Raw genomic sequence first — 54205 nt, 5'->3', positions numbered from 1 at the left:
GATGACTACATGAATGCAGAGCAACATGCTTTCTTCACTGAGCTGTTGCAGAACATGAAAGTCGAAACCCACGAGCGCATTGAGCAAAATCGTATCGCCATCGAAAGCCTGGACACTCCGGCTGACCCGGCGGACGCGGCTTCGGTTGAAGAAGAGCGCACTTGGCTGGTCAACGCGATCGATCGCGACCAGCGCATGCTGCCGCAACTGGAACAAGCCCTTGAGCGCATCAAGGACGACAGCTTTGGCTGGTGCGACGACAGCGGCGAGGCCATCGGCCTGAAGCGCCTGCTGATCAGCCCGACCACCAAGTACTGCATCGAAGCTCAAGAGCGTCACGAGCAGATCGACAAGCACCAGCGTCAGGCCTGATTCTGTGGGGTGACCCTGTCAACAGGGGCGCCTCGAAAAGATCGCAGCCTTCGGCAGCCCCTATACGGGGGTTGCTGAAGGCTGCGATCTTTGTTTTTGCTCGTCTGCATTTTACCCGAGCGGTTCCATTGACCTGCCACAGACCCCACGACTAACGGACCATGGATAATGGCGTTGTAGTGGCGTTTAATGCAGTCACAACAATGAGAACAAACATGGGGTGATCAAGATGACGAGAGACGGATCTCTGGTTGCGGCGCTGCCTGCACCAGTGCTTTTGCCGAAAAACCGCTGGATCGCGCCGACCCTGCAAAGTATCGCCCTGATGCTGTTGCTGATCGGCATGGCCATGGCCGAGTGGTCGCTGTACATCGCCATGCCGCTGGCGATATTGATTGTCTGGCTGCCGCGCCTGCGTTCGCGCAGCGCTCCTGCTGCTGTCCCGGTCGATAGTGTGAGCGCATTGTCCGCACTGACCCGGGATCTTTCCTATACCACCAGTCACAACGCACTCTCCGCGGCCGGCGTAGCGTTCTCGGTAAAAGCGCTCGCGAGCAAAGTAGAATCGCAACTCGATGCGGCGGCGCAGATCGTCAGCAACGCTGAGGTGATGATCGCCACTGAACAAGCCACTTCCCAGCTTAGCCGCGAGGCGCTAGACGCGGCCAGCGAAGCGCATCACAGCAGCGCGGCGGGACGTAGCGAACTGCTCGACTCGATTGCGCGCATGCAGCAGCTCAGTCAGCGCGCCAATGGCAGTCGCGAGTTGATCGAAGCCTTGAGTGTGCGCAGTGACGACATTCAGCGCGTGACCCTGGTTATTCAGTCGATTGCCAGTCAGACCAATTTGCTGGCCTTGAACGCTGCGATTGAAGCAGCCCGGGCCGGTGAGCATGGTCGCGGTTTCGCTGTGGTCGCCGATGAGGTGCGCGGATTGGCAGCGCGTACGGCGGCGGCAACGGGCGAGGTCGGTGAAATGGTTGCTGACATCCAGCTGCGTACCGCGCAGGTGGTGGCGCAGATCCGCGAGTTGTCGAGCGATTTGCGGACTGGCGTCGAACAGGTCGAGCACACCGGGCAGCATCTGGAGAACATTGCGCGACTCGCGGCGGGAGTGGAAAACCAAGTCAGTGAAATCGCCCGTGGTGCGCAAACCAATCGAGAGCAGCTCGACGCGTTGTTCAGTGCTATTGAGCAAATGCGTAGCGATCTGGCGATCAGCGATCAGCAGACCCGTCGTCTCGCCGACGCAGCGGTGCAGATGGAAGGGCAGGCGGAAACTATCAGCGAGCGCCTGGCCGAAGTGGGTCTGGATGACTACCACCAGCGTATTTATGATCTGGCGCGCGAAGGTGCGAGTCAGATCGCGGAGCGCTTCGAGGCGGACGTCGAGCAGGGGCGGATCAGCCTGGATGACCTGTTCGATCGCAGCTACCAACCGATACCGGGCACCGAACCCACCAAATTTCAGACCCGGTTTGACCGATACACCGATCAGGTCTTGTCGGCGATTCAAGAACCTCTATTGGCGCGCCATGAGGGGTTAGTGTTTGCGATTGCCTGCACGCAACAGGGTTATGTACCGACGCATAATCAGGCATTCAGCCAGCCGTTGACCGGTGATGTGCAGGTCGACACGGTAAATAATCGCACCAAACGCAAATTCGCTGACCGCACCGGTATCCGCTGCGGCAGCCATCAGCAACCGGTGCTGTTGCAGACCTACACGCGCGATACGGGTGAGCTGATGCATGATTTATCGGTGCCGATCATGATCAACGGGCGACACTGGGGCGGGTTGCGTCTGGGCTATAAACCTGAGAATCCGCGCTGAGATTATTACCGTTGACGCAATGAATCTGTGCACGGCAGTTGCTGTTTCCTCTCGAAGGAAAGCATTAACCTGACGACTTAGTTAGGTAGCTAATTATTTCGGAGGGCACATGCAGTGCAGGGTAGACGTGGCAGTGATGATCGGCAGCGGCGTTCCGGCGGGATTACGCGCGATGGGGCGCAGTGTGTGCTGGGTGGTTTTGCTCAACGGGGAGCGACGCGGCACAGCCTTTGCCAGTCGCGATGAAGCGGAGGAGTGCAAGGCTGCCTGGCTCGAACAACTGAACATCGAGCCCGGTGACAGCCTGCACTGAACGCCCTTACTTGCCGCGATGCAAACGTACGTTCAGCTCATCGACAATCGGCGCTTCTTCACCGTCAGCACGCAGCCACTCTTTAAGTAACTCCGCCTGCTGGGGCGACCAGAAATCGGCATCGATCAGTTTGGTCTCAGAGTCCAGCGGATGGGTTTCGACAAAGTCATTGATCGACGCTTCATCGGACGGCAGGCCCAACTGGTCGAAAAGGGTGGTCAGGTTAAGCTCGGTTGGCAGTTCCATCATCTACTCCTGGGTCGGTGCCGGTGCGGCTTGTTCGTTCACTCCCCTTATCAGAGGCAGGCGCTGGCGTGGAGTTCGATTTTTGATTCAAGCGATCGAGCGAGAGCGCACGCTTCATTGTGATTGCCGCGGAAACCTCTGACACGCCCCGTGGATATCTCCTTGATGTGAAAGAAGGCAATGCCCGCTGGCACTACCTGAAAGTGCGGGATCTGATGATTGTTAGAAGATGTCGGAAGATTGCTAACGCTGGCAACCTGCACCGTCGCAGGTGTGCTGATGTGTGCCTCGGCCGACGTGGCGAAATGAGTCAAATTGCACATATGAAGTCCTTTTCATCAGTCGGCCGGGATTTAACGGCCGTTGCGGGTAGTCGTAATGAGCATCGCTATTCTAGAATCGCCAGTACCTGCTGACGACCGGGCTTATCTAAAGCAATTTTTCGCCAGCGATATGTCGGAAAAGTGCTTTTTTTCGTGAGAAATTTCCCTAAAGTTCGTAGTTAGATTTTCTCTAGTCGCACCTGAGGCTTTTTCCTTCAAGGTTTGGTGATTTCAGAGCGGGTTTCATTAATGACAATCCAGTAGTCTACGAACCTCGCGATTCAAGAGCGCTTCGCTCGCTTCGGGTTTTTGAGTGTTTTGCAGTTTTCATCGGCCTGGCCGTTTCTTTGCCGTGGGCGTTTTGCGCTGCGCGGTTTTCAAATGTGGGGATGTTTCTTTGGCAGTCAGTAACCTCGATATGCATGCTTTGTTCGTGCTGGGTGATTTGCGTGCAAAGCTGGTCAAGCAATTCCAATCACGTTTTGTTTACATCACCGAGCAAAACGCCGAAGGCATTTACATTGCCGAAATCGATACCGAAAGTGCGCTGGTAGTCGATGACAAACCTGGACTCAAACTCAAGGTTGGCGACCACTTCATTGCATCGGTTCTGCCCAGCCGTGAAGGCGGCAAGATGGACATCCGTTTTCGCGATATCAAGCTGGCGGTCTACGGCTTGGGCGACTACGCCTTCGTCAGTACGGCCGACGGTCACGCGATCCTGTTCAAGGAAGGTCATAGCGTCGTCACTGTATTTGCCGCTCATGAGCAGTTGCAGGAAGGCCTGACCAAAACTTTGAAAGCCGTTACCGCGAAAGCCGCGAAATGGCGCAAGGGTGAATTGGTGACCTTCAAGGCCAGCGAGTGAATCGCGCAGATTTCCATGCGCAAAACCTCGATAGCGCACGCGAAGAAGCGCAGCGATTGTTCGCCAGAAAGCACGAACTGCAAGGTGCCTGGCTGAGTTGGGTAGCGTCGCAGATCTACGCATTGCAACCGGCGACTTACGCCAGCATGGTCAGACGTGAGCTGCAAAGCCTGCAGGAAAAGTCTGAATCGTTACCTCGTGCGCAGCAGACCCCGGAAAAAGCAGGAACCTCGGCTAAAGTCAGTTGACTGAGTTATTCAGAGGCTTGCGCTCCCGTCAGGCCAGACTTGCCATAGCTGTGAACAGCACGAGGTGCAATGCATGAACGGATTTCGACGGTTACTGGCCGCCAGCGTGGCCACCTTTGGTTTGCTGACGTCAGCGCAATCGCTGCAGGCGGCACAGGCGCCGATCCACTTTGCCGACCTTAACTGGGAAAGCGGCAGCCTGATCACCGAGGTGCTGCGGGTGATCGTCGAGAAAGGCTATGGCCTGCCGACCGACACGCTGCCGGGCACTACCATCACCCTGGAAACCGCACTGGCCAACAACGACATCCAGGTGATCGGCGAGGAGTGGGCCGGTCGCAGTCCGGTCTGGGTCAAGGCCGAGGCAGAAGGCAAGGTCGTTGGTCTTGGGGATACCGTCAAAGGCGCCACTGAAGGCTGGTGGGTGCCGGAATACGTGATCAAGGGCGACCCGGCCAAAGGTATCAAGCCGCTGGCGCCGGATCTGCGCAGTGTCACTGACCTGAAGAAATACAAGGACGTGTTCAAGGACCCGGAAAGCCCGGGCAAAGGGCGTTTCCTCAACAGCCCGATCGGCTGGACGTCGGAAGTGGTCAACAAGCAAAAGCTCACGGCGTATGGCTTGAAGGACGACTACACCAACTTCCGTAGCGGTTCGGGTGCCGCGCTGGATGCCGAAATCAGCTCTTCGATTCGTCGCGGTAAACCGGTGTTGTTCTATTACTGGTCGCCGACGCCACTGCTTGGCAAATTCAAACTGGTTCAGTTGGAGGAGCCGCCCTTCGATGCCGAGGCATGGAAGACGCTGACCGACGCCGATAATCCTGATCCGAAACCGACCCGCTCGCTGGCATCGAAGCTGTCGATCGGTGTGTCTACGCCGTTTCAAAAGCAGAACCCGCAAATTGCCGAGTTTTTCAGCAAGGTCGATTTTCCGATCGAGCCCCTGAACAAGGCACTGGCGGATATGAGTGACAAGCACACCGCGCCTCGTGAAGCGGCAGTAGCGTTCATGAAAGCGCATCCGGATGTCTGGCAGGCGTGGCTGCCCAAAGATGTGGCTGACAAAGTGACGGCTGATCTGAAATAGCGCGCTCAAGGCACCGTACCGCCGACCGGTCGTGCATGGGCAAAAAATCCGACTACGATGGTTTGTTCAAATCCCTTTGAAGGATTTCAACCATGACCTTTGTGTTGGCTCAATGGCTGGTGACGGTTTTCGCAGCAATCGGCCTGATGCACGTGTATTGGGCGTTGGGCGGGCAATGGGCGGCTGCGGTGGTGGTGCCGCAGGTGCCGGTGTCGGGCTTCGTCGCCACGGTCCGCCCGGCCTTCAACCCCTCAGGCTGGCTGACGCTGGCAGTGGCGGCTGCGCTGCTGGTGATTGCAGCGCTGGTTTGCATGCGGGTCGGTTGGGGCGTGCCGGCGGTGCAGCACAAGGCACTGCAATGGGTGATCAGCGCGATCGCGTTGCTGATGTTCGCCCGAGCAATCGGCGATTCGAATCTGGTCGGATTTTTCAAGGAAGTGAAGGATTCGCGATTCGCGCGGCTCGATACCTGGGTGTATTCGCCGTTGTGTGCGCTGCTGGGGGCGGGGTTGCTGGCGGTAGCTTGGGTTTGAGCTGATCCGGAATCTGCGACGACCCGACCGGCCTCTTCGCGAGCAGGCTCGCTCCCACAAGGGAGAGCGCATTCCTACTGTAGCGATGGCGCCATCACAGGCGCCACAAAATCATCAGTTACCACTTTCAGTCTGACGACTGCTCACCTCAGCCGGCACATCATCCCCAGCCATCCGCTTGCGGAACAGCGCCGCCCGCGCAAGCAACAGGGTCGTCACAGGGACCGTGATCGCCAACAGTACCGGAATCAGCCAGGCATGCACCACTGGCGCGGATTTCAGCGCTGAAAAGCAGATTATCGATGCCAGCGCCACGCACCAGGCACCGATTGTCGAGGCGAGGGCTGGTGGATGCATGCGCTGGAAGTAATCCTTCATGCGCAGCAATCCGGTTGCGCCCAGCAACGTGAAAATGCCACTGAGCACCAGCAGGACCGCCACCGGAATTTCGACCCATAAAGACAATTCGGCATTCATTCGATCACCTCGCCACGCAGCAGGAATTTCGCCAGCGCAAACGAGCCGACGAAACCGAACAGCGCGATCAGCAGCGCCGCTTCGAAGTAGGTATCACTGGCGTAACGAATACCCAGAGTCAGCATCATCAACATGGCGACGATGTACAGGTAATCCAGCGCGAGTACCCGATCCTGAGCAGAAGGGCCTTTGAACAGGCGCACCAGCGTCAGCGCCATTGCCATGCAGTACAGAAACAGCGTCAACAGAATTGCATTCGACAGCAATGGGCTCATTCGAAAATCTCCATCAACGGTCGCTCGTAAGTGCTTTTGAAGTGCTCGATGAACTGCGCTTCGTCATCCAGATCCCAGACATGCAGTAGCAGAACGCTGCGGTCCAGCGACAGCTCCGACCATACGGTGCCGGGTACTACGGTGCAGATCATCGCCAATGCCGCCAAGCCATGAGCATCGCGCAAATCGAGCGGCACCTTGATAAAGCATGAGTTGGGTGGACGACGCCCGGCGTTGAGTACGCCCCAGGCGACGATCAGGTTGGACATGATCACGTCACGGCCGACCAGGAGAAACAGGCGCAGGGCGGCCATCGGATTGCGAATGCGCGCACGTTTTGGCCGCAATTTGCGCATCATCAGCGGCGCGGCGAAACCCAGTGCGGCGCCGAGCAGCAGATTGCCCGGGCTGACCGACAGGTTCAGGGTCAGCCACAGAACCCACAGGGCCAGCGACAACCATGGAGCCGGAAACAGTCGGTTCATGGCTGCACCTCGAGCATGTCGGCTCTGGCCTGAGGGCTCGGCACCGCGCGAGTGCCAAGCACCGCCAGCACATATTGCTGCGGATTGTTCAGCGCATCGGCCGTGGCCTGGGTGTAGCGCAGCAGCGGTTCAGCCTTGAACGTCAAGACAATGCTCAGTCCCAGCAGGAGGAAAATCGGCGCGCACTCAAGCTTGCGCAGCAACGGCGAGGGGCGCTCTTCTGGCGTCCAGAAGCGCTGGATACCGAGGCGCGAGAAAGCCATGAGGGAGGCCAGACCGGTCAGGATCAACAGCGCCAGCAATCCCCATGTGCCGGGAGGCAGCGGCGCCGCAGTGCCAAGTCCCAACGGGTTGAGCAACGCGCCGATCAGGCTGAGCTTGCCGATGAACCCGGACAGCGGTGGCATGCCGATGATCAACAGCGCGCAGGCAATAAAGCTCAAACCGAGAAACGCCATGGTCCAGGGGATGACCTGGCCGACAACGGCTTTCTGTTCGTCGTCGAGGTTGATGCCCTTGGGTGGCTGCAGCGATTCCTGCGGACGCGGCAGCAGTTCGCTTTCGTCCTCCAGCGGGATTTCGTTGGCCGAGCGCGAGCGCTCGATCAGTTCGGCCAGCATGAACAATGCACTGAGCGCCAGGGTCGAGCTGACCAGATAGAACAGTGCAGCACCGATCAGGTTTGGCTGGGCGAAGCCGATCGCCGAGAGCAGGATGCCCGCCGATACCAGAATGCTCAGACTGGCCATGCGCTCCAGGCGTTGCGCGGCGAGAATCGCCAGCCCTGCGCAGGCCATGGTTGCCATGCCGCCGTAGATCAGCCAGTCGCCGCCGAAAAATGCCGAAGCTCCGGCTTGGCCGGAAAAGAGCAGGGTCCACAGGCGCAGCAAGGTGTAGACGCCGACCTTGGTCATGATCGCGAACATCGCTGCCACTGGCGCGCTGGCCGAGGAATAAGCCGGCACCAGCCAGAAGTTCAGCGGCCACATGCCAGCCTTGGCCAGAAACGCTACCGCAAGAATCCCCGCGCCAGCGTGCAGCAAGCCACGATCGGCTTCCGGCACCAGTGGAATCTTCATCGCCAGATCGGCCATGTTCAGCGTACCGGTTACCCCGTAGATCAACGCAGCGCCAATGAGAAACAACGACGAGGCCAGCAGGTTGATCGAGATGTAATGCAAGCCCGACGACACCCGCGCGCGGCCGGATCCATGCAGCAGGAGGCCGTATGAGGCGGCGAGCAACACTTCGAAGAACACGAACAGGTTGAACAGATCGGCGGTCAGGAAGGCGCCATACAGGCCCATCAGTTGAATCTGGAACAGTGCGTGGAAACTCGACCCGGCGCCGTCCCAGCGGGCCATGGCAAACAGCAAGGCGCTGACGCCAATGACGCCAGTCAGGACCAGCATCAGCGCCGACAGGCGATCGACTACCAGGACAATGCCAAACGGTGCCTGCCAGTTGCCCGGCAGATAAACGCCAATCGAGCCGGGCACGCCAGTGGTCTGGGTCCATTGCAGCAGCATCACCGAAATGAACAGGCCGAGCACGCTGGAGAACAGGTTGATCTTCGCCTTCAGCGGCCGGTGCTTCTCGCCCAGCATCAACATGATCGCGGCGGTCAGCAGCGGCAGCAGAATAGGTGCGGCGATCAGGTGAGTCATCGCCATCATTCTTTAGGCTCCCGGCCGTCGACGTGGTCGGTGCCGGTCAAGCCGCGGGAGGCGAGCAATACGACGAGAAACAGCGCGGTCATGGCGAAGCTGATGACGATTGCCGTCAGCACCAGCGCCTGAGGCAGCGGGTCGGTGTAGTGCAGCAGATCCTGGGTCACGCCGTCCTTGATCACCGGCTCCTTGCCGATGAACAGGCTGCCCATGCTGAAAATGAACAAATTGACCGCATAGGACAACAGGCACAGGCCCATGACCACCTGAAAGGTACGCGGGCGCAGGATCAGCCAGACCCCGGACGCGGCGAGAATGCCGATGGCGATTGCGATGACTTCTTCCATCAGACGGCTCCTTTGCTGGCGACGGATTTGGGCAGCGATGCAGTCTTGTGCCCACGGACCGATTGGTGGGCGAGGGCGGTGAGGATCAGCAGCGTCGACCCGACCACCACGGCGTACACGCCGATGTCGAAGAACAGCGCACTGGCGATATGGATATCACCGAGCAACGGCACGCTGATGTGCCAGGTATGGGTAGTAAGGAACGGGTAGCCGACCAGCATCGCACCGAGACCGGTGGCGGTCGCGAACAGCAGGCCGGTGCCCATCCAGCGCAGTGGCCGCAGGCTCATTTGCGCCTCGACCCACTGTGTACCGGCAACCATGTATTGCAGAATGAACGCGACCGACATCACCAGCCCGGCGACAAAACCGCCGCCCGGCTGATTGTGCCCGCGCATGAACAGGTAAAACGACACCACCAGCGCGACAGGCAGCAGCAGACGGACCAGCACCGCCGGCACCATCATGAAGCCGAGTGCCGTGTCGCTGGCCGAACGCGGGTTGACCAGATCGGTAACCACGTCCGGTGCCAGCAGGCGCTGCTGGGCCGGCAACTGCAGGCTTTCCTTGGGCGGGCGGAAGCGGCGTAGCAACGCGAACACGGTGAGGGCGACGGCGACCAGTACGGTGATTTCGCCAAGGGTGTCGAAGCCACGGAAATCCACTAGCATCACGTTGACCACGTTGCTGCCACCGCCCTCGGGCAGGGCGCGGCTGAGGTAGAACGACGAAATGTGGTTAGGCGTCTGCCGGGTGAGCATGGCGTAGGACAGCAGCGCCATACCCGCACCGACAGCGATAGACAGCAGCAAGTCGCGCAAACGACGAATACGCGCCTTGCGCAGGCTGCTCGGCAGCGGCGAGACTTCCTCGATGCGGCGCGGCAACCAGCGCAGGCCGAGCAGGATCAACACCGTGGTCACCACTTCTACCGCCAATTGCGTCAGTGCCAGATCCGGCGCGGAGAACCAGACGAAGGTCACGCAGGTCATCAGGCCACAGACGCTGACCATGGTCAGAGCAGCGAGACGGTGATATTTGGCCTGCCACGCGGCGCCGAGCGCACAGGCAATCGCCAGCAACCACAGGGTCACGAAGACAATCGAACCGGGGATTTTCGGGCGGTCACCCCAGGTCAGCGTGCTGTGCAGCATCGGGATCAGACCGGCGAGCACGGCGGCCGATACCATCAGGAACAGCTGCATCTGCAAACGCTTGGTACCCAGGCGCCGCTCGACGCGCCGGGCGATGCGCATCATCACGACCAGACTGCGCTCGAACAGCCGCTTGCCGTTGAAGCGGCCCACCAGCGGCGGGTACTTGAAGCGGCCGAGCTTGAACTGCTTGCGCAGTAGCAGATACAGGACGATGCCACCGGACATGGCGATCAGGCTCATGATCATCGGCGCGTTCAGACCGTGCCAGATAGCCAGGCTGTATTCCGGCAATTCGCCACCGACAACCGGTAGCGCCGCAGCGGCGAGCAATGGCCCGACGATCTGCGCCGGGAAAATCCCCACCAGAAGGCAGGTAAACACCAGTAACTCCACCGGAGCGCGCATCCAGCGTGGCGGCTCGTGCGGCGTGTGCGGCAGGTCAGTAGCGGTGGGGCCGAAGAACACGTCGACGGTGAAACGCAGGGAATAGGCGACGCTGAACATGCCGGCGATGGTCGCGACGATCGGCAGACTGGTTTCGACCCACGCGGTGGCGTTGATGAACACGGTTTCGGCGAAGAACATTTCTTTCGACAGGAAACCATTGAGCAGCGGCACGCCGGCCATCGAGGCACTGGCGACCATGGCCAGCGTCGCGGTGTAAGGAATCAGTTTGATCAGGCCGCTGAGCTTGCGAATGTCACGGGTGCCGCTTTCGTGGTCAATGATGCCGGCGGCCATGAACAGCGAGGCTTTGAATGTCGCGTGATTGAGGATGTGAAAAACCGCCGCCACCGCCGCCAGTGAACTGTTCAGGCCCAGGAGCAAAGTGATCAGGCCCAGATGGCTGATGGTTGAGTAGGCCAGCAAACCTTTGAGATCGTTCTGGAACATCGCGCAATACGCGCCGAGCAACAACGTACAGGCGCCGGCACCGCTGACGATGTAGAACCACTCCTCGCTGCCGGACAGCGATGGCCAAAGACGTGCAAGGAGAAAAACCCCGGCCTTGACCATGGTTGCCGAGTGCAGATATGCCGAGACTGGCGTCGGTGCCGCCATCGCGTGGGGCAGCCAGAAGTGAAACGGGAATTGCGCGCTTTTGCTCAGCGCGCCGATCAGGATGAGTGGCAGAAGAACAGGGTAGAGGGCATGTGCGCGAATCAGATCGCCGGCGGCCAGGACCTTGTCGAGGTCGTAGCTGCCGACGACATGGCCGAGAATCATGACCCCCGCCAGCAGACATAACCCGCCGGCACCGGTGACCATCAGCGCCATATAAGCACCGCGCCGCGCATCGGCGCGGTGATGCCAGTAGCCGATCAGCAGGAACGAGAAGAGGCTGGTCAGCTCCCAGAAAAACACGATCTGAATGAGATTGCCGGAGATCACCAGGCCAAGCATCGCGCCCATGAACGCCAGAAAAAACGCGAAGAAGCGCGGCACCGGATCGTCCGGCGACATGTAATAACGGGCATATAAAGAGACAAGTGTGCCGATGCCCAGCACCAGCATCGAGAACAGCCAGGCGAAGCCGTCCATGCGCAGAATGAAGTTCAGCCCGAGACTGGGCAACCACATGAATTCTTCGCGGATCACGCCACCGTGGGCGATTTGCGGGTACAGCATCGCGACCTGAACGGTGCCGATCAAAGCGACCAGGCCCGCCAGCAACGATTCGGCATTACGCGCATTGTGCGGCAGCACTGCTGCCAGACAGCTGCCAATGAATGGCAGAAGCAGTAGAACTATCAGGGACATAGGTTTCTAATCTGCGGAAGTTTGTGAAGCATCATACGTGCCAGCTCCCCGATCACCAAACCCGAGGATGTCTCAGAATCCTACAAAGTAGTCTGGGATTTTGTGTTTGGCGTTGTTTCCGCTAGGCCCGGCAGCCGCCGAATGCCATCCGTTAGGTGACCGTTTATCGGGAAGAGGCCTGGACCTGTAATTTCTGACAGTAGACGACCTTTTGCAGCCGCGCTCTACTTGATTTGCACCAAGGTGCATTGAACGGCCATCCGGACCGGCGTCGCCACACCAGTTACAAGGAGAGTTGAAAGATGCTTATTCAAACGGAAGGGAAACGTACACCAAAAAAAGACCAGTTGGAGCCGCCGCTCTTTTCTGAAGCAGTAGGGACTGTTATTTCCAGGGCAAAAATCAAGAATGGCGCTACGTTCGTGGTTCCCCCCATTCCTCAAGCAAGCGTCGGGGACACACTGGACATTTATTCCGATACGCGAACAATGCTCTGGTCGTCTCGTCTGAAACTCAGTGAGTTTCATCTGGGCAAGCCTTTGGAATTCAGAATACCGGCGTCTCACTTTGATGAGACCGATTGGGCAGATGCGTCATACGTGTTGACACAAGGAGACGCAGAGTTTGTCTCTGTAACTAGCCTGTATAAAGTGACTGATTGATTGATTGTGATGTGGTCAGGTCGGTACCTCACTGTAAATGGTGAGTGCGCCGGCCTGGCAGTTGGTACGGCGGCTGATCTTGTGCCGGGTGCGCACTTTCAGTCCCTGCTGACCTTGGCTTCCTGGCCCTGATCCGCATCGGCTGGCACAACTTTCCCCTTGGTCTTCAACTCACTGACAATCACCGCCGCAACAATCAACCCAGCCCCAACCAGTGCAACTGCCGGCAAGCGCTCCCCGGCAATCCGTCCGACGATTCCGGCCCATACCGGCTCACCGGCATAGATCAGCGTCGCCCGCGTCGGCGAAACGCTCTTCTGCGCCCAGTTCATCGCCACCTGAATCGCCGCACTTGCTGCGCCCAGTCCCAAAGCTGTCGCCATCAATAACCAGGAAAAATCCGGAATCACTTCACCGGTCGGGACCACCAGCAAGAACGACAACACTGCCGTCACCGCCAATTGCACCACTGTCACCCGCCGCACATCCACCTGCCCGGCAAATGTGCTGATCAAAATGATCTCGGCCGCAATCGCAACGGCGCTGATCAACGTCGCAATTTCTCCGGGGCTGAAATTCATTGCCGCCCCCGAGGGACCCGACAACAGCATCAACCCGGTAAACGCCAGCATGATCCCGATGCTCGGCATCAACCCCGGACGCCGTCCCAGCGCCAGCCATTGCAGCAAAGGCACAAATGGCACGTACAGCGCGGTAATGAAAGCTGACTGACTGCTTGGAATACTTTGCAGCCCGACCGTCTGTAAACCGTAACCCAGCATGATCGCCACGCCGATGAATGATCCGGCCTTCACTTCGAACAGGGTCAACTCTCGCAGGTGGCGCCAAGAGAACATCGCAACAATCGCAGCCGCTGCGGCGAAGCGCAGCCCGACGAAAAACATAGGGCCGCTGACCGTCATGGCGTGTTGCACGAGCAGAAACGTGCCGCCCCAGATCATGGTGATCAGCACCAGCACGCACTCGGCTTTGCTGAAGCGGGAGAAGCGGATTCGGGAGGGGGAATTGTTCGGCGACATCATGTCCTTGCGCACTGTAAAAGAGAGGCCGCACAATGCCGCCAACGTTGCGCAGTATACTGCCCAGCACCACCGAGTGAGCAATATAGTGCACAAAGATTCAACTCAGCGAGCCTCCGTCCTGCAACACGTCAGCCAGAACGTCCGACGTCTGCGCCATGCTGCGCAAATGAGCCAGACTGCCCTGGCGGAAAAGTCCGGGGTCAGCCGGCGGATGCTGGTGGCGATCGAAGCCGGCGAGAAGAACGTCAGCCTGACTACGCTTGATCGCGTCGCCGAGGCCCTCGATGTCGCCTTCAGCGATCTGATTCAAGCCCACGATGCACGCGACCCGAGCCGGATTAACGAGGTTGCCTGGGCGGGCACCATTCCCGGCAGCAGAGCCGTGCTTCTCTCCAAAGCGTCCGCTACCCGTGCAGTCGAGCAATGGGAATGGTGCCTGCAACCGGGGGAGGTCTACCCGTCGCAACCGGACGCCGACGGCTGGAGCGAGCAGATTTACGTCTTTGAGGGTTGCCTGACGCTGATGCTCGGCGATCAGCCGCAGCACATCCATAAAGGAGAGTTTTTCATGTTCGCCAGCAATCAACCGCATTCCTACCGCAACGACGGCGATGTGCCTGCGCGGTTCGTGCGTAATGTGGTGATCTGAATGGAGCAGTCTGCGGACATCCTGATTATCGGCGGCGGCCTTAGCGGCGCGATGCTGGCGGTGCAATTGTTACGCCTGCCCGGGCAACGGAGGATTTTGATCATCGAGCCGCGTGCTGAACTGGGACGTGGTGAGGCTTACAGCGCCGTAGAGCTGGGCCATACGCTCAATGGCAACGCGGCACGAATGAGCGTCGACCCGGATAATCCTGACGATCTGACGCAGTGGTTGACCGCGCATATAGCTGCTGGCGGCTGGCAGGAGTCGGCTGAGCAGGCTGTGCCTGTCAGTGAGTTGTTCCCGCCTCGCGGTTTGTTCGGCGTCTATGTGCAACAGCGTCTCGCCGAAGCGAGGGCGTTGGGCGTGCTGCATGGCTCGACCGCTGACCATGTCTGTGCCGAGGTCGTCGACCTGCAAATCGATTCCGGTTCAGTGCAGCTCACCTTGAGTGATGGCCGGATATTGCGTGGATCCCAGGCGGTGCTCGCCACCGGCATGTTTCCCGCGGCCCGCACGCCGCAGACGCAATCCAGTGGCCTTAACGCCGCCGCGCTCGATCCCTGGGATGTGGCGGCCATGCGCGAACTCGACCCGCAGTCCACCGTGCTGATCATCGGGTCTGGGCTGACGATGGTCGATGCTGTGGTATCGCTGGAGCAGGCCGGCCATCGCGGGCCGATCGAGGTGTTTTCCCGGCACGGGCTGCTGCCGCATGTGCGCCGTCAGCCGCCGGCCTGGGTGGATTTTCTGGCAGCAGATCACAGCATTCGCACGCCACGCCAGTTATTGCGCGAACTGCGTCGGCACTGCCGCGACGCCATAGCTCAAGGGGTGGATTGGCAGGCGCCACTCGATACCGTTCGCGCGCATATCGCGCGGTTGTGGAGTCAGGCGACTGACGTGCAGCGTCGACAATTCGTACGGCATGTGCGGCCATGGTGGGAAAGTCATCACCATCGTTCGCCACCCCTGAGCGCCGAGTTGATCGAGCGGCTGCATAAGGAAGGGCGCTTGCGCATTCGGGCTGCTTCGTTCAAGGGGCTTGAGCCGGGCGCTGACGATGCCGTGGCCATACGCATCCGTCCTCGCGGCGAGACTGAAACTCGCATGGTGAGCGGTGCGGCGCTGATCAACTCCAGCGGTATCGAATATGACTGGCGGCGCGTCGCTCGGCCGTTGCCGCAGCAATTGCTGGCGCGGGGTTTTGTGCAACCGGGGCCTCTGGCGTTAGGCATCGCAGCAGTGGACGGTGCAGTGGTGGATGCCGAAGGGCGGGTGAGCACTCAGCTGTTTGCGATGGGCCCGCCGTTGCGTGGGATGTGGTGGGAGAGTACGGCAGTGACGGATGTGGCGTTGCAGGCCAAGGCATTGGCTGGGCGCTTGGTGAATAGCCTGAGAGATTGATGGGTTCTTCGGGCCTCTTCGCGAGCATGCTCGCTTCCACATAGGGGGAGTGAGGTTGTAAGTACAATTTGCGCCACACCATAAAAGCTGTGAGAGCGAGCTTGCTCGCGAAAGCGTCATCTGATTCAACGTCTCTGTTGAATGAAAAGACCGCTATTGCTGGCAAGTCAGCTCCCACACCGGGTTTGTGTGACGGCTTGAGATTATGCGACGACCTGGTAGCACGGCACATATGCCGCGCCACCCGGCAATTTCATCCGATGCTGGGCGACGAAGGCTTTGAGCAGCGCATCAAGCGGCTGCATGATCGCCGCATCGCCACGGATCTGATACGGCCCGTGTTCTTCGATCAGACGAATGCCCTTGTCCTTGACGTTGCCGGCGACGATTCCGGAAAACGCCCGACGCAGATTGGCCGCCAACTCATGCGGTGGCTGGTCGCGGTGCAGTTTCAGGTTGGCCATGTTTTCGTGGGTCGGGTCGAACGGGCGCTGGAAGCCTTCATCGATTTTCAACAGCCAGTTGAAGTGAAACGCGTCGTTACGCTCACGACGGAACTGCTTCACCGCTTTCAGGCCTTGAGTCATCTGCCGTGCCACTTCGGCCGGGTCGTCGATGATGATCTCGTAATGCTGCTTCGCCGCTTCGCCGAGGGTCGCGATGACGAACGCATCTAGCTGTTCCAGATACGGCGCGGCATGCTTCGGTCCGGTGAGGATGACCGGGAAGGGCAGGCCTGCGTTGTCCGGGTGCATCAGGATACCGAGCAGGTAGAGGAACTCTTCGGCAGTACCGGCGCCGCCCGGGAAGATGATGATGCCGTGGCCAACACGGACGAAGGCTTCCAGGCGCTTTTCGATGTCCGGCAGGATCACCAGTTCATTGACGATCGGGTTCGGCGCTTCGGCAGCGATGATGCCTGGCTCGGTCAGGCCGAGGTAGCGACCGCCGTGAATGCGTTGTTTGGCATGGGCGATGGTTGCGCCCTTCATCGGGCCTTTCATCACACCCGGGCCGCAACCGGTGCAGATGTCGAGGCTGCGCAGGCCCAGTTCGTGGCCGACTTTCTTGGTGTATTTGTATTCTTCGGTGTTGATCGAGTGACCACCCCAGCACACCACGATTTTCGGCTCGACACCCGGGCGCAGGGTGCGCGCGTTGCGTAGCAGGTGGAACACGTAGTCGCTGATGCCTTGGGAATTGCTCAGGTCGATGCGCTGGCTGTCGAGTTCATTCTCGGTGTAGACGATGTCACGCAGGGCGCTGAAGAGCATTTCGCGGGTGCTGGCGATCATCTCGCCGTCGACGAACGCATCGGCCGGAGCGTTCAACAGCTCCAGGCGTACACCGCGATCCTGTTGGTGAATACGGATTTCGAAGTCCTTGTAGGCTTCGAGGATGGTCTTGGCATTGTCGACATGCGCGCCGGTATTGAGGATGGCCAGGGCGCACTGGCGGAAGAGGGTGTAGGTGCTGCCGGATCCGGCTTCGCTCAGTTGTTGGACTTCACGTTGAGAAAGGGTTTCCAGACTGCCTTTCGGGCTGACCGAGGCATTGATTACGTGTCGTTGGGTCATGCAGTGATCCTTAAAACGATGCCATCCGCAACGCAGCGGAAGGCATCCGAATAATGTGTATCCATGAATGAAGATGGCACGATCTGCGCTGTACCGCCATGTCCCCGTTGGACGCTGAAAAGATGAAAAGGAGCCCCAGCATAGCTAAAACCCGGTGCGATGCGATAATGCGCCGGCGAGTTTTTTCCGTTGCGCCTTTTGTCACTCAGGGAAGTCATTTTCGATGTTCGAGATTCAGCCGATGGACCCCGCTACCTTTCGTCAGCAGACTCGCCGCAGCACGGTCATCATCGCCGTGCTGTTTCTGCTGCTGGCGATGCTGTTTTCGTCTGTCGCGGTGGCCGTGTTCGGTGAGCCCGACGGGGATAATCTGCGCTTCAATGTTGGCGGCGTATTTGTGGCCTTTCTGCTGACCGCAGCGCTGTTGCGCGGGCGTTTCTGGCATCAGACCTGGATGGCCCCGGCGGTGTACAGCTGGCGTCTCAAGCGCAACCTGATGAGCATCACCAATGTGATGCATCAGGTGACAGCGGCGGTGCAGAGCAACGATCCGACGGCGATGAAGGTATTGCGCTTCTATCACCTAGGATTGCTGCAGATGCATGAGCTGGACGGCAACTCCAGCGATCATGGACAACTGCGTGACGAAGTCGAACAGCACAAGGCGCGGATGCAGGCGCTGGGCCTTGACCCTGACCAGCCACGCTTCGACCCACAGTGGCTGGAGACGTTGAAACCGGCCTCGCGCTAAAACGGAATGCGCCGGGCACGGCGCAGTTTCCACGAGCGCAGCAATCGCGCGTACACAATCAGGTTGATCGCCAGTACCACGCTGCCGAGCGCCAGCTGAATCTGCGGGGTCAGACCCGCCGGGTAGATGATCGGCCAGATGTAATGCTCAATGAAGCCGCCGGCGTATTCGGTCTGCCCGGCCGCGTGGCGCATGAGGTTTTCCCAGTAGGTCAGCGGACAGGTCAGGTGCAGCACCTCGACCGCCACGCCCCAGGCAGCCGCCGGCAGGTGCAGCCACATCAACCGTGGCCAGCGCAGCACCAGCAGCCCGCCGAACAGCACGAACAAGATGAAACACAAGTGAAACAGCACCAGCCCGTCGGCGGCGATTCGGTACAGCATGGTGTCTTCCTGACGTAAGTGTGGATGGCGCTATGGTACGCCGCGCGGGACAAAATTCCTTGGTGAATTCGGGCGCGCGAAAGTGTTCTACCCTTTAACGACATCAACTGTTCTGAGGTGAGGTGCACATGGCAACCGAACAAACGCGTGCGGAAGATGATGAACCAACTGAAGAAGAAATCGAGCGGCAAAAGCGGCAGGAAAAAACCTGGAAGCACGATGACAGCCGCGAGCTGTCGGACCGCGATCAGGAGCGTCCTCTGAAGCCCTGAACAATGCATACGAAGAGCCCCGCATCAGCGGGGCTCTTCGCGTTTCAGAGGTCTGCCAGCTGCGTGAAATCCGGGTAGGTCGCCCGATACCCCAACGTTCGATCGATCCACGCATTGAGCTCATTGACCATCACCGGCGGATGGCCGGGATAACCTTCGAGGGTGCTGCGCAGGGTGCGTTCGATGTCGGGCACGCTGTGCAGGTTTCGGGTCTTGATGTAATGGCCGATAAAACAGTCGAGTTCCAGGCGTTCTGTCTTGGACAGATGGACACACTTCAGGCCGCTGACCTGTTTGATTGCAAAATCGTCGCTCACTTATTTCTCTGCAAGGCTTGAAAGTTGTTGATGGATTCCTGATTTCTTTGACTCTTTGGTCAACTGGTATACCAATCGGAAAGGCGGCGCGCATGCTATCCGCAGCGCGGGAAAATGTATGTATGACTGTCGAAATGTCTGACAGGCGGTTGATTCGCTCAAACGGCTGTTTTACGGGGGGTGTATCGTGTTTGAAACACTTTTTGTAACGCGCGGGATTCAGTGGAGGGCTCGCGTGATTAACGCAGCCATGAAGTAACTATTTAGTCGACTCGTTCTATCAATTGCACACCCTGATTACGCGTATTACCCACCGCTTTGCCGACTTTGTACCATTCGAACGCGTCACTGGGCTCGCCTTCAAACAGCAGCATTTGCTCGGCGCGTTCCACTGGCGTAGCAGGATCAAGCCATTCCAGAGCTCGTGCCGAATCGAAGACCACCGGGCGGCGATCATGAATATCGAGCAGACCGCCCAGGCTGTCAGCGGTGATGATCACGAAACCGTCGTCTTCCCTTGCCGAAACTCCCGGTGCCGGAAACTGGCCGATGCCAGCGCAGAAAACCGGGGCGTGATCCCCCCGACGGATCAACCAGGGCTGTCGGGATTTTTCCCCGGTATCAACCCACTCAAACCAATTGTCGACCGGCACGATCACCCGCTGGCGCCAGATCGCCCGGAAGAACGCGCCGTGGGCGACCTTCTCCGCGCGAGCGTTGATAGGAGGGGGACGATCCTTCGCCCAGTGCGGCCGCCAGCCCCAACGCAGATCGTCGGCATACATGGCTTGTTCGTGCTGATGCAGAACCGCCAGAGCGCTGGTGGGCGCTGCGTTGTAGCGATTCAGCGGCGAGTCGCCAACGTGATTGATCAACGCATCGGGGATGCTCAACACCGCAACAAAGTCGTGAATCCCACGGTACTGCGTGAGTCTTCCGCACATGACTGAAATCTCCTTCGAGGAAATTTCAGTCTAGACGCGCCTGAACATCTGTTTCGAGATGCGGAAATACCGTGCTTACGTTATGCAAAATTAGAATTTAAAAATAAAAATCAAGAGCGTTATGGTCTATGAAAATTCCCTCTGCAGGACTGGCCATGATGTTGTCTCGTTTCCTACGCCGCGCGCTGACCGTTGCTTTGTTGACTTCGCCCCTTGCCTACGCCGCGGAGCCTTTAGTCCTGCACGTCGGCGATCAAAACTACTACAACATCCGCGCTTCGATTGAAGCCTCAGGAGTGTTGAAAGACGCGCCTTATACGGTCGACTGGAAGCACTTCCAGGCTGCCGCGCCGCTCGCTGAAGCGTTGCAGACCGGCTCGCTGGATCTGGGGTTTCTCGGCGACTCGGGGTTCCTGTTTCTCGCTGCCAAACAGGCACCGGTGAAACTGATTGGCGTGTCGCGGCAGAATCCCGACACCATTGCCTTGCTGGTGCCCAAGGATTCGCCAGTGAAAACCATCGCTGACCTCAAGGGTAAAAAAGTCGCTTACTGGCCAGGGGCATGGAGCCAGCAACTGACCTTGCGCGCGCTGGAGCAGGGTGGGTTACCGGAAAACCACGTCGACTTCGTCAAGCTGATGCCGATCGACGCAGCCGCCGCTTTGCCGCAGGGCAGCATCGACGCCTTTCCAGTATGGGAGCCGTATATCTCGCAACAGATCGTGTTCTCCGGAGCTCGACCCATTCTGACCGCAAAAAACCTGATGCCGGGGCTGAGCGCCATCGCTGCGTCGACGCCTTCCATCGACAGCAAGCGCGCAGCGATTGCCGATTTTCTCGGCCGTCTTAAACAGGCGCGCGCGTGGGTTGATAACCACACCGACGAATACGCCGATCTCTGGGCGAAAAAGGCCAACCTCGATCAGCAGGTCTCGCGGCATTGGTTACGTCAGGCGCACATGACTGTCGGGCCGGTAAATCAGCAGGCGGCAGCGGATTTGCAGAGCACGGCGGACTTCCTGTTCAAAGTCAAAGCACTGCCGGCACCGTTGGCCACGGCGGGAATCATCGACACCTCATTTCAACAAGCCTTGACGCACTGAAAACCAGCGCCGGAACCAAACCCTGTGTACCTTATCCAACCTGCGCTCGCCGATAGCAGCGCGGGGAGGGTAACGGGCGAGGGAGTTTTGCCATTCGACAACACGACGGCTGCGGCCGTACTCAGGGCAAACATGACATCCGGATGCAAACTTATCTGTGCTGCGCTCCTCGCATTCGGTCTGGCTGGCTGCATTGCAGCGCCGATCGAAATGACCGCGCAAACCGAAACGCGACTGCAGGCCCGGCCCCCCGTGCGTTTTCTGCTGACATTCGATGATGGCCCAAGCGCTTCAGGATGGTGGAATCCCACCACCATGGTGCTCGATAGCCTCAAGAGCAATCCGGTGCAGGCAAACATCAAAGCCGTGTTTTTCGTGCAGACCCGAGCATCCAGAGCGGGTGACAGCGAGATTGGCCGTCGTCTCATGCACCGTGAGCACGTCGAGGGACATATCCTCGCCTTTCACACCGCTACTCACTGGCACACCAACCATCGCTTGCTTGACCCGCAAGAACTGGAGCAGTCGCTGACCAATGGCAGCGCTGACATCGCCGCTATCACCGGTGCGCCGCCCAAGCTCTTGCGCCCGCCGTTCTGGAATTATGACAAACGCACATTCGCGGCCTATCAGAAACATGGCTTGCATGTCCTGCTAACCGACCTGAGTGCCAACGATGGCAAAATCTGGGGATTCAATGCCAGCCCACGGCGTCGTGCAAACATGTTGCGGCAGTTATCGGAGGTGCGCGAACGCATTGCCCTCGGCCAATTGCCGACGGTGGATGGTGTGATTCCGGTGGTAGTGACGTTCCATGATCTCAATCGCTACACGGCGCGCCATACCCGAGAGTATCTGCAGATTCTGCTCGATAGCGCGGCGGCAACCCGGGTGAGACTGGCGGACAAGCCGTTCTACGACGATCAAGCTGCGCTGGAAAAAGCTGCACTGGCGCGTACGGTTCAACAAAGCGCGGAACCGGTGAATCTGCCCGGAATGTGGAACTGGATCTGGGATCACGACGCGCATTGAGTGGCGTGGGTAATTTGTGATCGGTTTGGCATTTGCGGGCGCGGCAATAAACGCGTCCTGCATCTATGCTCGGTGGATCGATTCTCCGCCTGCGAGGCGTCCGCCCATGCTTGCCATTGCCGATATTTGTCGCATCGTCGAGTCAGGCTTCCCGAACTACAAGTGTGATTGCGCGCCAACCGCACAAGGTTTGTTGCGCATCAAGGTGTACGAGCCGGGAAGCGGGCGCGTCGAACTGTTGCTGGATGGCGTCTCCACCGAGCATCTGGTCACGATTCGCGCTATTTCCAATTTCATCGCTGAGCTGCGCACTGAAATGAGCGCGGGACGCCGAGCCTTCGCGGGCTGACCTTTTATAAACGCCGTTGAAAAGCCTGCACGATGCGCCGCGTCGCGTCATTGGTTTCCAGATTCTGCACAGCGTCGAGCGGATACCAGATGCAGTCGACAATTTCGTTCTGCGGGCGCACATCGTCAATGTTGGCCACCGAAGCCTCATAGACGTGATGCCGCGTACTGCCCGCCTGCAGATCCATCAGGTACAGGACATCCTCTGCATTCAGCCCGGTTTCCTCCTGCAGCTCGCGCACGGCAGCGGCGGCGCGGGTTTCTCCAGGCTCGACCTTGCCACCGGGCAAAGACCAGTGATGGCGGGGTTTGCGCACAAGGAGGATATGTCGATCCTGCTCGCAAATGACGGTGGCGCGTACTTTCATGGATACCCTGTTGATGTGCGTCATAAATCTGTAATTAAACTGCAATATTCGAGCCGTGCGCGGGTTTAAAGGTTCCCATTGAATTGGGAGCCGCTCTACAGGGAAAAGTGCCGACATCTTGATAGTGGGAGCGCGCGATATGCGGTGTACACCGCAGTGGGTACCGGGTGTAAGGTGAGTACGTAAACCAAGACACCATTGGCAAACAGGAGGTGTTCATGAGCATTCCAATGCTGAACAAGCTGCACATGAACGGTTACGACGTGCTCAGCGTGAACAACGGACCATGGCGAGTCTGCACGCAGGGCGACCGCTTGGCGTCATTCACCAGCAGGGAGGAAGCGATGGCCTATGCGGCGGCGCTTCCCGGTTACAAAAAACGCTCCAGGCAAGTGCAAGGCCACAGTGGCGGTTGACACGTTGTAACGAAAGAGCCCCGGTTTTGACCGGGGCTTCTTGTTTGAGGCCTCGAGTGCTTCAGTGAACCTTGATTCGGCTGATGGTCCGGGCTTTTACCTCCTTGGCATAAGTCTGCAATCTTTCCTCGTCGCTTTGCAGGATCTCGCAAGACCGCAATACAGTCTGAGCGTCTGCCTCGTTTCCGGATTTGCGCAGTTGTTCAGCGATGCGCTTGAGATCGACCGCCGACCACCTCAGGTCGGACGCCACGCTTTGCAAATCCCGTTGAAGTTCGTGTTCGTATTCATTGAGCCGCATGATCACCTCCAGAACATTCTCGGTAGAAAAGAGTAGTCGCATTTTTCCAGGTGCGGCCAGGTCATCTGACGCCCGGCTGCACCGATGTAAAAAATTGTCCAAACGCCGGTAACGGCGGGGTGCCACGATGGATGTGCAAGCGGTTAAACGGTACATTCACCCTTTTTCGAAACAGGTAAACAGCATGCGCGTATGGATCGGCACTTTGGCACTGGCCCTGTTGGCGGGTTGCTCGTTACCAGCATCGCTGGTGCCGGGCGAGCCAAACCTCAGCAAGACCAGTGACAAGCCTCCCAAGGAATATGCCGCGTGTTTGTTACCGTTGTGGCAGAAGGATGTTGCCAGGACTTCGCAGACGTCGATTTCCAACGGCTACCGGATCACCGCGCCGAGCATCATCACAGCCGATGAGATTCTCGATATCGTCAAATACAAGGACGGCAGCAAAGTGTCTCTGTACCAGGGGCCGCCGTGGGCCAAGTCCGGGTCGCTGCGCCAATCGGTGCGTGACTGCCTGTAGAACAGGCGCTCGATTCGCTCAAAAAAGGCAGACGCCGAAGTTCGGTGTCTGCCTTTTTTCATTGGATGGAGACCCCAGCCAAAGGCTCGCAATGAGCTGTGACAGTTGCACGCGAGGCGCAGCAGGATCCTTGACTAGGCTTTGAATGTCGGCCCGTGACGGGATCGGCATGACTGAAAGGAGTCTCGGATCATGGATGATCTGGTCAAGGACATCATTCCGCTGTTGCAGTATCTAATCCCAGGTTTTCTATCGACCTGGATCTTCTATTCACTTACGGCATTCAAGCGACCGGATACGTTCGGCCAGATCGTGCAGGCGCTGATATTTACTTTTGTGATTCAGGGCGCGGTGTTGGCGGTGGGCAACCTCTGTTTGTGGATTGGCTCGAAGGGTTTTCCATTAGGAAACTGGGATGACCGGGCGCAAACGCTCTGGGCATTTGTGTTTTCGCTGATGCTGGGTTTGTTTGCCTGTTACCTGGCTACGAGTGACAAATTGCACGGCTGGTTACGTAAGCGAAACGTCACGAAACAATCTTCTTTCCCCAGTGAATGGTTCTGCGCTTTCGCCCAGTTCGACCGGTTCATAACCCTGCATTTACATGACGAGAGGCGCGTGTTTGGCTGGCCTGTCGAGTGGCCGTCCGAATCCAGTTGCGGCCAGTTCGTGATGCAGAATCCACGTTGGGTTAATGACGATGGCAAGTCGACTCCTTTTGGTGCCGAAATTTTGCTGATAGATTCCGCGCAAGTTAAGTGGGTTGAATTCAGCCCGGTATCAGAGGGTTCATCATGACGACTGCAAGAGCACCGCGACCAATGCCAAAGCAATACGAACGCCTGTTCACAGGGCCTGACGGCAAGCCGCTGGAGGAGCCGTTGATCAAAGCCCCGAGCGCTCCGCCTCCGCTCAAATACAGGTTGCCACAATAATTTTCAGCCCCAACCCTGCACCACCGCCCGGCGAATCGCCTCCAGCAACATCGCGAACGCCGGGTTGTCATTGTTCTCCCGCCAGATCAGATGCAGTTCGCTTTGCACCCCTTCGCCCAGATCGATCTCGCGAAATACCACATTCCTGAACACCACGCTTGTCGCGCAACGCGGTACCAGCGCCAGACCCATGCCGGCGTTGACCAACGCCAGAATCGTCAGCGATGAGCCCAGCCACTGCACGTAATCGGGTGCCACCCGCGCTGAGCGCAGGGTGCCGGTCAACAGTTCGTTGAATGGCGGATAGGCTTCATGGGAGTACATCAGGAACGGTTGTTTATCCAGATCAGCCACTGACACTTCAGCCGCGATTGCCAACCGATGCCCGCTCGGGACCGCCAGTACAAACGGTTCGCGCACCAGGCACTCGGTGGCATAGCCCGGTTCCTGCAATGGCGCCCGGGCGATGCCCAGGTCGATACGGCGAGCTCGCAACGCCTCGTGCTGTTGATAGGTGTTCATCTCTGCCAGATCGATTTTCACCTGGGGCTGTTTAAGTCGCGCTTCGGCGATCACCTTGGGCAGAAACTCATACACCGCGCTGCCGACAAACGCGATGTTTACCGAACCAATATCGCCCTCGGCAAACCGGCGTGCGGTGATCGCTGCTTGCTGGGCGCGCTCCAGCAGATTCTGCGCTTCAACGAAAAATGCCCGGCCTGCCGCCGTCAGCGCAACGCTGCGCGTACTGCGGGTGAACAGCTCAACGCCGAGGTGATGCTCCAGCAGCTGAATCTGCCGGCTCAGCGGCGGCTGGGTCATGTTCAGGCGCTCGGCGGCGCGGCGGAAGTTGAGTTCGGTGGCGACCGTAGTGAAGCAGCGCAGCTGAGTGAGTTCGAACATTGATCTAATCCGGGTATCAATCGAATCTCAGTTTAGATTAGACGGGATCAATTCGTGGCATCCATGATCGGTTCATCGCTTCAAGTCATCCCCTAAAAAAACAAGATCGGGAGTCGCCCCTTGAAAACCCTTCAGAGTCCGCCGGACATCACGGTGCTCGCCCGCGCCGCCGCCAAGGTCAAACGCCACGTGCTGCCGCTGTTCGTGGTGATGTTCATCGTCAATTACATCGACCGGGTCAACATCGGTTTCGTGCGCAGTCATCTGGAAACCGATCTGGGGATTGGCGCAGCGGCGTATGGACTTGGCGCCGGATTGTTTTTCGTCGGTTACGCTTTGTTCGAAGTGCCGTCGAACATGCTGTTGCAGCGCTACGGCGCACGGGTCTGGCTGACCCGGATCATGTTCACCTGGGGCGCCGCAGCCATGGCCATGGCGTTTGTTCAAGGTGAAACTAGCTTCTACGTACTGCGCTTTATTCTTGGGGCGGCCGAGGCCGGGTTCTTCCCGGGGATCATTTATTACTTCACCCAGTGGCTGCCGGCGTCCGAGCGCGGCAAAACCATGGCGGTGTTCCTTAGCGGCTCAGCGATTGCCTCGGTCATTTCCGGGCCGGTGTCCGGTGCGCTGTTGCATATCAGCGGACTGGGCATGCACGGCTGGCAGTGGATGTTTCTGATCGAAGGCGCGGCTTCGGTGGTGCTGTGCGCATTCGTCTGGTTCTGGCTGCAATCGCACCCACGTCAAGCCAAGTGGCTGAGCGAAGAAGAGCGCGAAGCGCTGGTTGCGGCGATTGCCGAGGAGCAGAGCGCTCGCGAAGCGGTACAGGTCACCAAGCCGTCGATGTTCAAGCTCTTGGCTGACCGGCAGATCGCGCTGTTCTGCTTCATCTATTTTTCCATTGCCCTGACCATCTACGGCGCGACGTTCTGGCTGCCGAGCATGATCAAGAAGATGGGCAACCTCGGAGATTTCCAGGTCGGGCTGCTCAACTCCATTCCATGGATCATTTCGATTGTCGCCATGTACGGCTTCGCTGCGCTGGCCGGCAAATGGAAATTCCAGCAGGCCTGGGTCGCGCTGACCTTGGTGATCGCCGCCATCGGTATGTTCATGTCGACCACCGGCGGGCCGGTTTTTGCCTTCGTCGCCATCTGCTTCGCCGCCATCGGTTTCAAAGCAGCGTCAGCGCTGTTCTGGCCGATTCCGCAGAGCTATCTGGATGCGCGCATTGCTGCGGCGGTGATCGCGCTGATCAACTCCATCGGCAATCTTGGCGGCTTCGTCGCGCCGACTGCGTTCGGCATTCTCGAGCAAACCACCGGCTCCATTGAGGGCGGCCTGTACGGCCTGGCGGCGACGTCGATGATCGCCGCCGTAGTGATCTTCTTCGCCCGCACGGCGCCCGGCGCCAAAGGCCAAACCCCGGCAAAGCCAAGTGACGAAGCCGCCGCTGTGGCCCCGGCTCGTCCGGCTGTGAGCCACTGAATCGATTGTTGATCTGTCAGGAGCGTCATCTTGAAAATCACCCGTGTCAGCGTCACCCCGATTGCCTTCCGCGATCCGCCACTGCTCAACGCCAGCGGCATCCACGAACCCTTTGCCTTGCGCTCGATCATCGAAATCGAGAGCGACAACGGCTATATCGGCCTCGGCGAAAGCTACGGCGATGCCCCAGCGCTGGCGATCCAGCAACAATTGCAGAGCCAGTTGATCGGCCTCGATCCGTTCAACCTCAATCAATTGCGTGCGATCGTGCAGGCCACTGTGGCGGCAAATAAACCGGCGAGCATTGCTGGCGCTGAACTGGCCCCCGGTTCCCACGCCAGCAAAGCGGTGAGCAATGCCTACTCGGCATTCGAAGTAGCGTTTCTCGATTTGCAGGCGCACTACCTGAACGTGCCGCTGGTGGACCTGCTCGGTGGGGCGATCCGCGATGAAGTGCCGTTCAGCGCTTATCTGTTTTTCAAATACGCCGAACATATCGACTCGCCCTATAAACCGGACAACTGGGGCGAGGCGCTGAGCGAGCAGCAGATCGTCGCGCAGGCAGGGCGAATGATCGAAGCGTACGGATTCAAGAGCATCAAGCTCAAGGCCGGCACCTTGCCGCCGGAGCATGAAGTGGCGTGCATCAAGGCACTGAAAAAAGCCTTTCCGGGTTTTCCGCTGCGCATCGATCCGAATGGCAACTGGTCGCTGGAGACGGCGATTCGCATGGCCGAACTGCTCGGCGAGGATCTGCAGTATTACGAAGACCCGACCCCGGGCCTTGATGGCATGGCCGAGCTGCACAGGCGCACCGGTCTGCCCTTGGCGACCAATATGGTCGTCACCGATTTCGACGAGTTCCGCCGCAGCGTTGCGCAGAACAGCGTGCAGATTGTCCTCGCCGACCACCATTACTGGGGTGGCCTGCGGGATACGCAGGCGCTGGCAAAAATGTGCGACGTGTTCGGCCTCGGCGTGTCGATGCATTCCAACTCGCACCTGGGCATCAGCCTGATGGCCATGGCGCACGTCGCGGCGGCAGTGCCGAATCTGGATTACGCCTGTGACACCCACTACCCGTGGCAGGAGCCAGACGAGGAAGTGATCAAGGGCGGCAAGCTGCCCATTGTCGATGGTTGCGTGAAGATCACTCGCGCTCCCGGGTTGGGGCTGGAACTGGATCATGAGCAACTGGCCAAGCTGCATGATCAGTACCTTACGTGCGGGATTCGCCAGCGGGATGATGTGCGGCAGATGCAGCGCTACAAGGCGGATTGGCGAGCGGTCAAACCGAGGTTTTGAGGTCGTTGCGACTGGCTTCTTCGCGAGCAGGCTCGCTCCCACAGGTAAAAGCATGGCAACTGTGGGAGCGAGCCTGCTCGCGAATGGCCGCGACTCGATCCTTCAGAGGGTATGAACCAGCCAATCCCTGAACGCGTTCAACGAAGGCAGATTCTCATTGCGCGGCGGGTACACCAGGTAATAGCTGCGTCGGCTGGTAATCGGCTCGCCCAGTTGCAGCAATTCGCCCTTGAGCAATTCGTCTTCGACCAGAATTCGCGGCACCAGGCCAACACCGATATTGGCGCGTACCGCCTGGATCAAGTGCGAGGTCATTTCAAAGCTCGGCCCGATCCGCATGCTGCGATGCGGCAGTTGGTGATGGCTGAACCATTCCGCCCATGCCTGAGCATTGCTGCTGACGTTGAGCAGTAATTGCCCGGCAATGTGCTGCTCAGCTTCGTCGCGTTCAGGGGCCGACAACTGCGCGCTGGCAATCGCCACCAATTCTTCGGTGTGCAAGGGTAGGGCAGTCAGGCCTGGCCATTCACCGCCGCCGACACAGATGGCGGCGTCGATTTCGCTGGTGTCGAAGTCGATGGTTTCGATCCGCGAATGCAAGTGCACCGTCATGCCCGGGTGCGCCGTGTAGAAATCCTTCAGTCGTGGCAGCAGCCATTTCGAACCGAAGGTCGGCAGCGTCGCCAGGCGCAGGCTATGGATGCCCGAACCAAACGCCATCGCCTGCAACGTCGCGCTGCGAATCTGCCCGAGGGCTTCGCTGAGTTCGCGCTGATACATGCGCCCGACATCCGTCAGCACTACCTGCCGGCCTTCACGGCTGAACAGACGCATGCCGAGCATTTTCTCGAGAATCTGTACCTGGCGGCTGACCGCGCTCTGCGTCAGTGACAGTTCATGGGCGGCGCGGGTGTAGCTTTCATGGCGAGCGGCGGCCTCGAAAGCCAGCAGCAGCGACATGGACGGCGTGAGGGTGCGCGGATTCATTCGTAAAACTCATCGATAACGGGTCAAATTTACGCTTGTTCCATGGCTGGCCAGCAATGAACATGGGCGCAATCAGATGGCGGAGCCTGACGTAATCATTCTTTGCGCACAACTGTTCACCGCCACACAGCCCGATTTGACCGAGATGACCTGACCGATGATTGCCCAGCTATCGCCTGCCAAAGCCCTGACCGGCGATTACCAACAATTCCTTGCTGCCCTGAAAACCAGCGGCTTTCGCGGTGAAATCAGCGCTGATTACGCCAGCCGCGTGGTGCTCGCGACCGACAACTCGATTTATCAGCGCCTGCCGCAAGCCGCTGTGTTTCCCATGGATGCGGATGATGTGGCACGTGTCGCGCGGCTGATTGCCGAACCGGCGTACGAAAAAGTGGTGATCACCCCGCGTGGCGGTGGCACCGGCACCAACGGCCAATCGCTGACGGACGGTATCGTCGTCGACCTGTCACGGCACATGAACCGCATTCTGGAAATCAACGTTGAACAACGCTGGGTGCGCGTGCAGGCCGGGGTGGTCAAGGATCAGCTCAACGCCGCGCTGAAATCCGCCGGGCTGTTCTTCGCCCCGGAACTGTCGACTTCGAACCGCGCCACGGTTGGCGGCATGATCAACACCGACGCCAGCGGCCAGGGCAGTTGCACCTACGGCAAGACCCGCGACCATGTGCTGGAGCTTGAGACGATCCTGCGCGGCGGCGAGCGTTTGCACGGCCTGCCGCTGGCGGAGGATGAGCTTGAGGCGCAGTGCGCTCGCAAAGACCGGGTCGGCGAAGTCTACCGTTGTGCGCGGCAGATCATTGATGAGCAAGGCGAGCTGATCAAGGCGCGCTTCCCCGATCTCAACCGCTGCCTGACCGGTTATGACCTGGCGCATCTGCGTGAGGCCGACCAGCGCTTCAACCTCAACAGTGTGCTGTGTGGCGCTGAAGGTTCGCTGGGCTTCGTTGTCGAAGCACGACTGAATGTGTTGCCGATTCCCAAGCACACGATGCTGGTCAATATCCGTTACGCCGGGTTCATGGATGCCTTGCGCGATGCGCGGGCGCTGATGGCGCTCAAGCCGTTGTCGATTGAAACCGTCGACTCCAAGGTCTTGCTGCTGGCGATGCAGGACATCGTCTGGCACGGCGTTGCCGAATATTTTCCTGAAAACGCTGAGCGGCCGACTTTGGGCATCAACCTGGTCGAGTTCTGTGGTGACGATCCGCAAGACTTGCAGCGTCGCGTCGAAGCGTTCATCGAACACCTGCAAAGCGACCGCACCGTGGAGCGCCTGGGCCATACGCTGGCGGTTGGTCAGGCAGCGGTGAACAAGGTCTACGGTATGCGCAAACGTGCGGTGGGCCTGCTCGGCAACGTCGCCGGTGAAGCCCGTCCACAGCCGTTCGTTGAAGACACTGCAGTGCCGCCGCAGCATTTGGCCGAATACATCGCCGAGCTGCGTGACCTGCTCGATAGCCACGGTTTGCAGTACGGTATGTTCGGCCACGTCGACGCCGGCGTGCTGCATGTACGGCCGATTCTCGACATGAAAGACCCGCAGCAAGCGGCGTTGGTCCGCCCGGTGTCCGATGGCGTCGCCGCGTTGACCCAGCGCTACGGCGGCCTGCTCTGGGGCGAGCATGGCAAGGGCCTGCGTTCGGAATACGCGCCGGCATTCTTCGGCGAGTTGTACCCGGCGCTGCAAGCCTTGAAAGCAGCATTCGACCCGTTCAACCAGTTCAACCCCGGCAAGATCGCCACGCCGGCCAACAGCGGCGCAGCACTGCTGAAGATCGACGAAGTGACCCTGCGCGGCGAGCTGGATCGACAGATCGACGAGAAAGTCTGGCAAAGCTACGGCGCGGCCATGCACTGCAATGGCAACGGCGCCTGCTACAACTTCGATCCTGATGACGCCATGTGCCCGTCGTGGAAAGCCACCCGCGAACGCGCGCAGTCGCCCAAGGGCCGCGCTTCACTGATTCGCGAATGGCTGCGGTTGCAGGGCGAGGCGGGCGTCGATGTGCTCTCGGACGCAATCCGTAAACCGGCGTTTTTCAGTACGCTGTGGCAGCGCTGGCGCAACAGTCGCGATCCATCGGCGGATTTTTCCCATGAGGTGTACGACGCCATGGCCGGTTGCCTGGCCTGTAAATCCTGCGCGGGGCAGTGCCCGGTGAAGGTCAACGTGCCGGAATTCCGCTCGCGCTTTCTTGAGCTGTATCACAGTCGTTATCTGCGCCCGGCGCGGGATTATCTGATTGCGTCGCTGGAATACACCATTCCGTACATGGCGCGGATTCCGGCGCTGTATAACGGTTTGATGGGCGCTGGCTCGGTGCGCAGTGCCTTGGCGCGGGTCGGTGGCATGGTCGATGTGCCGTTGCTCAGCCGGTTCGATTTCCATGCGGCGTTGCGCCGTTGGCAAGTGCAGCCGGCAACAGTCGCAACGCTGTCGGCGCTGACCCCAGAGCAACACGAACGCAGCGTAGTGATCGTGCAGGACGCTTTCACCCGCTACTTCGAAGCGCCGTTGTTGGCGGATCTGGTCGAGCTGATTTCGCGTCTGGGTTATCAGGTGTATCTGGCGCCGTTCAGTGCCAACGGCAAACCGCTGCATGTGCAGGGCTTTCTCTCGGCATTCAATCGGGCGGCGTTGCGTAACGCTGAGCAATTGCAGGCGCTGGCGCAGACCGGCGTGCCGCTGCTGGGGCTGGATCCGGCAATGACCCTGGTCTATCGCCAGGAATACTTGAAAGTGCCGGGTTTGAATGAGTGTCCAGAAGTAGCGCTGGTGCAGGAGTGGTTACTCCAAGTCATGCCGGAGCAGACGCCTCAGGCGCAGGGCAAAGCCTTCCGTCTGCTCGCACATTGCACTGAGAAGACCAACGCGCCGGCCGCGACCCGCCAGTGGGAACAGGTCTTCGAACGTGCCGGTCTGAAGCTGGCCACGCAAGCCACCGGTTGCTGCGGCATGTCCGGCACCTACGGCCACGAAGCACGTAATCGCCAGACCTCAGCCGTGATTTACGAGCAGTCGTGGGCGCGTCAGGTGGAGGCTCCGGCGGAGCAGGGCGAGGCGTTGGCGACCGGCTATTCCTGCCGCAGCCAGGTCAAGCGCCAGTCGGATCAGGCGCTGCGCCATCCGTTGCAAGTGCTGCTGGAGACGCTGCGTCGCTGAGCGTGTTGCTGCTGTCTCTGTTCACTATAGAAGGCTGAGGTGGATGGGCAGCCTCGACCTCGGGATGTTTGGGTTTTGCTTTTTTGATGTTATAAGATAACGCGAAATTCGAGGGCGGCATTGGGCTGCCCGGTGTTATCCCTCTCGATTGCGAAAGATCCATGACCCCTGTGCTTCCCCGTTCTGCCCCGTTGACGACTGGCCGGCTGCTATCCATTGATGCGCTCCGAGGCCTGGTGATCCTGTTCATGCTGCTTGATCACGTACGCGAAACGTTCCTGCTGCACCGCCAGGTTTCCGATCCGATGGACATTGCCAGCACCGAGCCGGCGCTGTTTTTCAGCCGCACATTGGCGCATCTGTGTGCGCCGGTGTTCGTCTTGCTGACCGGTTTGTCGGCATGGTTGTACGGTGAAAAATACGCCGGTAAAGCCGATGTCAGCGCGTTTCTGTTCAAGCGCGGATTGTTCCTCGTGGCGCTGGAGTTCACCTTGGTCAACTTCGCCTGGACTTTCCAGTTGCCGCCGAGCGTGATCTACCTGCAGGTGATCTGGGCGATCGGCCTGAGCATGATCGCGCTGGCGCTGCTGGTGTGGTTGCCGCGCGCGGTATTGCTGACGCTGAGCGTGTTGATCATGGCCGGGCATAACCTGCTCGACGCGGTGCACTTTCCGGTTGAATCGGCCATGCACGTGCCTTGGGCGATTCTGCATGACCGCGGCTGGATCGAGATCAGTGAAACCCTGCGCCTGCGCACCTCGTACCCGCTGCTGCCGTGGATTGGTGTAATCGGTCTGGGCTATGCGCTGGGGCCATGGTTTGCCCGGGGCATGGACGCAGCGGTGCGTCAGCGTCGTTTGCTGATTGCCGGGGTCGCTGGTTTGCTGGGCTTCGTGGCGCTGCGCTTGATTAACGGCTACGGCGAAAAACCGTGGTCGATCAGCGATTCGCTGTTGCAGACACTGATGAGCTTTTTCAACATCACCAAGTATCCGCCATCGCTGCTATTCATCGCGCTGACTGTGAGCGTGGGGCTGTTGCTGTTGCTCGCCTTCGAGCGCGTGCAGAGTCGCCGCTGGATTGGCTGGTTGACGGTGCTCGGCTCGGCGCCGATGTTTTTCTATCTGCTGCATCTGTATGCGTTGAAGGTGCTGTACCTGATGGGTGTGGCGCTGTTTGGGCTGAACCAGGGCAGCTATTTCGGTTTTTCGACGGTGGCGGCGGTGTGGCTCGCGGCTGCAGTTATCGCCGTGGTGTTGTTCCCGGCAGTGCGCTGGTTTTCGGCACTTAAAGCGCGGCGCCGGGATATCAGTTGGTTGAAGTATTTGTAAGTCGTGTGGACTTGTGGGAGTGAGCCTGCTCGCGAAGAAGGTGTGTCAGGCAATACATTCGGCGGCTGACAGAATGCTTTCGCGAGCAAGCCCGCTCCCACAGTGGCTATGTGTTGCGCCGCAAATTACCTACCAGCGGCGGTTCCTGTGTGGGAGTGGGCTTGCTCGCGAAGAGGGTGTGTCAGGCAATACATTCGGTGGCTGACAGAACGCTTTCGCGAGCAGGCTCACTCCCACAGTGGATATGTGTTGCGCCGCAAATTACCTACCAGCGGCGGTTCCTGTGTGGGAGCGGGCTTGCTCGCGAAGAGGGTGTGTCAGTCGATGCAGCGGTGGCTGACAGAACGCTTTCGCGAGCAGGCTCACTCCCACAGGTTTTACAGCGTCTGGATTATTTTCGATCCAGCCACACGGTCTGGGCGTTACAGAATTCCCGTACGCCGAAGTGCGACAGCTCACGGCCGAAGCCGCTCTTCTTCACGCCGCCGAAGGTCACGCGCGGGTCGCTGGCGGAGTAGCCGTTGATAAACACGCCGCCGGTTTCCAGTTCGCTGGTCAGTTGCTCGGCCAGCGTGACGTTGGCGGTGTAGATCGTTGCGGTCAGGCCGAAATCGCTGTCGTTGGCCAAGGCCACGGCGTGTGCAGCATCGCGGGCGGTGATGATCGAGGCGACCGGGCCGAACAGCTCCTGTTTGAAGGAAGTCATGCGGTCGGTGACATCAGCCAGTACGGTTGGCTCGTAGTAGTTGCCCGATCCTTCGACCTTGCCGCCACCCAGCAACAGTGTCGCGCCTTCTTCAAGGGTGTCGCGCACTTGCTGATCCAATTCATCACGCAGATCGAAGCGCGCCATCGGCCCGATGTAAATGTCAGCGTTGAGCGGATCCCCCATCTTCAACTGACGTGTCGCTTCAACGAACTTGCGGGTGAATTCCTCGACCACCCCTTGTTCGATGATCAAGCGTTTGGCAGCCGCGCAAACCTGGCCGGAGTTCTGATAACGACCGACCACTGCCGCATGCACCGCCTCATCCAGGTCAGCATCATTGAGCACGATGAACGGATCGGAGCCGCCGAGTTCCAGCACGCATTTCTTCAATGCCGCACCGGCCTGGGCACCGATGGCCATGCCGGCGCGGACGCTGCCGGTCAGGGTCACGGCGGCAATGCGCGAATCGGCGATGGCGCTGGAAACGCCTTCCGGGGTGACGTTGATCACTTCAAACACGCCATCGGGGAAACCGGCGCGGACGAACGCATCACGCAACAGATAAGCGCTGCCCATTACGTTCGGTGCATGCTTGAGCACGTAAGTGTTGCCGGCGATCAGCGTCGGCACCGCGCCGCGCAGCACTTGCCAGATCGGGAAATTCCACGGCATCACCGCCAGAATCGGCCCCAGCGGACGGTACTCGATGCGTGCCTTGCCGCCTTCAACCTGGGTGGCTTCGGCGTCGAGCATGGCCGGGCCGTGTTCGGCGTACCACTCGCAGAGCTTGGCGCATTTCTCGATTTCGCCACGGGCCTGGGCGATCGGCTTGCCCATTTCCTGAGTGATCATGGTTGCCATCGCTTCTGAGGTTTCACGCAGCGCGCCGGCAAGGGCGGTCAAAAGGCGCGAACGATCCTGCAGTGGCTTGCGCTTCCACTTGCCGAAAGCAAAGGCAGCGCGAGTCAGTGCCGCATCAAGGGCAGCGGCGGATTCAAAAGCGTAATGACCGATCTGCTCGCCGGTGGCGGGGTTGATCGAGATGGCGTGGGTCTGGCTGGAAATCTGGCTCATGACGTTGTCCTGTGGGTTCGTCGGATGGGCCTAGAGTAGGCTGGCGTTAGTTTTCTGGAAACTGAATAATAAAGATCGTTTCTTTCACGATTGGAGAATGACTGTGGATCTGGTGCAACTGGAAATCTTCAAAGCCGTGGCCGAGCACGGCAGCATCAGCGCCGCCGCCACGCAGATTCATCGCGTGCCGTCGAACCTGACTACACGGATCAAGCAGCTGGAGCAGGACCTCGGCGTTGATCTGTTCATCCGTGAGAAAAGCCGTCTGCGCCTGTCGCCGGCGGGGTGGAGTTTTCTCGAATACACACGGCGCATTCTCGATCTGGTGCGAGAAGCCCGCGCTACGGTGGCGGGCGAAGAACCTCAGGGCGCGTTCCCTTTGGGCTCGCTGGAAAGTACCGCAGCGGTGCGTATTCCCGAACTGTTGGCGGCGTACAACCAGCAGCACCCGAAGGTCGACCTCGACCTGTCCACCGGGCCATCGGGGACGATGATCGACGGCGTGCTGTCCGGGCGTCTGGCTGCAGCATTCGTCGACGGCCCGGTGCTGCATCCGGCCCTGGAAGGCGTGCCGGCGTTCGAGGAGGAAATGGTCATCATCGCGCCGCTCAATCATTCACCGGTCGAACGTGCGGCGGACGTGAACGGCGAGAATATCTACGCCTTCCGATCCAACTGTTCCTACCGTCACCATTTCGAAAAATGGTTCAGCACCGACGCAGCCGTACCCGGCAAGATCTTCGAAATGGAGTCCTATCACGGCATGCTCGCCTGCGTCAGCGCCGGTGCCGGCCTGGCGCTGATGCCGCGCAAAATGCTGCAAAGCATGCCCGGCAGCGCGACGGTCAGCGTCTGGCCGCTGACGGCGGACTTCCGCTATCTGACCACTTGGCTAGTGTGGCGGCGGGGCACGGTGTCGCGCAGTCTGAGCATGTTCGTGCGTTTGCTTGAAGAGCGTGGCGTGGTGCGTGAGCAAGCCTGATCGAGCGTGTCTTTATGGCGTGCCATTGCGCCCGTACAAGCGATAACCGTCGCGCTGATTCAAGCGATCGTAGTAGGCGCGCACCGCAGCGAGGTCCCCGTGATCGAGCGGCGTTTCGAACCAACGATTCACTGACAGCCCGATCGGAATGTCCGCCAGGGAAAACTGCTCGCCACTGACGTAAGCGCCGGTCATCTCCAGTTGGCGATCGAGGATTTGCATGTTGCGCGTCCAGTCCCGGCAGCCGGCGGCCAGGGCATCGCGGTCCTGATAGTCCGGCGACTTGCGCACCAGCGCCATCAACGGATACGACCACGAGCGATTCAGCTCTGAGGCCTGCCAGTCGATCCACTGATCGACCCGCGCGCGGGCGATGGGCTCGGCCGGATACAAATGCGCGCCGCCGTAACGCGTCGCCAGATAACGAATGATCGTGTTGGATTCCCACAAGGTGAAATCGCCATCCTGAATCACCGGCACCATGGCGCAGGGGTTGAGCGCGAGAAACTCCGGCGTGTTCGGCGACTTGAAGCCCGAACCCCAGTCTTCGCGCTCGAACGGGATGTCCAGTTCGGCACAGGTCCACAGCACTTTGCGCACGTTGATCGATGAGGCTTTGCCGAGTATTCGCAGCATGGGATTTCCTTCTCCGGGTAGTGGACGCAGAAAAAATACCATAGCGCAAAACACAAGGCCCGCATCGCGCGGGCCTTGGTTCATCTGCATCTGACTACGGCTTTTGCCGGGCGGGTTTACCGATTGAGGAACGCCAGCAGATCCTCATTCAACGCCTGCGCGTGGGTCACGGCAAAACCGTGCGGCGCGCCGGCGTAAACCTTCAACTCGGCGCCTTTGATTTGCGCGGCGGCCTGCTTGCCGGTGGTTTCGAATGGCACGATCTGGTCGCCGTCGCCATGGATCACTAGGGTCGGCACGTCGATCTTGGCCATGTCCGGGCGGAAGTCGGTTTCCGAGAACGCGGTCACGCAGTCGACGGTGCCTTTGAGCGACGCCAGCAGCGCGATGTTCAGGGTCTGCGTAAGCACGCCGTCAGAGACTTTCTGGCCCTGATTGGTGCCATAGAACGGCGCGTTGAAGTCGGCGATGAACTGCGCGCGGTCCTTCAGCAGGCCGGCCTTGATGCCGTCGAACACCGATTTGTCGACGCCGTCGGCGAAGTCGGCTTTCTTGCCGAACAGCGGCGTGACCGCACCGAGCAATACCAGGCCGGCAACGCGCTCGCTGCCGTGGCGGGCGATGTAGCGGCTGACGTCGCCGCCACCCATGGAGAAGCCGACCAGAGTTACGTCGCGCAAGTCCAGATGGTTGATCAGGCCAGCGATGTCATCGGCGAAAGTGTCGTAGTCGTAGCCGGTCCACGGCTGATCCGAGCGGCCGAAACCACGGCGGTCGAAGGCGATGGTGCGATAGCCGCGACTGCTCAGGTATTCCATCTGGTATTCCCACATGTCGGCATCCAGCGGCCAGCCGTGGCTGAACAGCACGGGCTTGCCGCTGCCCCAGTCCTTGTAATAGATCTCGGTACCGTCTTGGGTCTTGAAGGTGCTCATGCAAACTCCTTGTGATCGTGTGTGGCAAGAATAGATGCCGAATGGGCAACGGCCACTATCCGCGCAAAACGCGCCGACCACTTGTACGCAGGTGCTGGTTTCACACCGATGAAAGCCCGTTAAGCGCCGATGAACGGTGCATACATAAGCGACATGCTACATGATCAGGTGCTGGGCACAGTATGAGCGGGGGAGTCCGGAATATCGTGCAAATTACCTGACGGAAGCCGACATGGTAGGGCTCAGTAACGAACTGACGTGGGCGGAGGCACAGCGACATAAAGGCCTGTTTGATTATACCTATTTTGATTCGCTATCAGATTTCACGACTCGAGATGGTCTTCCCGTTGCGACGGATGTTCTGAAAACCGGTTTGGGCCTTGGATCCACGGCTTCGGGAGCAACGCTTCGCGCGACAGCAGCAGGCTGCGTTTTTGGTGGTCCGATGGCGGTTTTTGGTGCGGGTAACACTTTTGAAGGGGGGTCAGGTTTATACAATCATTTCTGGGTTGATGAACCGTCTAGTTATAACCCGGTCAAGGATGCGTTTTACCAAATTCCGGGAGGATACGGACCTGCCGTGTACAGTGGAGCTGACTTAGTGTTTTCTGCAGGAGCAGGGTTCGTAAAGCTTCCGTTGAAAGTCATAGCGTCAGATGGCTGAAGTCAACATCTTTATTCGGTGTGACGGTAAGGCAGTTCGATAATAATAAATTTATACCGCTCACAGGTATCGGTCTGCCTTATGGTTCGGCACTGGGTGTGTACATAGGTGGAGTGGGCGGAAAAGTGTTTGACTTTTATAAGGAGGTGGGTGGTGCGAAATAAAAATATTATTCTAAGGGGGATTATTTTCTTAAGCGTGATCGGATTCGTTTGGTCCGCGTTTCTTCTGGTATCGCTGCTTGTAGTTTTTTTGCTTATGGCAGTTTTGTATCTGTTTTTTGAACCGGATTTCAATATGGTATTCAAGTGGTTCGGGCTGCCTCTCTCAGTTCTTTTGTCAGTGCGTTGGATCTATAAGAACTTTTATAAAGTTAAAGGCTATGTGGAGGGGTGAATGTGTTTTTCTCTTTTTTCAGGGGACACCAAAGGGGGCATAGGATAAAGGGGATTAATGTGGACAGACCACGTTAAGGATAAATGGGGACAGACCACGTTAAAAATCACTCCCAAAACGTTGTCAGTCTCCGTTTAATGTAGTTGACTGAAATAGTACGTAAAAAATTGCCGTCATTTGAGCCTTGCGGCGCGCTAAGCTTTCAGTTCGACCAATTGAAAGGATTCATCGATGCCGCGTAGATCCCGAGTTTTGATACCAGGCATACCACTACACTTGATTCAGCGAGGGAACAATAAATCTGGCTGTTTTTTTAACGAGCAAGACTACCTCTTTTATCTGAAGCTTTTAGCTGAGCAGGCCTCTAAAAATTATTGTGATATTCATGCGTGGTGCTTAATGACTAATCACGTTCATTTGTTAGTTAGTTCGCATAACGCCCACAGCGCAAGGTTGCTCATGAAAGGTGTTGGTCAGAGATACACCCAATATATAAATCGCACGTATAGTCGCAGCGGGAGTTTGTGGGAAGGTCGGTATCGTTCATGCCTTGTTGAGAGTGAACGATATTTGTTGTGCTGTTATCGATACATTGAAATGAATCCCGTCAGAGCGAAAATGGTCAATCATCCGGCAGAATATCGCTGGTCAAGTTACCGTGTTAACGCACAATCAGAACGATCACAAATTATTACTCCTCATGCTCAGTATCTGGCACTTGGAGGGCAGGATGGGCGGGCGGCCAACGCTTACCGCGAACTGTTCAAAAATGACTTAGAGTCAGAATTGGTTGACCAGATTCGTGACGCGACCAATGGAAATAATATTTTTGGCGGTAAGAAGTTTGCTGTTGATGTCGAGGCAATGATCGGTCGTCGCGTGCAGCAAGGGAGGCCGGGACGGCCAGCAAAATCGACCATCTAGTTAAAACGTGGCCTGTCGCCATTTTTACAGATACGATATCCAAGCCCGCTAGATTGAGAGGTGTCCGTGGCTATTTATATAGAGATGGACAAGGTTATAGAGACTGAAGATTATGTTGAGTATACGTTTGGTCGGGGCGACGATGTAGGTCTGATATGGCTAGATAAAATAAAGGAAACTATAAGCGTCATAAAGGAGTGCCCGTTGGATGTAAGCGGAAAATGGTCCGATAGAGCCGGCATGAAGCTCGCTCGGCTCTTTGTAAGAGGCGAGTTTCCCGAGAAAACCCATTGGGCTTCTTGAGAGGGGATAGATAGGAGATCGGATAAATGTGGACATCCCCTGAGGGATGCTCACAAATCCACTCCAGGTTCTGCGCCTGATGACGTACCTCATCACGCAGAGCTTTCGCCAGACTTTTCCGATTGGAGGCTAAACGATGAATCATGAGCAGCAGGATCTGATTATAGATTTGGTGTCAAAAAAAATTTCCAAGGAAAGATTGGTTGAGATATTTTTTGGGGGCGAAATTCCTGATGAATATCTCCGTCGTGAGTTGGAAGTTGCTCTCGAAACTAAAGATTCTGATAATGTTGAATGCCTGCTGATATTCGGTTCTGTTTTTGGATTTGCACAGGATTGTGTCGATATTTTGTGCCGTCTGTTAATTCAGGATTGGCACACAAGTCATGAAAATATCGCTAGGGAATTAAAGGTGTTTAAATACCCCGGCGCGGTTGATTATTTATTTAAAGCAGCACTAGCTCGCCATCAGTACATTGCTTCCGATTACGCGCTTGGAGTTAAGTGTATTTACGCGCTATATGAAATAGGGGCGGACGATGCACGGGGAAAACTGCAGTTGTTGATGGAGGTTGACGTTCCTGAAATGTCAGAACTTGCAGTGCGATTGCTAAGCTCCATGAAAAAGTAAGGTGTAGGTTAGAAGTCACTAGTTGCTGAAGCCGGATCTTTTGATTTATTTGTCCAACTCAACGGCTCCGGAAGTTCGTACAGGCCTTATAAACGCCCTTCGAGAAATACGCAGGGAGCTTCCTGTGCAGGGCAACGCTGCATTTGCAGAAATAAAGATTGACTCGCGCTATCTGCCGAGCCCATGGTGTTCAAGGCATACAGTAAATACAATGATCGTGAAGGATCCTATTTGCCGAAACCGCCAGGTGATGTGGATACATGGGTCTTGAAGCCAAAGGTCGCATCGAGAAAATATGTAAATTCACCTGAAGGGTACATGCGAGATATGGATACGGAATTCAAGATTCTTGAAACAGTGGCGCAACGGCTCGGTGATAACAAGGGTGCAGTTGGGAGAATAGACTTGATCTCCGAGAAGGCTGTCTGCCCTGGCTGTACCGATGTGATCACTTAGTTCCGTGACCGCTATCCAAAGATTCAATTGAATTTATTTACGGTGGAAAATTGAATATGCGAGTCGATAGTATGTTTAATCAGGCCAGGGCTATGGTTGCAGGGAACTATAGTTACGCGATTGATGAGCTTGGTTTTCGTCCGGAACAAGCGTTTGCGTATACTCAGGACGAATTGGAGCGTCTTATGCGAAAGGATGCTCCTGGCGCCAACGCAGTTCTTCAGACTGCTATTTACATGGAAGGCATTCGTCGAGGGCTAAGGCTGTCAAAGGAAAGTCAATACGCGATTGATATGTTGGAGGTTTTGGCAGATACGTACGATAAGTGCAGCGTTGAGAGTCTTATAGAAATCGGTGTTGATGATAAAGAATTAGAAATTATCCGGTCTGATATGAACACTGTTAGAGAAGTGTTTTTGTGATTGAAATTATAAGGCCGGGTTTTAACTGCTTTTTGAAGGGTGAATGGGAATAGACCACGTTTAATTCAATTAACTGAAACGCCGGTAGCTTTCATGCCTTGTTGGGAGCATTTTTTAGGAACTATTCCTTTTTATAAAATTTGACATTAGCGAAGTGTCGGAGTGGTGAGAGGTATGTCGGATAAATATTTAGATGAAGTTGTGCGCATTCTGATGAATGCTGCCGGTAATAAGGTGTGAATCAAATTCAGGGCAGGTTGTCGGCTGCAATATCTGGAGCTTAAAGCACACGAGGATCAACCATTGAGCAATGTTGAAGCACTGAATGCCTTTTTGCGTGAATACGTTTTTGTGGAAAGTCTTCACCTGGATTCCGAAGATGGACTTACCGGTTACAACCTGTTGATGACGCTGGCGAAGTCTTCGGATTCTGGAGCAGCGACTATCGCGGTCATATTTTTTAACGTGGGCGGTCTGAACGTGCGGGGATTTGGTGGTGGCCTGACACAGTTCATGGATCTTTGCGTGTCGAGGGTTGAAGGCGGACTGGATCGTATCCGGTATGAGCTGGTTGATGAGGAAGAAGAAAAAATAGCCTTAAACTTCCATTCCTTCAAAGTGCTCAGCGAGAATGTCAGCGGCGAATAGGCTGCGAAAGCCAGGTTGCACGAGTTGGTGCCTGTTTACAAAAAAACGCCCCGTCTGAAGCGGGGCGTTTTTTTGGTTTAACCTGCGAAACCTTTAGCGAAACGCCGGCACCACATGCTTGATAAACAACTCCAGCGATTTCTTCTTCTCTTCATGCGGCAAGCTGTTGTCACACCAGAAACTAAACTCATCCACCCCCAGTTCCTGGTAGTACTTGATCCGCGGAATGATTTCTTCCGGCGTACCAATCATCGCCGTCTTGTGCAGGCTCTCCAGTTCAAACTCAGGACGCCCGGCAAACTTCTCTTCAGGACTCGGCGCGAGGAAGCCATTGACCGGCGTTTCCTTGTTGCCAAACCACGCATCGAACGTGCGATAGAAACGTGAGATGGCTTTCGCGCCGACCTTCCAGCCGTCCGGGTTATCAGCGCTGTGTACGTGGGTGTGACGCAGCACCATCAATTGCGGGCGTGGCACGTCTGGGTTGTTGTCCAGTGCGGTCTGGAATTTATTCTTCAGGTCGAGGACTTCTTCGTCGCCTTTCATCAATGGCGTGACCATGACGTTGCAGCCGTTGGCGACGGCGAAGTTGTGCGAGTCGGGGTCGCGGGCGGCGATCCACATCGGCGGGTTGGGCTTCTGGATCGGCTTCGGCACGCTGGTGGAGGTAGGGAATTTCCAGATGTCGCCGTCGTGGGCGTAGTCGCCTTGCCACAGGGCACGGACCACCGGGACCATTTCGCGCAGGGCCTGGCCACCGCTGGAGGCTGGCATGCCGCCGGCCATGCGATCGAATTCAACTTGATAGGCGCCGCGCGCGAGGCCGACTTCCATGCGGCCGTTGCTGATGACGTCGAGCAGGGCGCATTCGCCGGCGACGCGCAGCGGGTGCCAGAACGGCGCGATGATGGTGCCGGCGCCGAGGTGGATGGTCGTGGTTTTCGCTGCGAGGTAGGCCAGCAGCGGCATCGGGCTTGGGGAGATGGTGTATTCCATGGCGTGGTGTTCGCCGATCCACACGGTGCTGAAACCGCCGGCCTCGGCCATCAGGGTCAGTTCGGTCAGGTCTTCGAACAGTTGGCGGTGGCTGACGCTTTCGTCCCAGCGTTCCATGTGTACGAACAGGGAAAATTTCATGACGCTACCTCGAGTCTTTTGTAATTGGCCGGTCGTGTGCGGGCCTGTCGAACTGACGTGAACGCGTTGCGCTCGCGAGTCTTCTCACCATTCAAGCACGCCTTCGAGGACGGCTGTTCGGTTGATTGAATATTGGTATACCATAATACGGAATATCCGCAAAATATTTCTGACCGACACTTCGAACAAGGAAGGCGCAAGCAATGAACATAAAACAAAAACTGACTCTGGCGTTTGCGGTAATCGCCAGCCTGCCGGTGTTACTGGTGGCAGCGCTGATCATCCTCAATGTCCGCGAGGGCGCGCGCGACACCTTTACCGATAGCACCGGGCGCGAGGTGCGTCAGGTGGAAAACGCGATGCAGCTGTTCTTCGAGGGCATCAGCCAGAACGTTGCCTATCTGGCCGAGCATCCGCAACTGCAGAGCATCGACACCAGCCTCAAGCGCTACCTGAGCAGCGACGCCGCGCAAGTGCCGATGGGGCCGCAGGATCAACAGCTGTTCAAGCTGTTCGACGGTCTGGCCAAGGCGCACCCGGCCTATACCTATCTCTCTGTTGGTACGGAGCAGGGCGGTTACCTGTTCTGGCCGGGCGATGCGAAGTTGGCGAACTACGATCCGCGCACCCGGCCCTGGTACAAAACCGCGATGGCCAATCCCGGCAAAACCCTGCGCACCGAGGCCTATTACTGGGCGGCGGATGACGTGGTGCTGGTGAGCACCGTACGCAGCTTCAACAACCAGTTGGGCAGCAATGCCGGCGTGGTCAACATCGATGTGTCGCTCAAGCAGTTGACCGACCTGGTCAAGCAGATCCGCCTCGGCGAGAGCGGTTATCTGATGCTGATGGAAGCCAACAACACCGTGCTGGTCGACCCGAGCGATCCGGCGCACAACTTCAAGAAACTCAGTGATCTCGGCGACGGTTATCAGCAACTGGCCGAGGCGGGCAAAGGCCTGGTGGAGGTGCAATTGGCCGGCGAGGATTACATGGCGCTGGTCTGGCCGTCGCAGGCGTTGGGCTGGCGGTTTGTCGGCTTGGTCAAGGCGAGCGAAGTGATGGCGGGGGCGACGCGTTTGACCTGGCTGATCGGCGCTATCGCTGTGGTTTGCGCACTGTTGTTTGCAATGGCCGGCGCGTGGTTTGCCGGACTGATGGTCAAGCCGATTCGTGGCGTCGCCAGCGGACTCGAAGGTATTGCCCAGGGCGAGGGCGATCTGACTGCGCGACTGGAAGTACGTGGGCAGGATGAAACCGCGCAACTGGCCGGCTGGTTCAACCAGTTTCTTGAAGCGATTCGCACACTGATTCAACGCATCGGCCAAGCAGCGGGGCAGATTCACAGCAGCTCCGGCAGCGCCACTGAAGTCTCGGCGGAAATGGCCGACGTCGCTTCGCGTCAGCGCGAGGCGGTGGACATGGTTTCTACGGCGTTTCACGAAATGGTCGCCACGTCCAACGAGGTCGCGCGTTCGTGCAGTCAAGCGGCCGACTCGGCAGACAACGGTCAGCGTCAGGCACACACCGGGCAGCTGCAGATCGATGCGGCGGTGAGCAACGTCGGGCGCTTGAGCCAGGAGATCGGCCACAGTGCCGAGTCGATGCAGCAACTGGAACAGGACAGCAACGACATCCAGTCCATTCTCGGCACCATCCGCTCGATTGCCGAACAGACCAATCTGCTCGCGCTCAACGCCGCCATCGAAGCCGCGCGCGCCGGTGAACAGGGCAGGGGCTTTGCCGTGGTCGCCGATGAAGTCCGGGCGCTGGCCAAGCGTACTTCCGACTCCACCGGTGAGATTGACGCATTGCTCGGCAATCTGGCGCGGCGCACCCATCAGATGGGCAAGCAGATGCACGCCAGCCTTGAGGTCTCGCAGGAAACCGTGGTGTCGATCAACGAGGCGCGGGCGAGTTTTGAATTGATTCGTGAATCGGTCGACGTGATCCGCGACATGAACACGCAGATCGCCACCGCGGCGGAGGAACAGCATCAAGTGGCGGAGGACATCAATCGGCACATCAGCCAGATTCATGGCGATGCGCAGTTGGTGGCGAGCCTGGCGGATTCGACTCGGCAGGATGCGCAGAACCTGACGGCGTTGTCGCAGACGTTGAATCAGCTGGTGAGCCGGTTTCGGACCTGACACGGTCGCCCAGGCAACACCAAAACCTGTGGGAGCGAGCCTGCTCGCGAAGGCGTCGGGTCAGTCAAAAATGTAACAACTGACCCATCGCTTTCGCGAGCAGGCTCGCTCCCACATGGGAAATCCGAGATCTGGTGAAATCACGCCACAACCGGCAACGCACCCATCTTGCCGTGGCAATACACCAGCGGTCCGGCGACTTGCTCGGGGACGATCAGGTTCTTCACCGCGCCGACCATGATCGCGTGGTCGCCACCTTCGTATTCACGCCACAACTCGCACTCGATCACCGCCGTCGCATTGGCGAGGATCGGGTTGCCCAGTTCGCTCAACGTCCACTCGATGCCCTGCGCCTTGTCCTTGCCTTTGCGCGCGAAGGCATAGGCCTCGCTTTGCTGCACGCTGGACAACAGGTGAATCGCAAAGCGTTTGTTCTTGATCAGCACTGGGTAAGAGTCGGAGCTGTAATTGGGGCAGAACAGCACGAGCGCCGGGTCCATCGACAGTGAGCTGAACGCGCTGGCGGTCAGGCCGACAATCTGGCCGTCGTCGTCCAGCGTGGTGATGACGGTGACGCCGGACGGGAACGAGCCCATGACTTGTTTGTAAATGGCAGCATCGATCATTGGGTGGTCCTCGGGTGGTGTGACGCGGTTTTTATGGTTAGTAGGTCTGATGGTATACCGTAATACATATCTTGCAAGAGCTTTTCTGGTGAACCGATAAACGTGCCACTTTCGTCGGAAACTCAATGTTTACGGGGCGTTCAGCTAGCCGGTCAGGGGTGGGATCAGCGAGGATAGCGGATCAGACAGCGACAGAATCAGCGGATCAGGCTTGTGCAAAGTTTGGAATACCATAATATGGTCTGCATCTGAGGGGCGACCCAAAAGTCCTCCCGGTTTGGCTTCATACAAAGATAAAAACAGACAAACTCGAGTTCATGCATATGTCCCAGATGTCCCGGCAAGATCCGTTGATCGAGAATCATACGGTCGATTACGTCCCACTCGCGGAACGCCACGGGAAGGCCCGCGATCTGTTCACTCTTTGGTTCAGCACCAACATTGCGCCACTGCCCATCGTCACCGGCGCCATGGTGGTCCAGGTGTTCCATCTGAATCTGTTCTGGGGGCTGCTGGCGATTGCGCTGGGGCACATGATCGGCGGCGTGGTGATTGCGCTGGCCTCGGCCCAAGGCCCGCGCATGGGCATTCCGCAAATGGTCCAGAGTCGCGGTCAGTTCGGCCGCTATGGCGCGCTGCTGATCGTGTTCTTCGCAGCGCTCATCTACATCGGTTTCTTCATTTCCAACATCGTGCTTGCCGGCAAATCCATCGTCGGCATTGCGCCGTCAGTGCCGGCACCGCTGAGCATTCTGATCGGCGCGCTGGCCGCGACCGCGATCGGTGTGATCGGATACAACTTCATCCACACCCTCAACCGCATCGGTACCTGGGTGATGGGCGGCGCATTGCTCGCCGGGTTCATCTACATCTTCGCCCATGACTTGCCGGCAGATTTCCTGACGCGTGGCAGTTTCAACCTCTCTGGCTGGCTGGCGACGGTGTCGCTGGGGATCATCTGGCAGATCAGCTTCTCGCCGTACGTCTCCGACTATTCGCGTTATCTGCCAGCAGACATCGGTATCGCCAAACCCTTCTGGGCGACGTATCTGGGCGCGACGCTGGGTACGATTCTGTCGTTCAGTTTTGGCGCAGTCGCCGTACTGGCGACGCCGGAAGGCACTGAAGCGATGGCAGCGGTCAAGCAGTCCACCGGCTGGCTGGGGCCGATTCTGATGGTGCTGTTTCTGCTCAACATCATCAGCCATAACGCGCTGAATCTGTATGGCGCGGTGTTGTCGATCATCACCTCGATTCAGACCTTTGCCAGCCAGTGGACGCCGAGTATCAAGGTGCGCGTGGTGTTATCAAGCGTGATCCTGGCAGGTTGCTGTGTGGTCGCCCTCGGTGCTTCGGCGGATTTCATTTCTGAGTTCATCGGACTGATTCTGGCGCTGTTGCTGGTGCTGGTGCCGTGGGCGTCGATCAACCTGATCGACTTCTACCTGATCAAGCGCGGCAACTACGACATCGCCTCGATCTTCCGCGCTGACGGCGGCATCTACGGGCGCTTCAACCTGCACGCGATCATTGCCTATTTCATCGGCATCATCGTGCAGCTGCCGTTTGCCAACACCTCGCTGTATGTCGGGCCGTACGCCAATCTGGTGGAAGGTGCCGACCTGTCGTGGCTGGTTGGCCTCGTGGTCACCGTGCCGCTGTATTACTGCCTCGCAACCCGTGGGCAGGCGCAGCAGAGCAGGGCGGCCAGACTCGGCTATACCGACTGATCGAAACGGCAACACAGCGATGCCCGGCCCAGCGCCGGGCATTTTGTTTGCGTATCTCGGCGGTCAAGCAAATTGGCCATATCGATCCCCTTTTGGCCTGCCGCCTACTGTCATCGCGCTACGCTGTCAGCAAGAATCGAAACCCTAACAACAGGCTCGACCTTTTTTGCCCTTGGCTATCGTTACAGCCACTGCCGTGTACAGAACATAAAAACCATCGATCTCACGTCGCATTCGGGGAAACAACCATGGTCACGATCAAACGCATTCTGGGCGCCACTGTGTGTGGCCTGACGCTGCTGGCCAGCGCCGTCCAGGCCGAGCAGCGCGAACTGCGGGTGTACAACTGGGCGGATTACATTCTGCCGTCAGTGCCCAAGGACTTCGCCGAGCAAAGCAAGATCAAAGTGACCTGGGATACCTTCGACACCAACGAATCCCTGGAAGCCAAACTGCTCACCGGCAACTCCGGTTACGACCTGGTGGTGCCGTCCAATCAGTTCATCGAAACCCAGATCAAGGCCGGCGTGTTTCAGAAGCTCGACAAGTCGAAACTGCCGAACTGGCAGCACCAGGATCCGGCCCTGCTCAAATTGCTCGACGCCAACGACCCCGGCAACCAGTACGGCGTGCCGTACATGTATGGCACCGTGCTGATCGGCTTCAACCCGGCGAAGGTCAAGGCTGCCCTGGGCGACAACGCGCCGGTGGACAGTTGGGATCTGGTGTTCAAGCCCGAGAACATGGAAAAGCTCAAGTCCTGCGGCGTGGCGATGCTCGATTCGCCGTCGGAAATTCTGCCGCTGGCCCTGCATTACCTCGGCCTCGATCCGAACAGCCAGAACCCGGCGGACTATGAAAAGGCCAAGGCCTTGATGATGAAAATCCGCCCGTACGTGACCTACTTCAACTCGGCCAAGTACATGACCGACATCGCCAACGGCGACATCTGCGTGGCGATCGGTTATTCCGGCAGCTTCTACCAGTTCGGCAATCGCGCCAAAGAAGCGGGCAACGGTGTGGTGGTCGACTGGCGTTTGCCGAAGGAGGGCGCGCCGATCTGGTTCGACACCTTCGCCATTCCGAAGAGCGCTAAGAACGTCGCCGAGGCCCACGAATTCCTCAACCACTTGCTCGACCCGAAAGTGATCGCCCCGATCAGTGATTTCCTCGGGTATCCAAATGCCAACAAGGACTCGATGCCGCTGGTCAACAAGGACATCACCGACAACCCCAACCTGACCCCGACCAGCGAAGCGCTGAAAACTTTGTATGTGGTGCAGCCGCTGCCGCAGAAAATGGAACGGGTGCGCACGCGGGTGTGGACCAGTATCAAGTCCGATAAATAAGAGCACCGCACTTCAAATGTGGGAGCGAGCCTGCTCGCGAAAGCGGGGTGTCATTCAAATCAGATGGTGAATGATCCGGCCTATTCGCGAGCAGGCTCGCTCCCACAGGTAGGGTTGTGTGTTGTCATTCGGTGCTGCGTTCTGCCTCGCGGCTGGTCGCCAGACTCAACAGCACCGACCCAAGAATCACCGTCCCGACGATTGCCAGCGACCATTCCACCGGCATGTGGAACCACGGCATCAGCACCATCTTGCCGCCGATGAACACCAGCACGATCGCCAGCCCGTATTTGAGCAGGTGAAAGCGGTCAGCCATGTCCGCCAGCAGGAAGTACAGCGCGCGCAGGCCCATGATTGCGAAGATGTTCGAGGTGAAGACAATGAACGGGTCGGTGGTGACGGCGAAGATCGCCGGGATGCTGTCGACCGCGAACATCAAGTCGCTGGCCTCGATCAGCACCAGCACCAGGAACATCGGTGTTGCCCAGCGCACGCCGTTCTGCAGGATGAAAAACTTCTCGCCGTGAAAGCCACTGGTGATGCGCATATGCCCGCGCACCCAGCGCAGCAACGGGTTTTTGTCCAAGTCCGGTTGATGATCAGCGAACACCAACATTTTGATCCCGGTGATGATCAGGAATACCCCGAAGGCATAGAGCAGCCATTCGAACTGCGACACCAGCCACACACCGGCGAAAATCATTATTGCGCGCATGACAATCGCGCCGAGCACGCCGTACAGCAGCACCCGCCGCTGCAGTTCGGGCGGCACGGCGAAGTAGCTGAAGATCATCACGAAGACGAACATATTGTCGATCGACAGCGACTGCTCGATCAGATAGCCGGTGAGAAATTCCAAGGTTTTCTGCCGGGCGATTTCACTGCCGAATTCGCCGTGCAGATACCACCAGAGCAGCCCGGCAAAACTAAGCGCCAACAGGCACCAGGCAACCACCCAGGCCGATGCTTCCCGCACCGACACCCGGTGCGCCTTGCGCCCACCGAAGACAAACAGGTCCAGGGCCAGCATGGCCAGAACGAAGACGATGAAGGCGCCCCACATCCAGGGTTCGCCGATATTGATGTTCGTGGCAGGCATGGCACGCTCCCGGTCTTTTGCAGCTTTATCACCGATCCCGACTCCGACACAGAAACCTGTGGGAGCGGGCTTGCTCGCGAAAGCGGTACAACAGCGAAGTTGAAGTTGACTGACAGATTGCCTTCGCGAGCAAGCCCGCTCCCACAGGGATTACCGTTGGCCGGGCGTTATGTTCATGGTTTGATCAACGTCAGACGGGGCCATGCTAGCGACGGATTTGGGGCAAAGAAAAATCGTTTATTTCTGAGTGACAGTTCGGCAAAAACGAAGTGTCGACAATAGGATTACCCCGGCGTATCGCCACATTCTTACGGTGGCGGCATCAGATCGAACTGCGGGGCCTGGCTGGTGGAGGGCGACCTGCGCCAGATTTGGAAAAACGAACAAAGGACGATTTAAAGTCACTGAAAAAGGACGAACCAGACTGGCGAGCCGTAAAAAACATCAATTTCTCGCTATAAGTCGCCGGTCTGATTCTGGTTCGCATGTTGCGCAAGCTGATTGCGCATTAAATCAACTGATAGCAGTGGGCTTGACGTGAATTCTTCCTTTAACGGTATGTTCATTACCTTCATGTTTTATGATGAAGGCAAAGTCTGCATCGACGATATCTTCGGTTTGCTTGACAGATACTTTACCGCTGATTGCGCTTTTAATTTCCGAGGTAAGTGCAAGTGAGGCGCGGGCACCGTTGGGATGTGCTTTCCCGATTTCATATTCAGTCTTGGTCTTTGGTGAATTCAGAGGAAGCACGATAGAAAGGAATTTAGCTCCTGACATGGCTCTACCGATAATGCTGAAGCTGTGAGGGGAAAGGGACTGACAAATATATTCTGTGGCGCTGAACTCTTTTTCCCCAAAAAGCGGGGGCGAGATATCAGCTTTGAATATCCAGTCGCCAATAGGCTCCGCTTTGTTTTCGGCGAAGTTCTCCTTCAAATGCTCGAAGTCGGTCATGATTTGCTCCTGATGTAATTAGTTAGCGCTGTTGAAGTAGCGGGCGGATGGAATAATTCCACCCGCATGTTTAACATTGCGCGGTCATCAAAGGTTGGGCAACTGTCAGATATGACAGTTGGTTATGCATCTGGGTTGTGCTAGTAGCCAGTTATAGAAAACCTGGACTCATGCAGTACCCTGGAACCGCGATGTGTAGCGAGGCTGGCGAATATGATTCGTCCAGTTCTATCGAAAAAACTCCCCCGGCGTCTCACCAAACTGCTGCCGAAACGCCGCAATAAATGCCGAAGTCGAGTCGTATCCGCAGGCCAGCGCAACGTCAGTCACACGCTCACCTTTCTCCAACGGCGTCAGTGCTCCAAGCAGACGCAGGCGTTGGCGCCAGGCGCGGAAGGTCAGGCCGGTGTCGCGCAGAAACAGGCGCGTCAGAGTCTTTTCGGTGACACCGAATTTTTCGCTCCAGTGGCTCAGGGTGGTCTGCTGTTCCGGGTGTTGCTCAAGGCTCTGATAGATCTGCTTCAGGCGCGGGTCTTGCGGGAGCGGCAGCATCAAGTCGATGGTCGGCGCGTCGGCCAATTGATCAAGGATCACCTGGGCCAAGCGTCCGTCAGGGCCGCTTTCGTCGTATTCCACTGGCACCTGACTGAAGGCGCGAATCAACTCCCTGAGCAAATCGCTGACGCCGAGCACATGGCAATGCTCAGCCGCCCAACCGGTGACGCTGCTGTCGATATAAAGACTGCGCATTTCCGTATGCGGTGCGCTGAATACCCGGTGCGGCACCCCCGCCGGAATCCACACCGCACGTTCCGGCGGCGCGACAAAACGGCCGGCGCTGGTCTGCACTTCGAGCACGCCTTGAATCGCATAGGACAACTGCACCCACGGATGGCTATGACGGCGGGTGAGGGCGCGATTGGGCAGCGATTCGGTGCGTCCGTACACGGGGCGCGGCAGGTTGGGCAGCCCGGGAACACTGCGACGGACGCTCTTGGCATGTCCTTTAGGCGGCATCTTGTGGCTCTTCGGCGTTAGTCGGTAATTGCCAGCCACGTTAGAGTCGTTGGCACGCACTGGCAACCCCCGGATGAATCTCATGACGCGCCCACGTTTTTTACCCGATAACTTCACCCTGACGTTGATTGCTGTGGTTGTGCTGGCGAGTTTTCTGCCTGCCAGCGGTCAGGTCGCTGTCGGCTTCGGCTGGCTGACCAATATCGCCATCGCCCTGCTGTTTTTCCTGCACGGCGCCAAGCTGTCGCGAGAATCGATCATCGCCGGCGCCGGCCATTGGCGCCTGCATCTGCTGGTGTTCGGCCTGACCTTCGTGCTGTTTCCCATACTCGGCCTGGCGCTGAAGCCGTTGTTGTCACCGCTGATCGGCGATCAGCTGTACATGGGCATGCTCTATCTGTGCGCATTACCGGCCACGGTGCAGTCGGCGATCGCGTTCACTTCGTTGGCGCGGGGCAATATTCCGGCGGCGATCTGCAGTGCGGCGGCGTCCAGTCTGTTCGGGATTTTCCTTACGCCGCTGCTGGTGACGCTGCTGCTCAACGTCCACGGCGACGGCGGCTCGACCCTCGATGCGATCGTGAAAATCAGCGTGCAATTGCTGCTGCCGTTCATTGCCGGGCAGATCGCGCGACGCTGGATCGGCGCGTGGGTAGGGCGCAACAAGAACTGGCTGAAATTCGTTGATCAGGGTTCGATTCTGCTGGTGGTTTACGGCGCGTTCAGCGAGGCGGTCAACGAAGGCATCTGGCAGCAGATTCCGTTGTTCGAGTTGCTCGGTCTGGTGGTGGTTTGCTGCATCCTGCTGGCGCTGGTTTTACTGGCCTCGACCTTTTTGGGCAAAGCCTTCGGCTTCAATCAGGAAGACCGCATCACCATTCTGTTCTGCGGCTCGAAAAAGAGCCTGGCCACGGGTGTGCCGATGGCGCAGGTGTTGTTTGCCGGCAGCACCATCGGCGTGCTGATTCTGCCGCTGATGCTGTTCCACCAGATTCAGCTGATGGTCTGCGCGGTGTTGGCCCAGCGCTATGCCAAACGGCCGGAGTCGGTGCCTGATCTGATGGCGCAGGTTGACCCTTAAAAACGCTTCACAGCCGCGAATACTTCACCGCCGCTGCCGCTCGCGTCGGCACATCCA

At 58.1% G+C, this 54205-nt stretch carries 58 protein-coding genes and 3 pseudogenes (2 of these 61 cut by a window edge); 35 read left to right on the top strand and 26 right to left on the bottom strand.

Translation table 11 applies throughout. The annotated features are described in order from the left end of the window. The 3 genes from AC4IHP_RS14620 to AC4IHP_RS14610 form a co-directional block, all read left to right on the top strand. Nucleotides 1–372, top strand: the 3' portion of a protein-coding gene (locus AC4IHP_RS14620) for a TraR/DksA family transcriptional regulator (protein WP_016775095.1). Its footprint begins 33 nt before the window's first position; 372 of the gene's 405 nt are visible here — the last part of the coding sequence; its start codon lies off the left edge, out of view; the stop codon is at nt 370–372. A 229-nt stretch (nt 373–601) separates the two neighbouring features. After that, a complete protein-coding gene (locus tag AC4IHP_RS14615) occupies nt 602–2206 on the top strand; it encodes a methyl-accepting chemotaxis protein (RefSeq protein WP_490832005.1) in 1605 nt (534 codons plus the stop codon). A gap of 109 nt (nt 2207–2315) precedes the next feature. Then, a complete protein-coding gene (locus AC4IHP_RS14610) occupies nt 2316–2519 on the top strand; it encodes a hypothetical protein (RefSeq protein ID WP_016775093.1) in 204 nt (67 codons plus the stop codon). Between the two features lie 6 nt (nt 2520–2525). Here the strand turns inward: AC4IHP_RS14610 and AC4IHP_RS14605 are convergent, their stop codons facing one another. Continuing rightward, nucleotides 2526–2765 (bottom strand): DUF2789 family protein, encoded by a 240-nt coding sequence (locus tag AC4IHP_RS14605; RefSeq protein ID WP_460119812.1) that lies wholly within the window; start codon nt 2763–2765, stop codon nt 2526–2528. A gap of 50 nt (nt 2766–2815) precedes the next feature. Continuing rightward, nucleotides 2816–3088 (bottom strand): hypothetical protein, encoded by a 273-nt coding sequence (locus AC4IHP_RS14600; protein ID WP_460119810.1) that lies wholly within the window; start codon nt 3086–3088, stop codon nt 2816–2818. Between the two features lie 418 nt (nt 3089–3506). Between AC4IHP_RS14600 and AC4IHP_RS14595 the strand changes: the two genes are divergently transcribed. The 4 genes and pseudogenes from AC4IHP_RS14595 (at nt 3507) to AC4IHP_RS14580 (ending at nt 5827) form a co-directional block, all read left to right on the top strand. After that, nucleotides 3507–3956, top strand: a complete 450-nt coding sequence (locus AC4IHP_RS14595; protein WP_460125394.1) for a hypothetical protein — start codon at nt 3507–3509, stop codon at nt 3954–3956. After that, a pseudogene (locus tag AC4IHP_RS14590) lies at nt 3953–4147 on the top strand (hypothetical protein); the annotation flags it as partial. The gene AC4IHP_RS14595 and the pseudogene AC4IHP_RS14590, both read left to right, overlap by 4 nt. Nucleotides 4148–4277: 130 nt before the next feature. Then, a complete protein-coding gene (locus AC4IHP_RS14585; protein WP_490832004.1) occupies nt 4278–5294 on the top strand; it encodes an ABC transporter substrate-binding protein in 1017 nt (338 codons plus the stop codon). Nucleotides 5295–5386: 92 nt separating this feature from the next. After that, entirely contained in the window at nt 5387–5827 is a 441-nt protein-coding gene (locus AC4IHP_RS14580; RefSeq protein WP_460119806.1) for a DUF3995 domain-containing protein, read from the top strand. Nucleotides 5828–5941: 114 nt separating this feature from the next. Here AC4IHP_RS14580 and AC4IHP_RS14575 read toward each other — a convergent pair whose 3' ends face one another. Genes AC4IHP_RS14575 through AC4IHP_RS14550 form a run of 6 tightly spaced genes read right to left on the bottom strand, consistent with a single transcriptional unit; the run spans nt 5942 to nt 11999 of the window. Continuing rightward, entirely contained in the window at nt 5942–6304 is a 363-nt protein-coding gene (locus AC4IHP_RS14575; protein WP_490832003.1) for a Na+/H+ antiporter subunit G, read from the bottom strand. Continuing rightward, nucleotides 6301–6579, bottom strand: a complete 279-nt coding sequence (locus tag AC4IHP_RS14570; protein WP_042606712.1) for a K+/H+ antiporter subunit F — start codon at nt 6577–6579, stop codon at nt 6301–6303. The genes AC4IHP_RS14575 and AC4IHP_RS14570 overlap by 4 nt, the downstream gene beginning before the upstream one ends. Then, a complete protein-coding gene (locus tag AC4IHP_RS14565; protein WP_490832002.1) occupies nt 6576–7064 on the bottom strand; it encodes a Na+/H+ antiporter subunit E in 489 nt (162 codons plus the stop codon). Before AC4IHP_RS14565 ends, AC4IHP_RS14570 begins: the two co-directional genes overlap by 4 nt. Then, entirely contained in the window at nt 7061–8740 is a 1680-nt protein-coding gene (locus tag AC4IHP_RS14560; protein ID WP_490832001.1) for a monovalent cation/H+ antiporter subunit D, read from the bottom strand. The genes AC4IHP_RS14565 and AC4IHP_RS14560 overlap by 4 nt, the downstream gene beginning before the upstream one ends. Beyond that, complete coding sequence (locus AC4IHP_RS14555) at nt 8737–9081, bottom strand: Na+/H+ antiporter subunit C (RefSeq protein WP_016775082.1); 345 nt, start codon at nt 9079–9081, stop codon at nt 8737–8739. The genes AC4IHP_RS14560 and AC4IHP_RS14555 overlap by 4 nt, the downstream gene beginning before the upstream one ends. Further along, entirely contained in the window at nt 9081–11999 is a 2919-nt protein-coding gene (locus tag AC4IHP_RS14550) for a monovalent cation/H+ antiporter subunit A (protein ID WP_460119798.1), read from the bottom strand. The genes AC4IHP_RS14555 and AC4IHP_RS14550 overlap by 1 nt, the downstream gene beginning before the upstream one ends. Nucleotides 12000–12301: 302 nt before the next feature. Here AC4IHP_RS14550 and AC4IHP_RS14545 point away from each other — a divergent pair, with 302 nt between their 5' ends. After that, entirely contained in the window at nt 12302–12661 is a 360-nt protein-coding gene (locus AC4IHP_RS14545) for a hypothetical protein (protein WP_490832000.1), read from the top strand. 98 nt (nt 12662–12759) lie between these two features. Here AC4IHP_RS14545 and AC4IHP_RS14540 read toward each other — a convergent pair whose 3' ends face one another. Next, a complete protein-coding gene (locus AC4IHP_RS14540; RefSeq protein WP_490831999.1) occupies nt 12760–13704 on the bottom strand; it encodes a DMT family transporter in 945 nt (314 codons plus the stop codon). 85 nt (nt 13705–13789) lie between these two features. Here AC4IHP_RS14540 and AC4IHP_RS14535 point away from each other — a divergent pair, with 85 nt between their 5' ends. Then, nucleotides 13790–14353 (top strand): helix-turn-helix domain-containing protein, encoded by a 564-nt coding sequence (locus tag AC4IHP_RS14535; protein ID WP_460119792.1) that lies wholly within the window; start codon nt 13790–13792, stop codon nt 14351–14353. Further along, nucleotides 14354–15757 carry an FAD/NAD(P)-binding protein gene (locus tag AC4IHP_RS14530; protein WP_490831998.1) on the top strand — a complete coding sequence of 468 codons (1404 nt, stop codon included), beginning with the start codon at nt 14354–14356 and terminating at the stop codon, nt 15755–15757. It begins immediately after the preceding gene. Nucleotides 15758–15960: 203 nt separating this feature from the next. Here AC4IHP_RS14530 and ppnN read toward each other — a convergent pair whose 3' ends face one another. Continuing rightward, nucleotides 15961–17334, bottom strand: a complete 1374-nt coding sequence (ppnN, locus tag AC4IHP_RS14525; protein WP_039763117.1) for a nucleotide 5'-monophosphate nucleosidase PpnN — start codon at nt 17332–17334, stop codon at nt 15961–15963. A gap of 223 nt (nt 17335–17557) precedes the next feature. Here ppnN and AC4IHP_RS14520 point away from each other — a divergent pair, with 223 nt between their 5' ends. Beyond that, complete coding sequence (locus AC4IHP_RS14520) at nt 17558–18085, top strand: DUF3087 domain-containing protein (RefSeq protein ID WP_490831997.1); 528 nt, start codon at nt 17558–17560, stop codon at nt 18083–18085. Here AC4IHP_RS14520 and AC4IHP_RS14515 read toward each other — a convergent pair. Further along, a complete protein-coding gene (locus AC4IHP_RS14515) occupies nt 18082–18468 on the bottom strand; it encodes a DUF2784 domain-containing protein (RefSeq protein ID WP_039763115.1) in 387 nt (128 codons plus the stop codon). The two genes, AC4IHP_RS14520 and AC4IHP_RS14515, sit on opposite strands and share 4 nt — an antisense overlap. Before the next feature lie 128 nt (nt 18469–18596). Between AC4IHP_RS14515 and AC4IHP_RS14510 the strand changes: the two genes are divergently transcribed. Further along, nucleotides 18597–18740, top strand: a complete 144-nt coding sequence (locus AC4IHP_RS14510; RefSeq protein ID WP_024013238.1) for a hypothetical protein — start codon at nt 18597–18599, stop codon at nt 18738–18740. A gap of 44 nt (nt 18741–18784) precedes the next feature. Here the strand turns inward: AC4IHP_RS14510 and AC4IHP_RS14505 are convergent, their stop codons facing one another. Continuing rightward, entirely contained in the window at nt 18785–19057 is a 273-nt protein-coding gene (locus tag AC4IHP_RS14505; RefSeq protein WP_016775076.1) for a hypothetical protein, read from the bottom strand. A 263-nt stretch (nt 19058–19320) separates the two neighbouring features. Continuing rightward, nucleotides 19321–20001, bottom strand: a complete 681-nt coding sequence (locus AC4IHP_RS14500; RefSeq protein WP_490831996.1) for an SOS response-associated peptidase — start codon at nt 19999–20001, stop codon at nt 19321–19323. 155 nt (nt 20002–20156) lie between these two features. Here AC4IHP_RS14500 and AC4IHP_RS14495 point away from each other — a divergent pair, with 155 nt between their 5' ends. From AC4IHP_RS14495 to AC4IHP_RS14485, 3 genes are all read left to right on the top strand, one after another. Further along, entirely contained in the window at nt 20157–21104 is a 948-nt protein-coding gene (locus AC4IHP_RS14495; protein WP_490831995.1) for an ABC transporter substrate-binding protein, read from the top strand. A 132-nt stretch (nt 21105–21236) separates the two neighbouring features. Continuing rightward, on the top strand, nt 21237–22136 hold the full coding sequence (locus tag AC4IHP_RS14490) for a polysaccharide deacetylase family protein (RefSeq protein ID WP_490832051.1): 900 nt from the start codon (nt 21237–21239) through the stop codon (nt 22134–22136). A gap of 106 nt (nt 22137–22242) precedes the next feature. Next, nucleotides 22243–22485, top strand: coding sequence for a DUF1652 domain-containing protein (locus AC4IHP_RS14485; RefSeq protein ID WP_490831994.1), 243 nt, complete (start codon nt 22243–22245; stop codon nt 22483–22485). A 4-nt stretch (nt 22486–22489) separates the two neighbouring features. Here AC4IHP_RS14485 and AC4IHP_RS14480 read toward each other — a convergent pair whose 3' ends face one another. Then, on the bottom strand, nt 22490–22852 hold the full coding sequence (locus AC4IHP_RS14480) for an NUDIX hydrolase (RefSeq protein WP_490831993.1): 363 nt from the start codon (nt 22850–22852) through the stop codon (nt 22490–22492). Nucleotides 22853–23070: 218 nt separating this feature from the next. On the opposite strand from AC4IHP_RS14480, the gene AC4IHP_RS14475 reads away from it, so the two are divergent. Continuing rightward, nucleotides 23071–23268 (top strand): DUF2188 domain-containing protein, encoded by a 198-nt coding sequence (locus tag AC4IHP_RS14475; protein WP_460119779.1) that lies wholly within the window; start codon nt 23071–23073, stop codon nt 23266–23268. A 61-nt stretch (nt 23269–23329) separates the two neighbouring features. On the opposite strand, the gene AC4IHP_RS14470 is transcribed toward AC4IHP_RS14475, so the two are convergent. After that, nucleotides 23330–23569, bottom strand: a complete 240-nt coding sequence (locus tag AC4IHP_RS14470; protein ID WP_460119777.1) for a hypothetical protein — start codon at nt 23567–23569, stop codon at nt 23330–23332. A gap of 184 nt (nt 23570–23753) precedes the next feature. Here AC4IHP_RS14470 and AC4IHP_RS14465 point away from each other — a divergent pair, with 184 nt between their 5' ends. After that, nucleotides 23754–24089, top strand: a complete 336-nt coding sequence (locus AC4IHP_RS14465) for a hypothetical protein (RefSeq protein WP_460119775.1) — start codon at nt 23754–23756, stop codon at nt 24087–24089. Between the two features lie 192 nt (nt 24090–24281). Continuing rightward, nucleotides 24282–24887: a DUF6338 family protein gene (locus AC4IHP_RS14460; RefSeq protein ID WP_490831992.1), complete on the top strand. Its 606-nt coding sequence runs from the start codon at nt 24282–24284 to the stop codon at nt 24885–24887. Between the two features lie 140 nt (nt 24888–25027). Here the strand turns inward: AC4IHP_RS14460 and AC4IHP_RS14455 are convergent, their stop codons facing one another. Further along, nucleotides 25028–25927 carry a LysR family transcriptional regulator gene (locus AC4IHP_RS14455; protein WP_490831991.1) on the bottom strand — a complete coding sequence of 300 codons (900 nt, stop codon included), beginning with the start codon at nt 25925–25927 and terminating at the stop codon, nt 25028–25030. A gap of 120 nt (nt 25928–26047) precedes the next feature. Here AC4IHP_RS14455 and AC4IHP_RS14450 point away from each other — a divergent pair, with 120 nt between their 5' ends. Continuing rightward, the gene (locus AC4IHP_RS14450; RefSeq protein WP_490831990.1) at nt 26048–27415 is read left to right on the top strand and encodes an MFS transporter; all 1368 of its coding nucleotides are present in this window, start codon (nt 26048–26050) and stop codon (nt 27413–27415) included. 30 nt (nt 27416–27445) lie between these two features. Further along, on the top strand, nt 27446–28720 hold the full coding sequence (locus AC4IHP_RS14445) for a glucarate dehydratase family protein (RefSeq protein ID WP_490831989.1): 1275 nt from the start codon (nt 27446–27448) through the stop codon (nt 28718–28720). A gap of 102 nt (nt 28721–28822) precedes the next feature. Here AC4IHP_RS14445 and AC4IHP_RS14440 read toward each other — a convergent pair whose 3' ends face one another. Further along, nucleotides 28823–29707: a LysR substrate-binding domain-containing protein gene (locus tag AC4IHP_RS14440; protein WP_490831988.1), complete on the bottom strand. Its 885-nt coding sequence runs from the start codon at nt 29705–29707 to the stop codon at nt 28823–28825. A 157-nt stretch (nt 29708–29864) separates the two neighbouring features. Between AC4IHP_RS14440 and ydiJ the strand changes: the two genes are divergently transcribed. Together ydiJ and AC4IHP_RS14430 are read left to right on the top strand one after the other, a co-directional pair. Next, nucleotides 29865–32891 (top strand): D-2-hydroxyglutarate dehydrogenase YdiJ, encoded by a 3027-nt coding sequence (gene ydiJ / locus AC4IHP_RS14435; RefSeq protein WP_490831987.1) that lies wholly within the window; start codon nt 29865–29867, stop codon nt 32889–32891. Nucleotides 32892–33052: 161 nt separating this feature from the next. Beyond that, complete coding sequence (locus tag AC4IHP_RS14430) at nt 33053–34222, top strand: acetyltransferase domain-containing protein (protein WP_460119765.1); 1170 nt, start codon at nt 33053–33055, stop codon at nt 34220–34222. A 391-nt stretch (nt 34223–34613) separates the two neighbouring features. On the opposite strand, the gene AC4IHP_RS14425 is transcribed toward AC4IHP_RS14430, so the two are convergent. Then, entirely contained in the window at nt 34614–36005 is a 1392-nt protein-coding gene (locus tag AC4IHP_RS14425) for an aldehyde dehydrogenase family protein (RefSeq protein ID WP_490831986.1), read from the bottom strand. A gap of 103 nt (nt 36006–36108) precedes the next feature. Here AC4IHP_RS14425 and ptrR point away from each other — a divergent pair, with 103 nt between their 5' ends. Then, a complete protein-coding gene (gene ptrR / locus AC4IHP_RS14420) occupies nt 36109–36987 on the top strand; it encodes a putrescine utilization regulator PtrR (RefSeq protein WP_490832050.1) in 879 nt (292 codons plus the stop codon). A 12-nt stretch (nt 36988–36999) separates the two neighbouring features. Here ptrR and AC4IHP_RS14415 read toward each other — a convergent pair whose 3' ends face one another. Both AC4IHP_RS14415 and AC4IHP_RS14410 read right to left on the bottom strand, forming a co-directional pair. Continuing rightward, complete coding sequence (locus tag AC4IHP_RS14415; protein ID WP_490831985.1) at nt 37000–37623, bottom strand: glutathione S-transferase family protein; 624 nt, start codon at nt 37621–37623, stop codon at nt 37000–37002. 116 nt (nt 37624–37739) lie between these two features. Continuing rightward, a complete protein-coding gene (locus AC4IHP_RS14410; protein ID WP_024013222.1) occupies nt 37740–38558 on the bottom strand; it encodes an alpha/beta fold hydrolase in 819 nt (272 codons plus the stop codon). 232 nt (nt 38559–38790) lie between these two features. Here AC4IHP_RS14410 and AC4IHP_RS14405 point away from each other — a divergent pair, with 232 nt between their 5' ends. From AC4IHP_RS14405 to AC4IHP_RS14375, 7 genes and pseudogenes are all read left to right on the top strand, one after another. Beyond that, nucleotides 38791–39222 carry a hypothetical protein gene (locus tag AC4IHP_RS14405; protein WP_490831984.1) on the top strand — a complete coding sequence of 144 codons (432 nt, stop codon included), beginning with the start codon at nt 38791–38793 and terminating at the stop codon, nt 39220–39222. Nucleotides 39223–39849: 627 nt separating this feature from the next. Next, nucleotides 39850–40206: pseudogene (locus AC4IHP_RS14400) on the top strand (transposase); the annotation flags it as partial. Nucleotides 40207–40215: 9 nt separating this feature from the next. Next, nucleotides 40216–40542, top strand: a complete 327-nt coding sequence (locus AC4IHP_RS14395) for a hypothetical protein (RefSeq protein ID WP_490832052.1) — start codon at nt 40216–40218, stop codon at nt 40540–40542. 439 nt (nt 40543–40981) lie between these two features. Further along, nucleotides 40982–41476, top strand: a complete 495-nt coding sequence (locus AC4IHP_RS14390; RefSeq protein ID WP_490831983.1) for a hypothetical protein — start codon at nt 40982–40984, stop codon at nt 41474–41476. Nucleotides 41477–41659: 183 nt separating this feature from the next. Continuing rightward, entirely contained in the window at nt 41660–41932 is a 273-nt protein-coding gene (locus AC4IHP_RS14385) for a deaminase domain-containing protein (protein WP_490831982.1), read from the top strand. Between the two features lie 56 nt (nt 41933–41988). Beyond that, the gene (locus AC4IHP_RS14380; protein ID WP_490831981.1) at nt 41989–42354 is read left to right on the top strand and encodes a hypothetical protein; all 366 of its coding nucleotides are present in this window, start codon (nt 41989–41991) and stop codon (nt 42352–42354) included. Between the two features lie 303 nt (nt 42355–42657). Then, nucleotides 42658–43002 carry a hypothetical protein gene (locus tag AC4IHP_RS14375; RefSeq protein WP_490831980.1) on the top strand — a complete coding sequence of 115 codons (345 nt, stop codon included), beginning with the start codon at nt 42658–42660 and terminating at the stop codon, nt 43000–43002. 93 nt (nt 43003–43095) lie between these two features. On the opposite strand, the gene AC4IHP_RS14370 is transcribed toward AC4IHP_RS14375, so the two are convergent. Then, nucleotides 43096–44139: an LLM class flavin-dependent oxidoreductase gene (locus tag AC4IHP_RS14370; protein ID WP_490831979.1), complete on the bottom strand. Its 1044-nt coding sequence runs from the start codon at nt 44137–44139 to the stop codon at nt 43096–43098. A 203-nt stretch (nt 44140–44342) separates the two neighbouring features. On the opposite strand from AC4IHP_RS14370, the pseudogene AC4IHP_RS14365 reads away from it, so the two are divergent. After that, nucleotides 44343–45383: pseudogene (locus tag AC4IHP_RS14365) on the top strand (cache domain-containing protein); the annotation flags it as partial. 138 nt (nt 45384–45521) lie between these two features. Next, nucleotides 45522–46289 (top strand): methyl-accepting chemotaxis protein, encoded by a 768-nt coding sequence (locus tag AC4IHP_RS14360; protein WP_490832049.1) that lies wholly within the window; start codon nt 45522–45524, stop codon nt 46287–46289. A gap of 140 nt (nt 46290–46429) precedes the next feature. Here AC4IHP_RS14360 and AC4IHP_RS14355 read toward each other — a convergent pair whose 3' ends face one another. Further along, nucleotides 46430–46915, bottom strand: coding sequence for a flavin reductase family protein (locus AC4IHP_RS14355; protein ID WP_016775037.1), 486 nt, complete (start codon nt 46913–46915; stop codon nt 46430–46432). A gap of 323 nt (nt 46916–47238) precedes the next feature. Between AC4IHP_RS14355 and AC4IHP_RS14350 the strand changes: the two genes are divergently transcribed. Then, nucleotides 47239–48645, top strand: coding sequence for a purine-cytosine permease family protein (locus tag AC4IHP_RS14350; protein ID WP_016775036.1), 1407 nt, complete (start codon nt 47239–47241; stop codon nt 48643–48645). A gap of 248 nt (nt 48646–48893) precedes the next feature. Further along, nucleotides 48894–49994: a polyamine ABC transporter substrate-binding protein gene (locus AC4IHP_RS14345; RefSeq protein WP_434765844.1), complete on the top strand. Its 1101-nt coding sequence runs from the start codon at nt 48894–48896 to the stop codon at nt 49992–49994. A 124-nt stretch (nt 49995–50118) separates the two neighbouring features. On the opposite strand, the gene AC4IHP_RS14340 is transcribed toward AC4IHP_RS14345, so the two are convergent. The 3 genes from AC4IHP_RS14340 to AC4IHP_RS14330 form a co-directional block, all read right to left on the bottom strand. After that, a complete protein-coding gene (locus AC4IHP_RS14340; protein WP_490831978.1) occupies nt 50119–51093 on the bottom strand; it encodes a TerC family protein in 975 nt (324 codons plus the stop codon). 513 nt (nt 51094–51606) lie between these two features. After that, nucleotides 51607–52050 carry a hypothetical protein gene (locus AC4IHP_RS14335; RefSeq protein WP_490831977.1) on the bottom strand — a complete coding sequence of 148 codons (444 nt, stop codon included), beginning with the start codon at nt 52048–52050 and terminating at the stop codon, nt 51607–51609. 228 nt (nt 52051–52278) lie between these two features. Beyond that, the gene (locus AC4IHP_RS14330) at nt 52279–53067 is read right to left on the bottom strand and encodes an AraC family transcriptional regulator (RefSeq protein ID WP_490832048.1); all 789 of its coding nucleotides are present in this window, start codon (nt 53065–53067) and stop codon (nt 52279–52281) included. An 82-nt stretch (nt 53068–53149) separates the two neighbouring features. On the opposite strand from AC4IHP_RS14330, the gene AC4IHP_RS14325 reads away from it, so the two are divergent. Then, nucleotides 53150–54148 (top strand): bile acid:sodium symporter family protein, encoded by a 999-nt coding sequence (locus AC4IHP_RS14325; RefSeq protein ID WP_039763080.1) that lies wholly within the window; start codon nt 53150–53152, stop codon nt 54146–54148. A 7-nt stretch (nt 54149–54155) separates the two neighbouring features. On the opposite strand, the gene AC4IHP_RS14320 is transcribed toward AC4IHP_RS14325, so the two are convergent. Beyond that, nucleotides 54156–54205, bottom strand: partial view of a LuxR C-terminal-related transcriptional regulator gene (locus tag AC4IHP_RS14320; RefSeq protein ID WP_490831976.1) — the 3' portion only. It continues 553 nt past the right edge of the window; 50 of the gene's 603 nt are visible here — the last part of the coding sequence; its start codon lies off the right edge, out of view; its stop codon occupies nt 54156–54158.

It is taken from the genome of Pseudomonas sp. UF-293 (genome assembly GCF_058245595.1).
Note: the sequence above shows the minus strand (reverse complement) of the source record. Positions and strands in the feature narration are given on the sequence as shown.

Bases quoted from the DNA above. Each gene is read 5' to 3' on its own strand.
- AC4IHP_RS14430 (WP_460119765.1), top strand. From the start codon at position 33,053: ATGACCCCTGTGCTTCCCCGTTCTGCCCCGTTGACGACTGGCCGGCTG.
- AC4IHP_RS14555 (WP_016775082.1), bottom strand. From the start codon at position 9,081: ATGGAAGAAGTCATCGCAATCGCCATCGGCATTCTCGCCGCGTCCGGG.
- AC4IHP_RS14545 (WP_490832000.1), top strand. From the start codon at position 12,302: ATGCTTATTCAAACGGAAGGGAAACGTACACCAAAAAAAGACCAGTTG.
- AC4IHP_RS14380 (WP_490831981.1), top strand. From the start codon at position 41,989: ATGCGAGTCGATAGTATGTTTAATCAGGCCAGGGCTATGGTTGCAGGG.
- AC4IHP_RS14425 (WP_490831986.1), bottom strand. From the start codon at position 36,005: ATGAGCCAGATTTCCAGCCAGACCCACGCCATCTCGATCAACCCCGCC.
- AC4IHP_RS14560 (WP_490832001.1), bottom strand. From the start codon at position 8,740: ATGATGGCGATGACTCACCTGATCGCCGCACCTATTCTGCTGCCGCTG.
- AC4IHP_RS14480 (WP_490831993.1), bottom strand. From the start codon at position 22,852: ATGAAAGTACGCGCCACCGTCATTTGCGAGCAGGATCGACATATCCTC.
- AC4IHP_RS14520 (WP_490831997.1), top strand. From the start codon at position 17,558: ATGTTCGAGATTCAGCCGATGGACCCCGCTACCTTTCGTCAGCAGACT.
- AC4IHP_RS14605 (WP_460119812.1), bottom strand. From the start codon at position 2,765: ATGGAACTGCCAACCGAGCTTAACCTGACCACCCTTTTCGACCAGTTG.
- AC4IHP_RS14390 (WP_490831983.1), top strand. From the start codon at position 40,982: ATGAATCATGAGCAGCAGGATCTGATTATAGATTTGGTGTCAAAAAAA.
- AC4IHP_RS14540 (WP_490831999.1), bottom strand. From the start codon at position 13,704: ATGATGTCGCCGAACAATTCCCCCTCCCGAATCCGCTTCTCCCGCTTC.
- AC4IHP_RS14475 (WP_460119779.1), top strand. From the start codon at position 23,071: ATGAGCATTCCAATGCTGAACAAGCTGCACATGAACGGTTACGACGTG.
- AC4IHP_RS14585 (WP_490832004.1), top strand. From the start codon at position 4,278: ATGAACGGATTTCGACGGTTACTGGCCGCCAGCGTGGCCACCTTTGGT.
- ydiJ (WP_490831987.1), top strand. From the start codon at position 29,865: ATGATTGCCCAGCTATCGCCTGCCAAAGCCCTGACCGGCGATTACCAA.
- AC4IHP_RS14335 (WP_490831977.1), bottom strand. From the start codon at position 52,050: ATGACCGACTTCGAGCATTTGAAGGAGAACTTCGCCGAAAACAAAGCG.
- AC4IHP_RS14610 (WP_016775093.1), top strand. From the start codon at position 2,316: ATGCAGTGCAGGGTAGACGTGGCAGTGATGATCGGCAGCGGCGTTCCG.
- AC4IHP_RS14595 (WP_460125394.1), top strand. From the start codon at position 3,507: ATGCATGCTTTGTTCGTGCTGGGTGATTTGCGTGCAAAGCTGGTCAAG.
- AC4IHP_RS14370 (WP_490831979.1), bottom strand. From the start codon at position 44,139: ATGAAATTTTCCCTGTTCGTACACATGGAACGCTGGGACGAAAGCGTC.
- AC4IHP_RS14615 (WP_490832005.1), top strand. From the start codon at position 602: ATGACGAGAGACGGATCTCTGGTTGCGGCGCTGCCTGCACCAGTGCTT.
- AC4IHP_RS14460 (WP_490831992.1), top strand. From the start codon at position 24,282: ATGGATGATCTGGTCAAGGACATCATTCCGCTGTTGCAGTATCTAATC.
- AC4IHP_RS14405 (WP_490831984.1), top strand. From the start codon at position 38,791: ATGGTAGGGCTCAGTAACGAACTGACGTGGGCGGAGGCACAGCGACAT.
- AC4IHP_RS14580 (WP_460119806.1), top strand. From the start codon at position 5,387: ATGACCTTTGTGTTGGCTCAATGGCTGGTGACGGTTTTCGCAGCAATC.
- AC4IHP_RS14340 (WP_490831978.1), bottom strand. From the start codon at position 51,093: ATGCCTGCCACGAACATCAATATCGGCGAACCCTGGATGTGGGGCGCC.
- AC4IHP_RS14470 (WP_460119777.1), bottom strand. From the start codon at position 23,569: ATGCGGCTCAATGAATACGAACACGAACTTCAACGGGATTTGCAAAGC.
- AC4IHP_RS14510 (WP_024013238.1), top strand. From the start codon at position 18,597: ATGGCAACCGAACAAACGCGTGCGGAAGATGATGAACCAACTGAAGAA.
- AC4IHP_RS14355 (WP_016775037.1), bottom strand. From the start codon at position 46,915: ATGATCGATGCTGCCATTTACAAACAAGTCATGGGCTCGTTCCCGTCC.
- AC4IHP_RS14550 (WP_460119798.1), bottom strand. From the start codon at position 11,999: ATGTCCCTGATAGTTCTACTGCTTCTGCCATTCATTGGCAGCTGTCTG.
- AC4IHP_RS14575 (WP_490832003.1), bottom strand. From the start codon at position 6,304: ATGAATGCCGAATTGTCTTTATGGGTCGAAATTCCGGTGGCGGTCCTG.
- AC4IHP_RS14515 (WP_039763115.1), bottom strand. From the start codon at position 18,468: ATGCTGTACCGAATCGCCGCCGACGGGCTGGTGCTGTTTCACTTGTGT.
- ppnN (WP_039763117.1), bottom strand. From the start codon at position 17,334: ATGACCCAACGACACGTAATCAATGCCTCGGTCAGCCCGAAAGGCAGT.
- AC4IHP_RS14350 (WP_016775036.1), top strand. From the start codon at position 47,239: ATGTCCCAGATGTCCCGGCAAGATCCGTTGATCGAGAATCATACGGTC.
- AC4IHP_RS14600 (WP_460119810.1), bottom strand. From the start codon at position 3,088: ATGTGCAATTTGACTCATTTCGCCACGTCGGCCGAGGCACACATCAGC.
- AC4IHP_RS14385 (WP_490831982.1), top strand. From the start codon at position 41,660: ATGGTGTTCAAGGCATACAGTAAATACAATGATCGTGAAGGATCCTAT.
- AC4IHP_RS14500 (WP_490831996.1), bottom strand. From the start codon at position 20,001: ATGTGCGGAAGACTCACGCAGTACCGTGGGATTCACGACTTTGTTGCG.
- AC4IHP_RS14495 (WP_490831995.1), top strand. From the start codon at position 20,157: ATGATGTTGTCTCGTTTCCTACGCCGCGCGCTGACCGTTGCTTTGTTG.
- AC4IHP_RS14415 (WP_490831985.1), bottom strand. From the start codon at position 37,623: ATGCTGCGAATACTCGGCAAAGCCTCATCGATCAACGTGCGCAAAGTG.
- AC4IHP_RS14410 (WP_024013222.1), bottom strand. From the start codon at position 38,558: ATGAGCACCTTCAAGACCCAAGACGGTACCGAGATCTATTACAAGGAC.
- AC4IHP_RS14485 (WP_490831994.1), top strand. From the start codon at position 22,243: ATGCTTGCCATTGCCGATATTTGTCGCATCGTCGAGTCAGGCTTCCCG.
- AC4IHP_RS14570 (WP_042606712.1), bottom strand. From the start codon at position 6,579: ATGAGCCCATTGCTGTCGAATGCAATTCTGTTGACGCTGTTTCTGTAC.
- AC4IHP_RS14565 (WP_490832002.1), bottom strand. From the start codon at position 7,064: ATGAACCGACTGTTTCCGGCTCCATGGTTGTCGCTGGCCCTGTGGGTT.
- AC4IHP_RS14490 (WP_490832051.1), top strand. From the start codon at position 21,237: ATGACATCCGGATGCAAACTTATCTGTGCTGCGCTCCTCGCATTCGGT.
- AC4IHP_RS14465 (WP_460119775.1), top strand. From the start codon at position 23,754: ATGCGCGTATGGATCGGCACTTTGGCACTGGCCCTGTTGGCGGGTTGC.
- AC4IHP_RS14395 (WP_490832052.1), top strand. From the start codon at position 40,216: ATGAATCCCGTCAGAGCGAAAATGGTCAATCATCCGGCAGAATATCGC.
- AC4IHP_RS14360 (WP_490832049.1), top strand. From the start codon at position 45,522: ATGGCCGACGTCGCTTCGCGTCAGCGCGAGGCGGTGGACATGGTTTCT.
- AC4IHP_RS14440 (WP_490831988.1), bottom strand. From the start codon at position 29,707: ATGAATCCGCGCACCCTCACGCCGTCCATGTCGCTGCTGCTGGCTTTC.
- AC4IHP_RS14455 (WP_490831991.1), bottom strand. From the start codon at position 25,927: ATGTTCGAACTCACTCAGCTGCGCTGCTTCACTACGGTCGCCACCGAA.
- AC4IHP_RS14325 (WP_039763080.1), top strand. From the start codon at position 53,150: ATGACGCGCCCACGTTTTTTACCCGATAACTTCACCCTGACGTTGATT.
- AC4IHP_RS14330 (WP_490832048.1), bottom strand. From the start codon at position 53,067: ATGCCGCCTAAAGGACATGCCAAGAGCGTCCGTCGCAGTGTTCCCGGG.
- AC4IHP_RS14530 (WP_490831998.1), top strand. From the start codon at position 14,354: ATGGAGCAGTCTGCGGACATCCTGATTATCGGCGGCGGCCTTAGCGGC.
- AC4IHP_RS14345 (WP_434765844.1), top strand. From the start codon at position 48,894: ATGGTCACGATCAAACGCATTCTGGGCGCCACTGTGTGTGGCCTGACG.